Here is a 55,098-nt window from a genome sequence, read left to right as displayed (position 1 = left end):
GGACGCTCGACGAGCCCCCGCTCTGGGAGAACTGATTGAGGATGTGTTTCCCCTTCGGGCTCACGAGGTTGACGAAGTGAAAGCCCTCGGAGCCGGCGAGCGTCTCGAAGCCGAAGTCGAACCCCGACATGTCGTTTATGAGTTCGTCCTCGGTCTCGTGCATGGTGATGTACATGCACTTCTCGCCGTTGCGAAGTCCCTCGGCCATGAACTGCGCCGTGAACGTCGTCTTCCCGCTCCCCGGCGGTCCGCTCAGCACGTACAGTCGGCGCGGAAGGAAGCCACCCTGGATGAGCTCGTCGAACCCGCTTACCCCACTCGGAATCCGCATGGTCGGACACTCGCCCGCCGTATTATAATCGTTCCGGGACTGGTATCGAAACTGAGATTTTCTCGGCGTCGTCGGGCGCTCGACCCGTTACTGAGGGAACAGTTCGACTTCAGATTCGATACTGTCGATGGTCGCCACGTCGGCCGCGTCGAGTTCCAGCGAGACGGCGTCGAGGTTCGCCCGGAGGTGGCGCTCGCTCGACGCCTTCGGGATGGGACACAACCCCTTCGCGGCCAGCCACGCGAGGCTCACCGCCTCGGGCGTCGCGTCGTGACGCTCCGCGACCGCGACGACCTCGTCCACCTCGCGGACGCGGCCCCCCGAAAGCGGCGAGTACGCGACCACGCCGTAGCCGCGTTCCGCCGCGTGGTCGAGGAGCGCGGGGCGCTGGAACAGCGGGTGGTACTCCGTCTGGTGGGCGACGAGCGGCGCGTCGAGCAGGTCGAGCGCCTCGTCTACCTCGGCGACGGCGAAGTTGCTGACGCCGACGCCGCGGACGAGGCCGTCGTCGACGAGTTCGTCGAAGGCGGACAGCGTCGCCTCGGCGTCGTAGGTGTCGATGGGGCGGTGGACGTACAGGAGGTCGACGTAGTCGACGCCCAGTCGGTCGAGGCTCTCGCGGGTCGTCCGGCGCACGTCGGCGGGCGCGAGGCTGTCCGCCCAGACCTTGGTGGCGAGCGTCACGTCCTCGCGGGGCACGTCCGCCGCCGCGAGCGCGTCGCCGACGACCGCCTCGTTCCCGTAAATCTGCGCGGTGTCGACGTGCCGGTAGCCCAGTTCCAGCGCCGTCGTCACGGCGGCGGCCTCGTCGGCCGCGTCGAGGCCCATCGTCCCGAGGCCGATACGGGGGAGCGAAAGGCTCACCGCGTCGCCGACGACGGGCACGCCGTCGAGTTCGAGCAGGTCGTCGAGGCCGGCGATTTCGTGGGTCGGGTCGGGCGTCGGCGTGTGGTCGGCGCGGTGGCCCCGGCGGATGAACGCGGAGTCGACGCCCGCGGCCTCGGCGGCGGCGATATCGCTGTCGCTGTCGCCGACGAAAAGCGGCGACTCGACGCCGAGGTCGGCCATGGCGCGTTCGAGGTAGTAGGGTTCGGGCTTCTTGCGGTGGAGGCTCGTCATCGAGGGCTCGCGGCCGTAGGCGGTTCCGAACAGGTCGCCGGCGTCGAGGTGGTCGACGACGAAGTCGATGGTCGCCTGCTGGTTGCTGGAGACGATGCCCATCGGGGCGTCGATGCGGCGGAGCGCGTCGAAGTCGTCGTAGGGGACCTTCTGCCCGTCGGCGATGGCCCGCTTTTGGGCGGCCGACTGGCGTTCGTCGCGGACGCGGAACAGCGTCTCTGGGTCGAGGTCGTAGGGGTCGGCGGCGGCGCGCACGTCCTCGGGCGACACGTGGATGACCACCTGTTCGACGTGGTCCGGGTCGGGGTCCGAAACGCCGAGTTCGGCGAAGGCGTCCCACGTCGCGTCGCGGAGGGGAGAGAGGTCGACGAGCGTGGTCAACACGCCGTCGTGGTCGAAGATGACCGAGTCGTACATACACAGACTCCGGCGGCGCGACGTGAATCGTTTTCGCCTCCCGCCGGGGCGGCGGGCGCGAACGCGGTCCCTATTCCCGCCGCGTTGCGAGTCTTTTAGCGCCTCGAAGCCTCACGTTTGACCAATGCTGGCTGGACTCTCACGCGGGGTGGCGAGATGACTCGCGACGTGTGCATCGTCGGAGCCGGGGCCGCTGGGGCTGGCGCGGCGTACGCGCTCCGCGAGGCGAACGCGAACGTCACGATTCTCGAAAAGAGCCGCGGGGTGTGCGGGCGCGCCGCGACGCGCCGCCGACACGGCTGTCGGTACGACCACGGCGCGAACTACGTGAAAGACTACGACCGCCGCACCGAGCGGCTCGTCCGCGGACTGGGCGCGGACGGGTTGGTCGACATCGAGGAGCCGGTCTGGACGTTCGACGGCGACGGCGTCGTCTCCGAGGGCGACGCCCGCGACCAACACAAGTGGACGTGGACCGAGGGCATCACCCAACTGGCAAAGCGCATGCTCGCCGAGACCGAGGCGGCCGTCGAGCGGGAGACGCGCGTCGCCGCCATCGACCACAACCCCGACAGCGGCTACTGGTCGGTCGTCGACGAGGCGGGGACGCGCCACGGCCCGTTCGATTCGGTGCTCCTGACGCCGCCGGCCCCGCAGACGGCCGCGATTCTCACGGAGATGGGCTGGGGCGACCAGTGTATGGTCGCGCTCCGCGAGGCCATCGGGAGCGTCGAGTACCGGACGGTTCGAACCGTCGTCCTCCACTACCCCTTCGAGCGCGAGGAGCCGTGGTACGCCCTCGTCAACCCCGACAAGACCCATCCCGTCGGCTGGGTCGCCCGCGAGGAGTGCAAGGAGGGTCACGTCCCCGACGGCGAGAGCCTGCTCGTCGTCCAACCGAGCCCGGAGTGGTCCGAGGCGCGCTACGACGACCCCCTCGACGACGCGGCCGACGAGGTCGCCGGGATGGTCGCCGAACTCCTCGACGACGAGCGCCTGCGCGACCCCGACTGGGTGGACGACCAGGGCTGGCGGTACGCGCTCCCCGACGGCGTCGCCGACCGCGAGATACTCCGCCGCGGGGAGCCCCACGGCCTCTACTTCGCGGGCGACTGGACGGTCGGCGAGGGCCGAGTCCACGCCGCGCTCTGGAGCGGCGTCGAGGCCGGCGAGCGAATCGCCGAGCAGTAGGCGAAAAGAATGACGGCGACGACGAGCGCCTGCGCGACCCCGGTGCGGGGTCAGAGGTCTGCGTCTTCGCCGTACACCGACTCGCCGCGCTGGAGCCGCGCGGCGATGCTGAACGTCTGTTCTCGCTCCCGGCGCGTCGGCGAGTGCGCCGCGAGGTAGCGCGCGACGCCGACGAGAAGCGTCCGCGCCTCCTCGGGCGGCCGCGTCGCCGCCTGTTCGAACCCCGCTTCGAGCGCCTGATAGGTGTGGAAACCGGCGTCCTCGCGGAGGAGAGCGCCCCCGAGTTCGCGGCGGAGCCTCGCCGGGTCGCCGCCGCCGTCGAGGAACCCCGCGGCCGCCCGGCCGGCGTCGTTCACCCGCCCCTCGGCGTCGAACGCCGCGGAGAGTGTTTCGAGCGCCGCCGCCGGGTCGGCGTCGGGGGTCGGGTCGGGAAGCGGGGCCGGCGGCGTGTTCAGGAACCGGTCGAGGTAGACGTTGACTGCGGCGTCGAACACGCCCCGATAGAGCTCCGCGGCCCCGGTCCGCTCGGCGAGCCGGTGGACCGCGTTGGCGTAGGTAAAGGTGTGGTGGACCGTGTTCCAGTCGCCGAACTCGTTGGTGGTCGAGAACCGCGCGACCCGCGTGCCGGCGGCGAAGGCGACGACGTCGGCGAGTTCTGCGGGCGTCGCGCCGCTTCGAATCGCCTCGGTCAGCGCGTCGACGATGACGTGCGGGTCGTCGCCGAGGAGGGTGTCGAGCAGGTCGTCCGGGGAGGACCACGTCTCGCCCGCGCCGGCGGCGACGTGGTCGTCGAGGTCAGCGAACACGTCGTCGAGCGTGTCCGCGAGGTCGATTGGTCGCCGCCACTCGGCTGACTCCTCGGCCCGGTCGGCGCGGGCGAGTCCGCGGACGAGGCTCGGGAGGACCTCGTCGGCGCGGTCCCAGCCCACGTGGTCGAGCGCCTCGCAGGCCTTGTTGACGAAGTCGAGGACGTGCCCGGTGTCGAGGTATCGGTGGTCGGTGGCCGCGGCGGCGACCATGCCGGCGAGTTCGGCGTCGTCGTGGCCGGCCGCGATTGCGGTCCGGAGGACGCGCTCCGCGCCGTCGGGGTCGCGAACCTCGACGTTCTCGCGGAACCACGACCGCAGGCGGTCGAAGTCGGTGTCGGTCGCGCCGAGGGCGTCCTGTTCGAACTGCGGCGGTTCGCCGGAGGCGTCGCCCGCGACGTGGACGAGCCCCTGATAGAGCGCGCGCTTTCGGTCGTCGGGGTCGAGGTCGGGGAGGACGTTCGCCATCGCGGTCAGGATAGTGAGCCCCGACCCCCAGCCGTCGCGCCGGTAGCGACAGCCGAACCGGACGCCGGTCGAAAGCGGCTCCGTCGGCTCGACGCCGGCGTCGAGGAGGCCGATGACGGACTTCGCGACGACCAGCCGGAGGTTCTGTTCGAGGCCGTCTCCCAGTCGGTTCGACCAGCGGACCGCCGGCGGTTCGTCCGGGTCGGGGTCCGGGTCGACGTAGACCGTCCCGTCGCGCACCTCAACGGGGTAGGTCCGCACGTCGTCGGCCCACGGGTCGAACGTGTCGCCGCAGGAGAGTTCGAACCGGGCGTGGTGCCAGTGGCAAGTCAGCACGCCCTCGTCCACGGAGCCGCGGACGAGCGGGAAACCCATGTGCGGGCAAGCGTTGTCGACGGCCCTGATGGAGCCCTCGTGGTCGAAGAGGGCGATAGAGCGCCCGTCCAGCGCGACCTGTTCGCGGCCCGACTCGCGGAGGTCCGCGAGGTCGACGGCGGGGCGAAAGCGGTCTTCGGATGCCATGTGTACACGTTCGACACGATGATTCCTAAAGATTCGCTGAAACGAATTTACGTCCGCGACGTGATGGATTCCCATATCTTCCGTATCTGAGGCCTATTGAGGCCGGTTCCGGTGGAGTTCGGGACGCCACCGACTCCCCCGACCGCTGTGCTTCGAGCTAGCACGATTCGGGCGTGTCTTTTTCGTCACCGAGGCCTAACGAAGAGTCGTGTCCGCGCTGACCGTCCGCATCGACCCCCACGTGCACTCGGAAGGCTCGTACGACGCGCACGACCCGGTGGAGCTCATCTTGGAACAGGCCGCCGAAATCGGGTTGGACGCCGTCGTCATCACCGACCACGACGTCATCGACGAGTCGCTCCGAGCGGCGCAACTCGCACCGATGTACGGCCTCGTCGGCATCCCCGGCGTGGAAGTCTCGACGGCCGACGGCCACCTTCTCGCGCTCGGCGTGGAGGAGCTTCCCCCGCGGCGTCGCCCGCTGGACGAGACGGCCCGCTGGGTGCGCGAGCGCGGCGGCGTCGCCATCGTCCCGCACCCGTTCCAGCGGAGCCGACACGGCATCGGTCGCCGCCGGCTCGGCCGGTATCACGACGCCGCGGGCGGCGACGCCTTCGACGCCATCGAGACGTACAACTCGTGGCTCTTCACGGGCTACAAGAACCGCCGCGCCCGCCGGTTCGCGGCGAAGCGCCAGTACCCCGGCGTCGCCGGGAGCGACGCCCACAAGGTCGGGTACGTCGGCCGCGCCTACACCGAAATCGACATCCCCGACGTGTCCCGCGCCTCGCTCACCGCCGACGACATCTTGGACGCCGTCCGCAACGGTTCGACCGAGGTGCAGGGTCGCCGGACGCCGATTCCGACGAGCACGAAACACTACGCCGGTGCGGCCGGTCGGAAGTCCGCGTACTACGCCAAGCGCGGGGCGCTCGGGAGCGCGCTCCTCGCCAAGAAGGGCGCGTTCAAGTCCGGCTACTACGCGAAAATCGGCGCGCTCAAAAGCGGGTCGCTGGCGAAGACGGGCGTCGCGCAGGCCGCGCGGATGCTCTACCGGATGTCGCCGCTCTCGCGGTAGCGACCCGGTGTGAGCTGTGACGCGGACGGCGGCGCAGGCGTCGAAAACGAGTGCTGTTCTGTTCGGTCTGTTCTGTTCGGTCGAGTTTGGTCCGTTCCCTCTCAGTCGTCCGACCCCACGAGTTCCTCGTACTGCGCGCCGGTCTGCTTGAGTTTCGCCGTCGAGTAGAGTCGCTCGTGGTCGAACGGCAGGTGGTCGGCGGCGAGTTCGTCTATCTTCTCGTCGACGGCGTCGGCGTCCCGGCCGTGGATCATGGTAAAGAGGTTGTACTCCCAGCCCTGCTCGGGGCGGCGCGGCCGGTGGTAACAGAGCGTGACGTACGGGAGGCTCCCGACGGCCTCGCCGCGGGCGTCGAGTTCGTCGTCGGGGACGTTCCAGACGACCATGCAGTTGTTCCGAAAGCCCGTGACGATGTGGTTGACGACACAGCCGATGCGCTTGATACAGCCGTCCGCGAGCAGGCGCTCGACGGCGACGAGCACGTCGTCGACCTCGGCGTCGATGGCGTCGGCCACGTCCCGGTAGGGCGTCTTCGACAGCGGGAAACCGCCCTGAATCTCCACGAGCAGGCGGGCTTCGAGCGCCGAGAGGTCGCCGGTCGCGTCCTCGGAGATGCGGGTGGCGCTCACGTCCGTCGCGCCGAGGCTCTCGCGGGCGAAGCGGTCGTCGTTGACGATGGGGAACTCGAGGTCGATGTAGTAGTCGGTGAGCATCGGGAGGTTCAGCACCTCACAGCCGGTGCGCTCCTCGATTTCGTCGAGGATGCGGTCGCGCGTCTCGCGGGAGCCGGCGGTGACGACGAACCACATGTTCCACTCGTGGGCGCGGCGGTAGTTGTGGTTCACCTGCCGGTAGCCGTTGATGAGTTCGGCGACCTCGTCGAAGCGCTCCTCGGGCGCGGCGACGGCCGCGAGGGTCGAACTCCCGATGACGGGTGGGTTGAGAACCGGGCCGAACCGTCGGAAGATGCCGTCTTCGCGGAGCCGACGGACGCGGTCGAGGGCGTCGTCCTCGTCGATGCCTAACTCCTCGGCGACGACGCGGAACGGCCGTTGCTCGACCGGGAAGCCGCTCTGGTAGCCGTCGATAAGCGCCGCATCGACCTCGTCGATGCCGTCCCGCCAATCATCCGACAACGCGCTCATTACCCGGCGTTAGGAGTCGGGAAGCCTATCGCTTTCGGACGGCGGCGTCGCTCCCGGGCGACGGGACCGAACGGGACGTTTTTTGACCGCTCGCGCGAACACAGGCGCATGGCAGTAGTCGAAAGCGAGTTCGGGGAATGGCCGCTGAAGCGTCTGATGACGGAAGCCGTCGGCACGGGCACGAAGTCCGCCGAGGACATGAGCCGCGAGCAGGCGTCCGAGGCGATGCGCCGCATTCTCGCCGGCGAACCGGACCACACGACGCTCGGGGCGTTCTGGCTCGCCAACCGCTGGAAGCACAACAACGCGGAGGAACTCGCCGCCTACGCCGACGTGATGGCCGAAGGCGTCGAGTACGCCGAACCCGACGCCGACCCCGTCGACTGCGGCGCGAACTACGACGGCAAGGGCAAGACCGCCATCCTCGGCGTCGCCGCCGGCGTCGTCGCCGCCGCGGCCGGCACGCCCGTCGTCGTCCACTCCGGCGACCGCGTCCCGACGCAGAAACAGGACGCCTACAAGCACGTCCTCGACGAACTCGGCGTCCGCACGGAACTCGACCCCGAGGAGTCCGCCGACATGGTCGACGACACCGGCTTCGGCTTCTACTACCAGCCGCGATTTAACCCCGCCATCCACGCCCTCTGGGAGCGCCGCGACAACATGGGCGTCCGGACGTTCGTCAACACCATCGAGACCATCGCCAACCCCGCGAACGCCTCGGTCCACCTCGGGTCGTTCTACCACCTCGCGTTCGCCAAGAAGATGGTCGACACCTTCGAGGAAAGCGAGCACCACGACCTCGACCGCGTGCTCATGTTCCAGGGGATGGAGGGCTACGACGACATCCGCCCCGGCTACACGAAGGTCGCCGAGTGGACCGCCGGCGACGACGGCGAGGCCACCTTCGACGACTTCGACATCGAGACCGCCGAGTACGGCATGGACTTCGAGTACGACGACCTCGGCGTCGACGAGGACGACGTGGCCGGCGACTCCGCCGAAATCACGGAGTCCGTGCTCGCCGGCGACCGCGAGGACCGCTTCGCCGACGCCGTCGCCCTCAACGCGGCGCTCCGCATCTACGCCCGCGAGGACGTCGACAGCATCGACGAGGGACTCGAACTGGCCCGCGAGACCATCGCCTCCGGCGACGCGGAAGCGGTGCTCGAAGACCTGCGCGCGTTCTGAACTCGCGGCCGACTCGAACGCTTTCTGTTCAACACGTCGGTCCCTCTTGTTCGACTGAACCGCCGTTCTCTATATGTCGAGGTCGCCGTCGGTCTCGTCGAAGGGGTCGTCCCCCTCGCCGTCGTCCAGCGGGAGCGCGATGCCGACGAGCGTCTCGCCGGCCGTGACGGTCGCCTCGCGGGCGATGGAGTAGACGATGCCCGCGCGCTCGGCTTCGACCTCTTGGAGCACCTCGTAGGTGGTCGGGTCGTACACCCAGCCGAGGTGGTCGCCGGGGCGGACCTCGCGGGCGAGTTCCACGTCCTCGCGGGCGACGAACAGGCCCGAGGCGGCGGCCTGCACGCGGCCGAGGTGGTTGCGGTAGGTGCGGCCGTCCCACGGCTCGACCGCGCCCGAGAGGATGCCCATGTCGCGGCAGACGTTGAGGAGGCCCTCGACGCCGGCGACGATGGCCGGCTCGACGAGCTGTTTGTTGTGGGCGAGTTCGGGCGTGATAGAGGGGATGCCCGCGTTCGTCGCCGCGACGCGGAGCTTGCCGTCGAAGCTCCGTTCGGTCCACTCGTCGTCGGCGTCCTCGCCGGCGGCCTCCGCGAGGAGGATGTCGACGCCGAACGCCCGCGCGAGGTCGCGAGAGGCCTCGTCGCCCCGGAGGTAGACGGTGTGGGTGAGCATGTCCGGGCTCCCCGTGTGGAGGTCGACGATGGCGTCGGACTCGCTGATGTACTCCCAGAGCTTCGCGGCCATGCGCTGGTGGAGCGAGCCGTCGGCGTCGCCCGGCCAGACGCGGTTCATGTTGGAGTTGACGGAGTCGAGCACCTCGGGGGTGACGTAGGAGACGCGGTCGAACGTCAGCGGGTCGGCGACGGGGACGGCGACGACCCGGCCCGAGAGCTCCGCGCGTTCGAGGCGGCCGTGCAGTCGGCGGAGCACTTCGGTGCCGTTGATTTCGCGCCCGTGCTGGGCGGCCTGCACGTAGAGCGTCGGGCCGTCGGTCCCGTCTTTTGGTTCGTAGGTGTGAACGGTCGTCTGTACCGGGACGCCGGAGGGGAGGCGGGTGAGCGTCACGGTCTCCGCGGTGTGCATATCCGACGCATCGCGGTGGGGTGTCTTGTAGTTAGGGGAGCGAGAAAAGCAGACGGCGCGGGGCGCGGCGGGGCGGGGGTGGACGCGACCGTCAGTTCCGGTCGTCCGACGTGTCGATACCGAACGGCAGATACAGGGGACACGTCCGGCGGAACCCGGTCACGAGCAGGATGACGCCGACGGCGGCGACGAACGCGGCACCGAGCGCCGCGGGCACCGGGCCGAACCCGAGCGAGAACAGCCCCGCGTAGCTTCCGACCCCGCCGATGACGAACAGCGCACCGAGCGCGAGGCGAACAGTCCGGTCGAGCGTGCCGACGTTTCGTACCATACAGTAGTGCTTGTCTATCGCAATACATTAACGTGGCGTCGGTTCTCTGGAGACGAGGGTCTCAAAAATCGAAGGTCGTTTTTGACGACTCAGTCGTCTGCAGGCGCGCCACCCGACGAGTCGCTCGCGGTCCGGGAGAAGTAGCTGGCGAGGAGCGGGCCGGTGATGTTGTGCCAGACGCTGAACAGCGCGGGCGGGAGGGCGGCGGCGGGCGAGAAGAACGTCAGCGCGAGGGCCGCCGCGAGCCCGCTGTTCTGGAGGCCGACCTCGAACGTCGTCGTCCGGACGCGGTCCTCGGACATCCCGGCGAGGCGGCCGGTCCCGTAGCCGGTACCGAGGCCGATGGCGTTGTGGAGGACGACGGCCCCGATGGCGGCCGCGCCCGCGCCGAGGATGGTGTCGACGTTGAGGCCGACGACGGCCGCGACGATGGCGACGATGCTCAGGACCGAGACGAGCGGGAACACGTCGAGGCCGACTTCGGCGACCTCGGGCGCGTTGCGGTCGAGCAGGAGGCGGAGCGCGAAGCCGAGCACGACCGGGATGAAGACGATTTGGATGATGTTGACGAACAGGTCCATGAAGCCGACCTGAAGCTGTTCGCCGGCGAGCGCGACGACCCACGCGGGCATGACGAGCGGCGCGGCCAGCGTGGTGACGGTCGTGATGGCGACCGACAGCGCCACGTCGCCTTTCCCGAGGTAGGCCATGACGTTCGAGGCGGTGCCGCCGGGGGCCGCGCCGACGAGGATGACGCCGACGGCGAGTTCCGGCGGGAGAGACAGGACGACCGTGAGCGCGTAGGCGGCGGTCGGCATGATGAGCCACTGGGCGAGCGCGCCGATGGCCACGTCTCGCGGGCGCTCCGCGAGTCGGCGGAAGTCCACGGGCTGAAGCGTCAGTCCCATCCCGAGCATGATGAGCCCGAGGAGCGGCGAGATGTACGGTGCAATCCACGTGAACAGGTCCGGTTGCGCCAACGCGGCGGCCGACGCGAGGAGCACGAGGCCGACGAAGTAGGTGTTGGCGAGTTCCGACAGGCGTTCGAGAGTCGAGCGGACGTTCATTCCGACCGCCCTCCGTCGAATTGTGATGTCATCTCACACCACTCGGTCGCGGGGGAGAAAAACGTCTGTCGGTGTGACAGTCCGGGAATCCGACCGGAAGACGCGGGCCGAGCGGGGTCGTGTCACCGACGGAGAACCGGAGAACCGTGTCGCCGGCGACCGACCCCGAGGCGGCACGGTTTTCACTCGCCCGCCCGACGGGTCAAGTATGAACGACAACCCAACGGCCACGCTCCACACGAACAAGGGCGACATCACGGTCGAACTCTTCGAGGACAAGGTCCCGAACACGGTCGAGAACTTCGTCGGCCTCGCCACGGGCGAAAAGACGTGGGTCCACCCCGAGACGGACGAGACGATGGAAGGCGAACCGCTCTACGAGGACATCCTCTTTCACCGCATCATCTCTGACTTCATGATTCAGGGCGGCGACCCGACGGGGACCGGCCGCGGCGGCCCCGGCTACACCTTCGACGACGAGTTCCACTCGGACCTCAGCCACGACGGCCCCGGCGTGCTCTCGATGGCGAATCGCGGCCCCAACACGAACGGCTCGCAGTTCTTCATCACGCTCGACGCCCAGCCCCACCTCGACGGCAAGCACGCCGTCTTCGGGAAGGTCACAGACGGCATGGACGTCGTCGAGGACATCGGCTCGGTCCCGACCGACCGAAACGACAAGCCGGTGTCCGACGTGGTCCTCGAATCCGTCGACGTCGAGCAGTAACCGCCTCGGACACTACTTTCGGTCCCGAAACTGCTCACCGTCCCGAAGCGACCCGCTCGCGGTCGCGGGGACGACGGTTCGGCCGCCGGTCGACCCGTCGGCGCGGTCGAGCCACGCCGGTCGCGTGACCGTCGTCTCGCCGACCGCGTCGTACGCGAACCAGACCTCGACGCCGAGGCCGTCGCGGGTCTCGTAGGTGACGCGCATCGAGCGGACGAACCCGTCTTCTTCGACGACCGCTTCGACCCGATAGCCGCGCGACCGCGGGAAGTCGGTGCCACGGCCCTCGATTCGGTACCGCGCGCGTCCGGGTCCGGCTTCGGCGGCCGCGGTCGTCGCGCGCTCGATGCGCGTCACGGTCGTCTCGTCGGTCGAGAGATACCAGTCGACGTAGCGGGCGGCGCGCGAGGCCTGCCGCCCCGGCCCGTCGCGCACGTCGGAGTCGAGGACGCGGGCGGCGACGCCGTCGGGCTCGGCGGGGCGGCGGGCGTAGCGCGTGGTCCCGTCGGCGTAGGCGTCCTCGGAGGCGGTCGGGCGCGGGAACGCCCGGAGTCGGCCGGTCCGCTCCACCTCGGAGACGTAGACGTTCGGGGCCTCGACGAGGACGACCTCGACCTCGCGGCCCGTCTCGTCGCCGGCGATTGACTCGCGGTAGCCGAGCGTCCAGCGGTACGACCGATTCGACGCGGCCCGGCGGTGGGCCGCCGCGAGGCGCGTCGCGTTCTCGACGCCCGCGGTGGTCACGCCGGGGGCGACCGACAGCGGTTCGGGAGTCGGCGTCGGCTCTGTGGTCGTCGTCGCAGTCGGCGTCAGAGCCGGTGACTGTTGCCCGCCGAGCGCCGGCCCGAACCCCGGCACGCCGGCCGGGCCGGCGGTCACGACGACCGCCGCGAGGAGAAGCGCGACGAAGACAAGCGGCGCGACCGGAAGCGACGCGAGCGAGCGAGAAAGCGGAGCGACGACTGCGCCGCCCACACCGTCCGCACCCCTCGAACCGACGCCGCCGTCACCCGGCAGGTCGGCGAGGCGGACGCCGAAGTGGTCGGCGACGAGGTCGTCGCCGCGGCCGCCGGGGAGGCCGTACCGGACGAGTTCGTAGAGGTCGTCGACCGAGAGGACGCGGGCGTCGTCGGGGGCCGCGCGTCGGGTTCGCGCGGGGTCGCCGAGGGCGACGACGACCGTCGCCTCGGCCGGAATCGACGGCGACGGGGAAAACCGCGAGCGCGAGCCCACCGCGAGTCGCTCGGTTCGGTCGCCTCTGCGGGCGACGACGAGGCGGCGTTCGACGGTCGTCTCCCACCCGCGGGCGGTCCAGAGGTCGGCGAGGAATCGGCGGCCGTCGCTGGGGCCGGCGGCGCGAATCAGGTCGCCGAAGCGCGAGCGACGGGACTGCCGCATCGCTCGGAATTAGGGCTCGATGGCGAAAGAATCACCGGCGGGTCGCTGAGGGGCGGTCGCAGTCGGTCGGTCCGTTCCGACTCGGACTGACCCGACCCCACCCGGTCAGCGCTTCGCCGAGTTCTCGTACTCCGACAGGCGGGCCGACACCTGTTCGTCCATCGTCGCCAACACGGCGTCGAGGTCGCGGCCGTCGAACAGCTCGGACAGCCCCTCCGACACAATGGTCCTGACGGTCGTGAAGGGGCCGACGCGAGCGCCGCGGGTGGCCGGCGTGTCGACGGTCTCGGCCAGTTGGTCGAACGCGACCGCGAAGCCGGGGTGCTCGTCGAACCAGCCGTCGTCGCGGAGGAGGTCCCGCGTCCGGCGGTGGACCGGGAAGTACCCCGTCCGCCGGTGCCAGCGACGCTGTTGTTCGGGCCGGGTGAGCCACGCGATGAACTCGCCCGCGGCGGCCCGTTTCCGGGATTCGACGCCGTCTGCGACCCACAGCGACGCGCCGCCGACGACAACGCCCTCGCGGGTCGACCCGGGCGAGGGGAACCGCCCGACCTCGGCGGTGAAGCCGCGTTCTGCGGCTCCCCGAACGACCGACGCGGCGCTCGAACTGGAGTCCACGAGCATCGCGGCACGGCCGTCGAGGAACGCCTCGCGCGCGTCTCGGCGGGCCTCGACGCCGGGGTCGAAAAGCAGGTCGTTGCGTTCGAGGTCGCGCCACCACTCGAACACGCGCGTCCCGACCGGGCCGTCGAGGTGCGAGGTGCGGGCGGTGCCGCTCCGGCCGTTGTCGGCGTCGAAGAGGCACTCGCCGGCGGCGGCGAACCACTGCTCGACGAACCAACTGTAGTTCGCCCACGTCGCGCCGTAGTCGACGTTTCCGCTCGTCTTCAGCGTCGCCGCGGCCGAGGTGACCTCGTCGAACGTCGCCGGCGGGTCGTCGGGGTCGAGGCCGGCCCGCTCGAACGCGTCGGCGTTGTAGTACAACACGGGGTTCGAGGCGTTGAACGGCATCGACCAGAGCGCGCCGTCGTGGCGGTAGTAGTTGGCGATTTCGGGGACGAGTTCGCCCGCGGACGCCCCGTCGGGGAGCACCGACTCGACGGGGATGAACGCCCCGCTGTCGAGGGCGCGCTGGGTGCCGACCTCGTACAGTTGCGCGATGGTCGGCGGCGTCCCCGACCGGGCCGCGGCGAGCGTCGCGTCGAACGTGCCGCGGTAGCTTCCCTTCGACGCGGTGTCGACGCGGACGCCGTCGTGGTCGGCGTTGAACTCGTCGACGAGCGACTCCAGGACCTCGGCCTTGTCGCCGGACATGCCGTGCCAGAACTGGACGACGGTCTGGCTCGACTCGGTCGCCTCGGCGTGGAGGCGGTAGCCGTCGATGGAGTCTTGCAGGTGGTCCGCTTGGTCGGAAAGCGCGCCTATCTTCGTCACCGCCTCGGAGAGCGACACGGTCTGTCGGCGGGCCGACCCGGCGGCGTCGACCGCGAGCGCCGCGGTCTCGTCGCTTATCTCGCCGACGCCGTCGGCCTGGCTCACGACCTCTTGGGAGGTCGCCGCCTGCGAGTCCGTGGCGTCGGAAATCTCGTGGAGGCTCCCGTTCGTCTCTTCGAGGTCGGAGACGACGCCGTCGAGCGCCGACAGCGCGTCCTGAATCGTCTCGCTCCCCTCGTCGAGGCGCTCGCTCGTGTCGGTGATGTCGTCGACCGTCGCGGCCGACTGCGCGCGGACCGTCTCGATGGTCGATTCGATGTCGGCGGTCGCCGCCTGCGTCTCCTCGGCGAGCGCCTTCACCTCGTCGGCGACGACGGCGAAGCCGGCGCCGGCCTCGCCGGCGCGGGCGGCCTCGATGGAGGCGTTGAGCGCGAGGATGTTCGTCTGCTCCGCGATGTCGGAGATCTTGGTCGCGATGCCGGTGATGTCGTCGATGCGGTCGTCGAGTTCCTCGACGCGCCCGACGGTCGCGTCGGTCCGCTCGCCGATGGCCGCCAACTCGTCGATGGCGGTCTCGGCGGCGCGCTTGCCGCGGTCGCCGCGCGCGACGGCCTCGTCGGTCGCGTGCCTGATTTCGTCGGCGGAGGCGGCGACCTCCTCGATGGTCGCCGAGAGGTTCCGCATCTCGTCTGCGACCTCCTCGACGCTCTCGCTTTGCCGGCGCGCGCCCGCGGCGATGTCGTCGACGGAGCCCGCGACAGACCGGCTTTCCTCGCGGCTCTCCTCGGCGGCGTCGGCCACGATTCGGGTCGACGCCGAGACCTGGTCGGCGAAGGCGTCGACGGTCCGCATGGCGGTCTGCCACTCCTCGAACAGCTCGTTGAGGGCGCGGGCGTGGCGCGCGAGCGCCGGGTCGTCGGGAACGTCGACGCGGACCGTCAGGTCGCCGTCGATACAGCGTTCGATAGCCGCGGAGAGGTCGTCGAGCGCGGCGGCGTCTGAGGCCGCCGGCGCGGTGGCATCGTCGTCGGTGGAAGGAGACTCCCCGGCCCCAGACCCGACGGCGACCGTGGGTGGTCCCCCGCCGTCGCTCCGCGCGTCGTCGCGCGCCGGCGCGTTCACAGCGTCCGATTCGGAGTCGTCGGTCGTGCGCGACCCGAGCGCGGCCCGGACGGTTGCGCGAAGCGACGACGCTCGGCTCCGGAGGTGGCTGTCGTCGTCCATTGGTCCGGAATCTCTCTGGTCGGTGATAAGACCACGCCCTCGAGTATCACATATGAGAACGTATTCGTGACTGGTGGTGCATCCGTCGGGGACTCACTCGACGGAAGCGACCCAACGTATCCGGATACCACGGGGAGAATACGGTACGCGCGCTCGTCGTGGCCCGGGGATAAAGCGCGACGAGCGCGCTTCGACGGACGTACCAGAAGTTCGAGGAGTCGCGTGGGGCCGGCCCGCGGCGTCGCCGCGCGACCGACAGCGCAAAGACCACCGCGCGGCAAGGGCCGACGATGAGCGAGGAGTCCGACCGTCCGAAGCCGAGCGACTTCGGAACCGACGAGAACGCCCCGCCGGTCGACGAAAAGCCCTACAAGATAATCTTCGAGGCGAACAAGTGCTTCGGGGCCGGCCGGTGTGCGGAGGTCGCCGACAACTGGGAGATGGACCTCGAAACCGGTCTCGCCCGCGCCAAGTCGTACTTCGTCGGCGAGGACGAACTCGACGAGAACGTCGAGGCGGCGGAGGTCTGCCCGGCGAAGAAGGGCCGCGGCGTCATCCACGTCATCGACCGCCGGACCGACGAGGAGCTATCGCCGAACCCGCACGGCGACGGGACGCTCTCCGTCGACTGGTAAAGCGAAAGCACTTTTCTCCCCCTCGAAGAACGGGAGAGTGCGCGGGGGTGGCTGAGCCAGGCCAAAAGCGGCGGACTTAAGATCCGCTCCCGTAGGGGTTCGCGAGTTCGAATCTCGTCCCCCGCATTTTCATCGCCGAGCGACGGCGACCTCCGACCACGTTATCTCGACTCCCCGCCAATGGGTACGAATGGCTTCGACGCGCAGACACCGCTACTCGGAGGGACAGGGATTCGGCGACCCCTACGACGGCTTCGACCTCGACCCGCCGACGTACCGGCTGAACTGGCGGTTGGTCGACCCGGCGGACGACCACGCCCTCGCCGAACTGGTGGACGAGGCGGGAATCGACCCCGACGCGGTCGACCCGGCGGCGCTCGTCGAGGTCGGACTGGCCTACGTCGCCGTCGAGGAGTACGAACAGGCCGTCGACAGCTTCGGACGGGCGGTCGCCTACGCCGACGAGGACTCGCCGACGGCGTGCGAGGCGTGGGTGAACAGGGGCGTCGCCCACGCCCAACTCGGCGAGTACGACGAGGCGGTCGGCGCGTACCGCGAGGCGCTCCGCATCGACGACGACGGCGAACACGCCGCGACCGCGGAGACGAACCTCGCGTACGCGCTGTGGGAACTCGGCGATTCGTCGGGTCCGCTGGACCGCGCCGAGCGCGCCGTCGAACTCGACCCGCGACTCCCGCAGGCGTGGTACAACCGCGGCTTCTTCCTCGCCGAGCGCGGCCTCCACGAGGAGGCCGTCCGCTGTTTCGACGCCGCCATCGCCCTCGGGATGCGCGACGCCTCGGTGCGGGGCGAACGCGAGCGGTCCCTCGCGTTCCTCGAAGACGCCGTCGAGAGCGAGACCGAAGCGCGGGACAGCACGGCTCCGGAACGCGCCCGCGTCGGTGACGAACCCGAAGCGCACGAGGCCGCCGCCGACGCGGCCGACCCGGACGTGAGAGAGCGAGGCGAGTAGGGCCGCACCCACAACTATTTTGACAGTTCGAATAATGAGATGTAATTAGCCGTGGCACCCGGACACCTCATCACGCGATTCGACGCCGCGCTCCTCGGCATGGCCGTCTGCCTCCTCGTGGGGGCCGTCGTCGGCGTCGTGTCCGCCCTCCCGACGTCGGTGGCCGCGGGCGGCGGCGCGACCGGTGCCGCCGCCCTCGCGCTCGGCGTCACCGCGAGCGAACTGTAGCCGGTTCTCGGAGCTCGTAACTCGGTGCGTGAGACGGGTGCCCTTTTGTCTCACAGTATCACTGCTGATAGTCAGCGGGACAACGCTTTACGTCGCATTCGCTTGCTACCGACTGACATGAAGCTCGCCACGCTGGTTCCGGCGGTGCTCAGGCGGAGCTACCTTCGGAAGTTTCTGTTCGTTATCCTCCTCGTGGCCGCGGTGATGGGCGGGTTCGGTCTGTACGTCTCGGACGTGGTCGGGACCGAAGTCAGAGCCGGCACTCACAGCGACCTTGAGATGGTCGCCACGCTGGAGGCAGAGGGGCTATCGAACTGGGTGGACGGCTACGCCCGGACGTCCCGGATGCTCTCGGAGTACGAGGCGGTCCAGACGGGCGACCCCGACGGCATCGACGAGGCGCTCGAACGCGAAAAGGAGACGCTCCCCGACGAGGTGATGGCGATTCACTACCTGCGGCCGTCGGACGGCGACATCGTCCGAAGCACCAACGGGGTGATAGAGACCAAATCGGTGTCCGACCTCGGCCTGTCGTGGACGACGGGGTCGTTGGCGATGGACGACCCCGACGCCGTGGCCGTCTCAGAGGTCTACCGCTACGGCGGGAGCGAGCGCCTCGCGTTCCTCAGTCCGGTCGAGGGGCGGGACGGGGCGGTGATGGTGGTCGTCGACGCGACGAAGCACGCCGAACTGCTGAGCGAACCGGTCGAAGGCTCCCAGACGCGCGTGGTGACCGAGGGGGGCGTCATCGCCTTCGACAAGTACGGAAAGAACGTCCTCACGACGTACCGCGAGGGAGCGGAGACGCCCGCGCTCGACGCCGCGCTCGGCGGTGAAACGGGCGTCGTCGAACGCGAGACCGACGGGGACGCCGGCGGCGACGTCGTCGCTTACGCGCCCGTCTCGGGGGCGAACTGGGCGGTCCTCGTGGAAGCGCCGCAGACCAACGCCTACGCGGTCGCGCAGGTCGTCGAGCGCGACGTCGCCGTCCTCATCGGCGTGGCCCTCGCCGGCCTCGCGCTGGTCGGCGTCGTCATCGGCCGCAACACGGTGCTGTCGCTCCGACGGCTCCGCGTCAAGGCGGCGGCGCTCGCCGGCGGCGACCTCGACGTGGACCTCGAAACCCGGAGAGTCGACGAGTTCGGGGCGCTGACGCGGGCGTTCGCCGAGATGCGCGACGGGTTGCGCGAGCGCATCGAAGCGGCCGAAGACGCCCGCCGCGACCTCGCGAGCGCCGCCGACGACTACCGCGAGACGATGGACGCCGCGGCGACGGGCGACCTGACGGTTCGGACGTCGGTCGAGCCGACCGACGAGGCGATGGCGGCCGTCGGCGACGGTATCGACGCGATGCTCGCCGACCTCGAAGCGACTATCGGACGGGTCGCGTCGTTCGCGGCGACCGTCGACGCGGCGGGCGAGCGCGTCACCGCCGGCACCGAGGAGGTCAGCGCCGCCTCCGAGCGGGTCGAGCTGGCGACGGCCGACATCTCCGAGGGCGCGGCCGAGCAGGCGTCGCTCCTCACGGAGGTCTCCTCGGAGATGCAGGACCTCTCGGCGACGGTCGAGGAGGTCGCCGCCTCCGCCGACGAACTCGCGGCGCTCGCCGGCGACGCGTCGGAGCGCGGCGAGGCCGGCCGGGACGCGAGCGCCGCCGTCCACGACGAGATGGCGAACATCGACGAGCGCGTCGCGGTCGCGGCCGAGGGCGTCGAAGCGCTCCGCGACGAGGTGGCGGACATCGGCGAGGTGGTCGACCTCATCGAGGACATCGCCGACCAGACGAACATCCTCGCGCTCAACGCCTCCATCGAGGCCGCCCGCGCCGGCGAGGCCGGCGCCGGCTTCGCCGTCGTCGCCGACGAGGTGAAGGCGCTCGCCGAGGAGACCGCGGACGCGACGACCGAAATCGCGTCGTCTATCGAGTCCGTCGAGGCGACGGCCGACGAGACGGTCGCCGCCGTCAGGACCGCGCGCGAGCGCGTCTCCCACGGGTCCGAGACGGTCGAGTCCGGCGTCGCCGCAATCGACGAGGCGGTCGACAGACTCGAAGAGGTCGACCACGGCGTCGCCGCCGTCGACGAGGCGACCACCTCGCAGGCGTCGGCCGCGCAGTCGGTCGCGCGCCTCGCGGACGAGGCGGCCGACATCGCCGACGAGACGCGAGGCGAGGCCGCCGACGTGGCCGGCGCGGCCCACGAGCAGAACGACGCGATGGTCACCGTCGCCGGGCAGATGCAAGAGCTGTCGTCGGCGACCGACGAACTCCGGGCGCTCGCCGACCGGTTCGAGGTGCGTGAGAAAGCGGCTCGTGACGGCATCGGCGACGAAGACGGGCCCGCGACAGCGGACGGGGCGAGTTCCGAACCGCTGTCGTCGCCGACGATGGCCGACCTCGCCACTGACGGCTCGGGCGGAGACGAGTCTGTCGGGGACGGAGCTGACTCGGGTGAACGCGAACCTGCCGGCGACGGCCCGGGCGAGAACTGACGCGGCCGCGTCGCCGGCGGGGTGTCACTGTTCAGTTGTTGCTCGGGTCGATGCTGTTCAGCTATCGCTCGGGTCGGTTGTTCGTTCGACCGCGCGGGAAAACGCGAGCCGTCGCTCTCCGATGTGAGCTTCGTGAGAAAGGGATAGGCAGCCGCACGGGAGCGGCCCGCGCGGCAAATGCCGCCCTAGATTGGTCCCCGCTGACGCTTCGGCCCTCCAAAGCGAAGCGTCACCTGAACGGAGTGCCGCGAGATACTTAAACGTGCCGCCATTCGCCCAAAACCGCCGCAGGCGGGCGATTCGGGGGCGCTCGCGACGCAACGGGCTTTTCTCCCGTCGGGACGTTCGTCCGGGTATGAGCGAAGACGACATCCCCGGTCGAGTCCGCCGCGCGTTCGGCGACCACGGGTCGTTCGAACCGGTCGACGACCGAACCTTCGAGTCCGTGACGACGCCGTTCGACGGCACCGTCGGCGTCGCGGCGCAGGACGGCGGCCGCGTCGAGTTCGACGTGGAGGTGCGCGTCCCGATGCTCTCTGCGGTCGCCGACGACGTGGCCCCCGTGGTCGAAGACGGCTGGTACGAGACGTTCGAACTCCGCCTCGAAGACGTGGGCGGCGTCGTCGCCGGCGACCACGACCTCGACCCCGACGTGACGCGCGCGGGCGACGAGGCGGTCGTTCGGGCGAGTTTCGCCGACATCAACGAGCGACGCGGCGTCGACGACGCCGGCGCGGTCATCGACTACGTCGAGGGCACGTTCGTCGAGGGCATCATCCCCGGCTACGACTACGGCGAACCGGTGACGAGCCTCATCCAGAACGCGAGAGACGCCGCCGGCGCGGGCTTCTGAAAACGAGCGTGTTCGGTTCGAGCGCGGTTCGGGCGGCCTTGTGGGGCTGGCCGTGTCCGGGCTCAGTCCATCGCGATGTACGTCTGGGTGTCTTCGATGCCCGCCACCGACTGGATACCGCCGGCGATGTCCTTTACTTCGGTGGGCGAGTCCACCTCGACTTTCACGATGAAGTCCACGTCGCCGGCGACGATGTGCGCGCTGACGATGCCGTCGGAGACGGCCAAGAGGTCCTGTTTCAGCTGGTCGATGCCGCCGGAGACGGGCGCGGCCTTGACCATGATGTAGGCGTAGACCATCGTCACGCACCCCCCGCCGCGGTGGCGACCTCGTCGCCGACGAGCAGTTGTCGCACGTCGTCGAGCACGCCGAAGTCCGCGAGGACGGCCACGCGGTCACCCGTCTCCAGCGAGTCGTCCGAAAGCGGGATACCCATCGGGCCGTCTTTCTTCCCGAACGCGAGGATGCGGGCGTTCGCCGGGAGCGCCACCTCCTCGATGCTGTAGCCGTTCATCGGCGACCCATCGGTCACCGTCACGAGGATGACCTGCAGGTGTTGGGCGATGTCGGCGATAGCGCGGATGGAGCCGCCGAGAAGCGCGTTCTTCGCGCCGATAGCGCCGAGGCGCTCGGGGTAGACGATTACGTCCACCTCCTTGGCGTACTTCTGGTACACCTCCTCGCGGTAGTCCTCGTCGACCCGGAGCACCGTCCGACAGCCGAAGTGCTTGCCAATCATGCAGGCCGCGAAGTTCACGTTGAGGTCGGCGGTGAGCGCGCCGAGGGCGTCGGCCGCCTCGATACCGGCGTCGACGAGCACCTCCTCGCGGGAGCCGTCGCCTTCGACCACGTCGAAGTCCGCCTCGCGGGCCCGCTTGACCCGGTCGCGGTCCAACTCCACCAGGACGATGTCGTGGCCCTCCTCGCGGAGGACGCGAGCGGTGCGCAGCCCAACCCGTCCAGCACCAATGATAACGAACCGCATGATAAGACGGTATGTCGGCGGAGGCAAATAACCTTCCCCCGGTTGGGGCAAGCGGGCCGTCCCCGGTCGAAGCAAGGCTTTTGATGACTGTGGTAGAATATCTCACGCATGGTTCACGCGTTCATCATGGTGAAGACCGGAGCCGGCGAGTCGGAGCAGTTGCTCGGACCCATCCGCGACTTCGAGACGGTGGCCGAGGCCCACATCGTCGCGGGCGCGTACGACATCATCGCCGAGGTGGACACCGACGCGGTCTACGAGGTGCTGAAGACGGCGTCGAGCCGCGTACAGGGGTTACAGGGCGTCGCCGACACGAAGACGTACATCTCCTTGGACGACTGAGGGGTCGAACGCGGCCTCCTGGACGACTTCGGGAGTCGACCGCGCACTCAGCGCTCGATGTCGAACGAGCCGTTGCGCTCGACGAACGCGACGTGTTCCTCGCGCTGGCGGGCGAGCTCCGGCGGCAGTTCCGCGTAGACGCTGTCGAACAGCTCGTCGGTCCCCGGCTCGGGCGTCGTCTCGGCGCGCTCGACGGCCTCGCGCAGTTCCTCGTCCGCGTCGTCATGCATGGCCTCGACGGCCGCGTCGTCGACGACGCCCCCCTCGCGGCAGAACGACTCGAAGCGGTCGAGGGGGTCGCGCGTCCGCCACTCGGGGAGGTCCGGCTCGTCGTCGCGGTAGCGCGAAGGGTCGTCGGCGGTCGTGTGCGGGCCCTGCCGGTATGTGAGGCTCTCGATGAGAACCGGCTCCCCGGCGCGGGCCTTCTCGAAGCCGCGCTCGACAGCCTCCCTGACCGCCAGCGGGTCGTTGCCGTCGACCTGCATCCCGTCGATACCGTAGGCGTCGGCCTTGGCCGCGATGGACTCGCTGGCGGTCTGGCGCTCGCGGGGGAGCGAAATCGCCCAGCCGTTGTTCTCACAGAAGAAGACGACCGGCGCGTCGAAGACGCCGGCGAAGTTCAGCCCCTCGTGGAAGTCGCCCTCGGAGGTCGCGCCGTCGCCGAAACAGACCAGCGCCGCGTGGTCGTCGCCGCGGTAGTTCGCGGCCATGCCGACGCCCGCGGCGTGGGGAATCTGGCTCCCGATGGGGACCGCCTGCGGGAACACCGGCACGTCGTGGTCGGAGTTGTATTCAGCGTGGCCGCGGCGAAAGAGGAAGATGTCGCTCGGCGGGACGCCGCGGGCGAGCTGGAGGGCGTTGGACCGATACGTCGGCAGTAACACGTCGTCGTCGCGCATGGCGTGTGCGGCCCCGATTTGGGAGGCCTCCTGCCCGCGAAACGGCGGGTAGCCGCTCATCCACCCGCGCCGCTGGAGGGCGAGTGCGCGCTCGTCGAACCGGCGCGCTCGAATCATGTCGCGGAGGGCGGCGCGGGCGTCGTCCGCGGTGAACCCCGTGTCGTCCAGCCCGCGCTCTGCGATGAGTCGGTGCATGGCGGTGAGTCACGGTCCTTCGTGATAAACGTCACCCGTCTGCGGGGCGGTCGGGGGCGGTCGGAGGCGCTCCGAGTCGGGCGGTCCGACCGACGGCGACGCCGGACGAGCGGGTCGCCGAGAGCGACAGGCCAAAGACCACCGCCTCCCTAGGTCGGCTATGGTCTCGGTGGTCAACCTCGTGCTCATGGGCGCGCTCATCGTCCTCCACACCCTCATCGCGGCGGTCATGACCCGGTTTTTCCGCCTGCGGCTGAACACGCGGTGGGGGTCCGTCCTGTACGCCCTGTTTCTCATCCCGCTCGTGCTTTTCGTCTCGACGCTGGTGTTCTCCGGGGTCTTCGGCATCGGCGTCGACCTCGGCAGTCCGACGGCGGCGCTCGGCGTGATGATAGGGATGCCGCTCGCGCTCGGCTTCACCATCGACACGCTCTACGTTCCGCCGCCGGAGGAGTACGAGAACCTCCCGAACTCGCGGTGAGCCGCGAGCGGTCGGGAGTTACTGTTACTGTTCTGCGAGAATCTCTTCGAGCGCCGCCTCGACCGCTTCGAGCACGTCCTCGGGCGACTGCGTCGCGTCGACGCGGACGAACCGCTCCGGCTCGGCATCGATGAGTCGCTCGTAGTTGGCGCGCACGTCCGCGAGGTACGCCGCCTGTTCGAACTTGTTCGTCGCGCCGCTCCGCGCGGCGGCCGTCTCGGGGTCCACGTCGAGGTAGATGGTCTTGTCCGGGGGGCGGGTGAAGGCCGCGTGGATGCCCATGATGTACTCCATCGGGCGGCGGAGGTCGCTGTCGCTGAGCGCGGCCGCCTGATAGGCGTACCGCGAGTCGGAGTAGCGGTCGGAGACGACGAGGTTCCCGTCGGCGAGGGCCGGCCGGACGACCCGCGAGAGGTGGTCGGCGTGGTCGGCGGTAAAGAGGAACAGCGTGGCCAGCGGGTCGGCGTCGTCGTCGTCGATGGCGCGGTTGACAGCCTCTCCGTACCACGAGTCCGACGTGGGCTCGCGCGTGAAGACGGCGTCGGGGTACGCGTCGTGGAGCGCCTCCCAGACGGTCGTCTTCCCGCTCCCGTCGAGCCCTTCGAGCGTGACGAGCATACCCTACCAACTCGGCGCTCCCGAAAAAGCGCGCCGAAGCGCGCCGCCGCAACGATAATGTCAACGCGGACCGATATACGCCGTAGTGGCACCCACCTGCGAGCGGTGGGACGACCTCCGACCGAGGGACAAACAGTACAGCGTCGTCCGCTTCGACGAGCGGGCGTCCCCGACCGACCCGGCGTTCGCGACGAAGCAGTCGGAGGTCGACCACCCGAACGACGCGCCCGACGAGTGCCCCGCGGCGGCCGAGGAGCTCGTCGTCTACGACCGAATCGGTCGGATGGTGAAACGCACGGACGGGTCGGTCGCGCCCTCGGTGCTGTTCTGAGCGCGGTCGCAGTCGCGGGCGGTGCGGATGCGGACCGCGGCCGAGCGCGAGAACGTCTTTCGCATCTGAGCGTTCGCCGGCGAAATCGACCTCATTCCCCCGTTAGCTTTACCCTCATTCCGCCGAATATTACGGCATGAAAGTCCTTGTTGTCGGCGGAAGCGGATTCATCGGGAGCCACCTCTGCCGCGAACTGCAGTCGCGGGGCCACAGCGTGACCGCGATGTCGCGGAGTCCGAACAGCGAGGACCTCCCCGACGGCGTCGAGAAGGCGATGGGGGACGTGACGGACTACGACTCCATCGCGGGCGCGTTCGAGGGGAAGGACGCGGTCGTCAACCTCGTCGCGCTCTCGCCGCTGTTCGAGCCGAGCGGCGGCAACCGGATGCACGACATCGTCCACTGGCAGGGGACCGAAAACGTCGTGAAGGCCGCCGAGGCCCACGACGTGCCCCGACTCGTCCAGATGAGCGCGCTCGGGGCCGACACCGACGGCGACACGGCCTACATCCGCTCGAAGGGGAAAGCCGAGGGGGCGGTCAAGTCGTCGGGCCTCGACTGGGTCATCTTCCGTCCCTCGGTCGTCTTCGGCGACGGCGGCGAGTTCGTCTCCTTCACGAAGCGGCTCAAGGGGATGTTCGCGCCCGGCGTCCCGCTGTACCCGCTTCCCGGCAACGGGAAGACGCGGTTCCAGCCCATCTGGGTCGGCGACCTCGTGCCGATGCTCGCCGACGCCGTCGAGGGCGACGAACACGTCGGCGAGACCTACCGCATCGGCGGGCCGGAAAAGCTCACGCTCCGCGAGATCACGGAGATGGTGTACGACGCCGAGAACAGGTCCATCACCATCGTCCCGCTCCCGATGGGTCTCGCGGGCGTCGGCCTGACCGTTCTGGGGGCGGTCCCCGGCTTCCCGATGGGGAAAGACCAGTACCGCTCGCTCCAGTTCGACAACACGACCGACCGGAACGACGTGGGCGTCTTCGGCGTTGACGTGTCGTCGATGAAGACGCTCGGCACGTATCTCGCCGAGCGAAACTGACGGCTCTCCAACCGTTTTCCGAAGTTAAGCGGTCGTGAACTGCGCCCCATTTCGCCGGTATGAGACGCTCTCCGGGGATAACGTCCGATTAACACCGGTTTCGAGTCGCCGTTTTTCGCCGATAATCTGATGCTGGAAATACACTTCCCCATCACAACGCTTATGTCCGCGTTCGTACTGCAATTCACGCAATGGCGAGGGGACTGAACCTATGAAGCTCGCAATGATCGGATTCGGGCAAGCCGGGGGAAAAGTAGTCGACAAGTTTGTCGAGTACGACCGGGAGCGCAACGCGGGAATCGTCCGCGCGGCGGTCGCGGTGAACTCCGCGAAGGCTGACTTGCTCGGACTGAAGAACATCCCGAAGGACCAGCGCGTCCTCATCGGCCAATCCCGCGTGAAGGGACACGGCGTCGGTGCGGACAACGAACTCGGTGCCGAAATCGCCGAGGAGGACATCGACGAGGTACAGGGTGCCATCGACAGCATCCCCGTCCACGAAGTCGACGCCTTCCTCGTCGTGTCCGGGCTCGGTGGCGGCACCGGCTCCGGCGGCGCGCCGGTCCTCGCGAAACACCTCAAGCGCATCTACACCGAGCCCGTCTACGGGATCGGTATCCTGCCGGGGTCCGACGAGGGCGGTATCTACACGCTCAACGCCGCGCGCTCCTTCCAGACGTTCGTCCGCGAGGTCGACAACCTCCTCGTGTTCGACAACGACGCCTGGCGGAAGACCGGCGAGTCGGTCCAGGGGGGATACGACGAGATCAACGCGGAAATCGTCAACCGATTCGGCGTGCTCTTCGGAGCCGGCGAGGTCCAGGACGGACAGGAAGTCGCGGAGTCCGTCGTCGACTCCTCGGAGATCATCAACACGCTGGCCGGCGGCGGCGTCTCGACCGTCGGCTACGCCTCCGAGGGCGTCGAACCGCGGAAGAACAAGGGCGGCGGCCTCCTGTCTCGGCTGACGGGCGGCGACGAGCCCGATGACAACCTCGACACGGCGCACACGACCAATCGAATCACGAGCCTCGTCCGCAAGGCCGCGCTCGGTCGACTCACGCTCCCGTGTGAGATCGAAGGCGCGGAGCGCGCACTGCTCGTTCTCGCTGGTCCGCCGGAGCATCTGAACCGGAAAGGCATAGAGCGCGGGCGGAAGTGGATCGAGGAGCAGACCGGTTCCATGGAAGTTCGCGGCGGCGACTACCCCATCCCGGGCGCGGAGAAGGTGGCGAGTGTCATCCTCCTGTCGGGCGTGACGAACGTCCCGCGCATCAAGGAACTGCAACAGGTCGCCATCGAAGCACAGGACAACATCGAAGAGATCCGCCAAGAGAGTGATTCGAATCTGGAGACCCTCATAAACGATGACGAGGACGAACTGGAGTCGCTTTTCTAAGCTGGCGCTCGCGCTCGTCGTACTCCTGTCGGCCTTCGCGGGGCAGGCAGGGGCGGTGAGCGTCGCGTCCGACGACGTCCCCGACGAGGCGCAGGTCGGTACGCAGGTGACCGCGTCGGTCACCCTCGAAGAGCTGTACCGGAGCCCGCAACTCGAATCGTGGACGCTCGCGGGCCAGACCGACCTGGAGGACGTGACGTGGACCGTCGCGTACTACGACCAGACGGGCGCGAGAGTCGACCAGCAGTCCTTCGACGGGCAGAACTTCAGCGGCGCGGAAATCGCCACTGCCGACGGGACGAGCGAAGTGGAGGTCACCGTGACGGGAATCGTTCCCGAGGTGGAGTCGTACAGCTACGACCCCGCACAGACGTTCACGATAATCTCGCTCGACCAGACCCGCGAAGGCGGCTCCAGTAACGATATCGACTCGTGGACGGTCCACCACTACACCGAAGAAAGCGCCGCCGCGCGCGACGAACTCGACAGCGCGCGGGACGCGATTCAGCGTGCGAGTGGGGCCAACACGCAACAAGCCCAGCAGACGTTCAACAACGCCGTCGAAGCGTACAACGGCGAGGAGTTCAACCTCGCGACGAACCTCGCCAACGAGGCGGAGACGAGCGCGAATCAGGCCCGGCAGTCGAGTCAGACGACCCAACTGCTCATCTACGCGGCGGGTGGCCTGCTCGTCGTCGCGCTCATCGTCGGCGGGTTCCTCTACTGGCGGTCCCAGCAGTCGACCTACGACAAACTGGGCTGATTCTCCGTGCGAGTCGTCGTTCCCTTCGGGGGACGCGAGCCGAAAACCCGACTCGCCTCATTTTTCGACGCCGACGAGCGACGCGAGTTCGCGGTCTCGATGCTCCGGGACGTGCTCGACGCGGTCCGCGCGGCCGGCGGCGACCCCGCGGTCGTCGCGGACGCGCCCGTCTCGGTCGGGGCACCCGTTACCGTGGACGACCGGCCGCTCACGGCGGTCGTCGGCGACGAACTCGACGGACTCGGCGGCGACCCCGTCGCGGTCGTCATGGCCGACCTCGCGCTCGCGACGCCCGCGGCGCTCGCGCGGCTGTTCGAAACTGACGGCGACGTGGTCGCCGCGCCCGGTCTCGGCGGCGGCACGAACGCGCTCGTCGTCCGCGACCCGAAGTTCTCCGTGGACTACCACGGCGCGTCCATCCTCGACCACCGGCGAATCGCCCGCGAAGCCGGCTGTTCGTTCGCCGAGGTGGATTCGATGCGGCTCGCCGTCGACGTGGACGAGCCGAGCGACCTCGTCGAGGTACTCGTCCACGGCGAGGGCCGCGCCCGCGAGTGGCTGGTCGACGCCGGCGTCCGGCTCGAACGCGGGACCGGCCGGGTCGAGGCCGTCCGCGCTCGCCGATAGGACCTTAACGGTCCGCGATAAACAGTGTCTGGCGCGGTCGTCTGTCTGCCCGGCGGGAACTGAGGCAACGTGCGCCGCGCGCTCCGCGTCGCGAAGACGACGCGTGAGTCGAAGTGGAGTCCGAACGTCGCGACGACGACGCGAGTCTCACTCGCAACTAACTCGGGGCGAGCGCCTGACGGCGCCTCGGACGGGCCGGAGACGTGTCTGGCACCAACTATCCGGCCCCGAGCTCGACTTCCGTTCTGCCGCCGCAGTCTCGAACACCAACCGTATCGGTCGCGAGTGACACGCTTTTAGTGGCTCGTCACACACCGGGAGGTATGTTCCCGGGTGCCGACGAGTACGGAGTCGACCTGACTATCGACGACGCCGACGTGGAGCGACTGCTCGCCGTCACCCCGGACGACGCCGACGCGCCGGCGTCGCTTTCGTTCTCGCGGAACGTCTTCGTCCCGCTGACGACCGCCTGCCGTTACACCTGCACCTACTGCACCTACTACGACGTGCCCGGCGAGGCGACGCTCATGTCGCTCGACGAGGTCCGCGAGACGGTCCGCACGGGCGCGGACGCCGGCTGTACGGAGGCGCTTTTCACCTTCGGCGACGCCCCGGACGAACGCTACACGGAGATTCATCGCCAACTCGACGAGTGGGGCTACGACGACATCCTCGACTATCTCGCGGCGGCGTGCGAGGTCGCGCTCGACGAGGGCCTCCTACCGCATTCGAACCCCGGCGACCTGACCCGCGAGGAGTTCGCCGACCTCGTGCCCCTGAACGCCAGCATGGGCGTGATGCTGGAGACGACCGCCGACGTGCCCGCCCACTCGGGGAACCGCCGGAAGACGCCGGGCCAGCGGCTCAACACCATCCGCGCCGCGGGCGAGGTTGGCGTCCCCTTCACGACGGGCATCCTCGTCGGCATCGGCGAGACGTGGCGCGACCGAGCCGAGAGCCTGCTGGCCATCCGCGCGCTCCACGAGCGCTACGGCCACGTACAGGAGGTCATCGTCCAGAACGTCGTCCCCAACGAGCGGTCGGACTACGAGCGCCCGTCGCTCGACGCGATGCGCCGGGTCGTCGCGATGGCGCGGGTCGCGCTCCCCGAGGAGGTGTCGGTGCAGGTCCCGCCGAACCTCTCGGCGGCGGCCGACCTCGTGGCCTGCGGCGTCGACGACCTCGGCGGCGTCTCGCCGGTCACGGACGACTACGTCAACCCCGACTACGAGTGGCCCGCGCTCCGAGAACTCGCCGACATCGCCGACGAGGCGGGCGTCCCGCTCCGCGAGCGACTGCCGGTCTACGAGCGGTTCCTGCCGAGCGGGGCTGGCGGTCCGAGGGGAGAGACCGGCGACCGACTCGCGACAGCGCCGGACCGCGAGTGGCTCCGCGACCCGATTACCGACCGGCTGGAAGCCGACGACGTTCACGGCCGGCGGTTCCGAAACGTCGCCCGCGGCGACGGCCCGCTGTCGATTCCGCGGTGAGAGCGACGCCGCGTCGGTCGACCGTTGATGTCGTTTTCTACCGACGACGAACGAGAACTGAGTAGAGCGCGACGACCGCGGCGGTCACGGCGGGCGCGCGCCCCGAGAGCTGTGGCACGCGCTTTCTGACGAGCGTGTAGGCGACGCCGACGGCGAGGCTGGCGAGGAGAATCCCCCGCGGGCCGTCGCCGAGCGTCAGGAACCCCGGCACCGACAGCGCCGCGGCGAGCGCGAGGTCGCCGGGCGAGCCGTCGTAGGCGGCGAGGCGTCGGGGTTCGACCCAGCCGCCGAGACTGCGGACGTAGACGCCGCGGTCGGTTCGGGCCTCCCACGGGCGGGCCTCGCTACTGCCGCCGAGGTAGTCGGCCGCGCAGTGGAGCGCCGCCGCGACGAACCCGGTCGCCGCGGCCGCGGCCAGCGGGTCCCCCGTGACGACCGCGACTGCGACCGCTCCGACCGAACCGACGACGAACGCCTCGACCTGATGGAGCGTCTTGCGGTGGACGCCGACGACCATGTCGAGGTCGGGGAAGACGCCGCCGACGAGCGCCGCCGCGACGACGAGCGGCGCGGCCGCGGGGGCGACGACCGCGACGGCGGCGGCGAGCGCGAGGCTCATCGCCACGTGCGTCGGGGCCATCACGGGTCGACCACCGCCAGCGTCGGCCGGTTCCGTCGAGTCGTCATCGCTTCGCCTACTCGGCGACCGAGACGTATGAGTTTCGTGGTCGGGCCGAACGCCCGCGGGCGCGGTCGTCCTCGCAGACGCCGCGCCTCAGATGCCGAACCACTCGGGCATCCGCTTTCTGAAGCCGGTGTAGAACAGCGCGACGGCGACGCCGACCGCGACGGCGACGCGGACGCCGCCGGAGAAGACGAGAAACCCGGGGACGGCGAACAGGAGCGTCAGCGCGAGGTCCTCGGGCGCGCCGTCGTAGCGGACGAGATAGCGGGGGCGGAGCCACCGCCCCGTCGGGTGGACGTACACCGCGCGGTCGGAGGTCCGGTCCCACGGCCGGAGCTCGCCGCCCGCGCCGAGCCAGTCGGACGCGGAGTGGAGCCCCGCCGAGAGGAAGAAGAAGGCGGTCGCGACGGTGAGCGCCGAGGGGGATGCGACGGCGACGGCCCCGAACACCGCGGCGGCGACGCTGTAGTAGACGGGGAAGTGGAGCGTCTTGCGGTGGACGCCGACGAAGAGGTCCACGTCGGGGAAGACGCCGCCGGCGAGCGCGCCGACGGCCGCGGCGGTGGCGAGGTCGGGTGCGACCCAGACCAGCGGGGCGGCGAGGGTCAACCCCACGGCCGCGTGGGTGGTCACCATCATCTCAATCGTCGGCGGTCGCCGGGTCTCGACGGCCGTCGAGGAGCGGCGTTCCGTCGGCGCGCGGGCCGAGCGTCGGGCCGTGCGGGCCGTCGTCGGGGTCGAGAGGCCGGCGGGTCCGGTAGTCGGTCGAACGCTCGACCGGCCGGCGGCCGATGGCGGTTATCATGTCGACGTAGTCGTCGAACGAGCGGAACTCGCCGAAGCCGCCGCCGGCGCGCTTCGTTATCTCCTCGGAGAGAATCGTACCCATCAGGTCGTCCGCGCCGCAGTTGAGGAGCTTCAGCGCCTTCGCGTTCCCGAACTTCACCCACGACGACTGGATGTGGTCGACGTTGTCGAGGTAGAGCCGCGCGACGGCGACCATCAGTTCGTCCTCGTCGTCGGACGCGCCGCCGGTCACGAGGCCGCGGTCGTACAGCGGCGTGTTCTGGTGGATGAACGACAGCGGGACGAACTCGGTGATGCCGCCGTATCGGTCCTGTAGGTCGCGAATCACGTCGAGGTGGAGCACGCGGTGTTTCTCGGTCTCGACGTGGCCGTACATGATGGTCGCCGTCACGTCGAGGCCGGCTTGCATCGCGCCCTCCATTCCGGCGACCCACTCGTCGGTGCCGATTTTGCCGGGGCAGATGACCTCGCGCACCTCGGGGACGAGAATCTCCGCGGCGGTGCCGGGCGCGCTGGCGAGGCCGGCGTCGGCGAGGCGACGGTAGACCTCCTCGTAGCTCCAGTCGGTGCCGCGTTTGGCGTGGTGGGCCTCCTCGGGCGTCATCGAGTGGACGTGCGCACCGTCGACCGACATGGCGGAAAGCTGTTCGGCGTAGCTCGCGGGGTCGGTGTCGTACGCCTCGGGCGGCTTGTAGTTCACCTCTGCGGCGGGGTTGTCGTAGGCTTCGAGAATCTCGCGGTGTTCCCCGTCGAGCACGAGCGCGGGGTGGAGGCCGGAGACGGACGTGACCTCGTAGACGCCCATCTCGACCGCGTCGGCGACGATGTCGCGGGACTCGGCGGGCGTCTTCGTGAACCCGCCGTGGTCGGCGTCGGAGTCGGCTTCGAACAGGTGGGCGGTGTTCTTGAAGTTACAGAACAGACAGCCGGTGTTGCAGGCCGTCGTCACGTTGTTGTTGAGGTTGGCGACGAACGTCACGTCGTCGCCGACCATCTCGGCGCGCCGGCGGTCGGCGGCTTCGAGCACGAGTTCCTTGCGTTCGGCGTCGATTCCCTCGCGGTCGGTCCCCGTCGTGATGAGTTCGACGCCGTCGTCGACCGTGAGGCGCTCGCCCGCTCGCGCCTTCGCCAAGGCGTTCTCGAACGACTGGTCTGTCTCCGGGACGTGGTCGAACCCGAAGTCGTGGGCGGCACCGGTCATGCTCGTTTGAAACGCGCCACGGTCGTAAAAACGGGGCGGTACCGGAACTCCGACCGCGGGACGCCGCGGCGGAGAAAGCGTTAGGCCGTCCGGCCGTGTTGTGTCGGGCATGGAACACACCCCGTCTTCGGAAACCGAGTCCGCTCTCCGCGACGACCGCGAAAGCCTGCTGTTTTCGGCGCTCGTCGGCGCGGTCGCCAGCGTCGTCCTCTCGCCGCTTCCGGGGTCGACCGTTCTGGGCGGCGCGGTCGCCGGCTATCTCACCGGGAGCGACCGCGAACTCGGCGTGAAGTCCGGAGCCGTCTCGGGGCTGTTCGTGAGCCTCGTCGGCGTCGTCCTCGGCGTCGTCGTCCTCGGTTTCTTCAGCGTCTTCGCTATCGGCGTCGGCCCGCGCGGGTTCGGCCTCGGCGTCCTCGGCATCGCCGTCGTCGCGCTGTTCTTCCTCGCCGTGCTCCTCGTCTACACCGTCGGCCTCGGCGCGCTCGGCGGCTATCTCGGCGCGTACCTCCACGAGGAGTTCGCCTGAGCGGGCCCCCACCGACTCGCCGCCCCGCTTACCGACTCGCCGACCCGGCGCTCAGGGCTCGGACTCGACGCCGGTGAACTCGAAGCGAGCGCCGCCCGCGTCGCTCTCCCCGACCGAGACCGTCCAGCCGTGGGCGTCGGCGACGTTCGAGACGATTGTCAGCCCGAAGCCGATGCCGGCGGTGCCGGTCGAAAAGCCGGTGTCGAAGATGCGCGACCGGAGCTCGGGCGGGACGCCCACGCCGTCGTCTTCGACGTAGAACCCGCCGTCGAGCGCGCCGACGGTGACGGTGAGGGGGCCGCCCGTGTCGTCGCCGCCGTCGGTCGGTTCGGACGCTTCCGGCGAGCCGTGCTCGACGGCGTTGTCGGGAGCATCCCGGCGGCCCGTCGAGCCGTGCTCGACGGTGTTGTCGGACCCGGTCTGGTTGCCTGTAGAACCGTGTTCGGCGGAGTTCCGCATCAGGTTCTCGAACAGTTGGTGGAGCCGGCCCGCGTCGGCGACGATAGTCCGGTCGGACGCGACGACGAGCGTCGCGCCCTCGGTCTCGACGTTCTCCCAGCACCGCTCTGCGGTCTCGGCGAGGGACACGGTCGTCGTGGCGAACGCGTCGGTGCCCTGCCGCGCGAGGACGAGCAGTTCCTCCGTCAGCGCGTTCATCCGGTCGTGCGCCCGCGCCACCGCCTCAAGATGGTCGTTATCGACGTTCTCGCGGGCGAGGTCGAGGTGGCCCGTGGCGACCGAAAGCGGGTTGCGCAGGTCGTGGGAGACGACGCTCGTGAACTCGTCGAGCCGGCGGTTCTGGGCTTCCATCTCGCGTTCGATGTCCCGGCGCGCCGTGATGTCCGTGTACACCGCGTATATCGTGTTCTCGCCGACCGGGACCGACCGGAGGAGGAAGTCCCGCTCGCCGTTGGCGGTCCGTCTGCGCACCTCCGTCTGGACGAAGTCGCCGGCGCGGACCATCTCGGTGAGCTTCGCGGCCTCGTCGAGACGGTCGTCCGGCGCGACCACGTCGTCGATGGCGCGGCCGACGACCTCGGATTCGTCGTAGCCGAACGTGGCCTCGAACGCCGGGTTCACCGCGCGGATGACGGACTCGCCGTCGACGAACTCCGAGTCGATGATGCAGTCGGCGCTGTTCTCGAACAGGGCGGCGTACTGGTCGCGTTCGACCCGAAGCCGGCGCTCGAAGCTGAGCCGCTGGAGGGCCGCGTTCGTGTGGGCGACGAGGAGCTCCGCGAGTTCGAGGTCGATTTCGTCGAACGCGCCGGTCTGCTCTGAGACCGCCTGAAAGACGCCGAACGAACCGATGGCGACGCTGAGGCCGGAGCGGTAGTCGCCGAACTCGGGGCGGCCGAACGCGTGGAGTTCCATGTCGACCGCGCGGTGGGACTCGCCGGTGCGGAACGTCTCGCCCATCGCGCCGGCGTCTTTCGGAACCGGCCGGAGGGCGCGGGCCGTCGGCGTCGACGACTGCGCCTTCGGGACGAACCGGTCCGCCTCGGCCTCGAAGACGAAACAGATGTCGAGGTTCAGGATGCGCTCTGCGGCCTCGACGGTCTCCGCGTAGATGTCGTCGGCGTCGGCGGCCGACGCGAGCCGCATGGCGACGCCGTGGAGCGACGTAATCTTCCGCTCGGTGCGCTGAATGCGGCGTTCGAGCCGGGTGACGATGTCGCGTTCGGTGCGCTGGGCCTGCGAGCTACGGTAGCGGGCGACCGCCGCCCGGATGCGGTCGGCGAGGCGGTCGTACGAGATAGATTCGATGTCGTCGGAGAAGCGATAGACGGCGGGGTCGGCCGCGAGCAGGTCGTCGTCGCCCTCGTCGCTATCGTCACCCTCGTCGCCCCCGTCCGCCCCGCCGGGGCCGAGGAGGACGACCGGGACCTCGGGGTGGCGGTCGCGGACCAGCGCGACCACGTCGGCGGCGGTGTGTTGGCCGAACTGTCCGGGAATCAAGAGGCAGTCGACCGTCCGGTCGGCGACGTGCCCGAGGGCCGTCCCGAGGTCGAATTCGACGGTGACGGACACGTCGTGGCGGTCGAGCGCGGCCGCGACGGCGTCCGCCCGGGTGCGGTCGGGGGCGACGAAGAGAACGGACGGTGCCGTCCCCGCCGACGTCCCCGGCGAGGGTGACCGAGTCATGCACAGACATGACTGGGAACCGGTATCAATTGATTGGTGAGTGCGACCGGCAGTTCGTGACAGTAAATAAATGATTATTTCCGCGAGCGACGTGAGATAGGGGTCTGATGTCCGCGGACACCGACGCGGACGTGACGACCGCAAGCCGAGCCGTCCGACCCCTGACGGGGCGGTCGCGCGGTCGAACGGTCGTGCGGTCGCGCAGTCACGCGGTCGCGCTCAGACTCGTTTTTCGACTTCGGGGAGGAACGCCGCGAGGTCGCCGCGAACGACGCGGTCGGCGCGGTCGTCGTACTGCGTCGCGTCGAAGTTGACGACGACGAGCGAGCCGCCCTCGGCGGCCCGGCCGGCGAGACCCGCCGCGGGGTGGACCGTCAGCGACGACCCGAGCGACAGGAACACGTCGGCGTCGCCGGCGAGGCGGTTCGCCTCGCTGTAGGCGACCCGCGGGAGGCGTTCGCCGAACAGGACGACGCCGGGTTTGAGCAGGCCGCCGCAGTCCTCGCACCGCGGCGGCGCGTCGCCCGCGCGGACCGTCTCGAACGCGGGGTCTGCGTCGGTTCGCGCGCCGCAGTCCTCGCAGACGACCTCCGCGGCGTTGCCGTGGAGTTCGACGACGCGCTCCGAGCCGGCCTCGCGGTGGAGGCCGTCGGTGTTCTGCGTCACGACCGCGTCGAGGACGCCCCGCGATTCGAGGGCCGAAAGCGCCTCGTGGCCGAGGTTCGGCTCGACGCCGTCGGGGAACATGCGCTCTTGGAGGCGGACGCGGTCGCGCCAGAAGCCGCCGGGGTCGTTGACGAAGCGGTCGCGGTGGAACGACGCCGGGTCGAACTCGGTCTCCCAGATGCCGTCGTCGCCGCGGAAGTCGGGGATGCCCGAGGCGGTGCTCATCCCCGCGCCGGTGAAGGCGACGGCGGTGTCGGCCTCGCGGAGTCGCCGGGCGACCCACGCGGCGTCTGATTCGAGGGCAGCGTCCATAGCCAAACGGACGGGACAGCCGCGAAAAAGCGATACGATTCGCTCGGTGGGCGCATTCGTGCATAGATTCGTCTCGACACGGAGTGAGATACGCACGGAAGTGGAAGCTTCTTAGTGGGATGAGTCCAGAGGACGACCATGACCAGCGTGAAGGACTTCCGCGTCGAGGAGGAGCCGACGGCGACCGACCTCGGGCGGGGCCGCTTCGTCTTCTCGGACCGCTACTCCGTGTTCGACTGGGGCGAGATGCCCGACCACGTCCCGAACAAGGGCGCGAGCCTCTGTCTCATGGGCGCGTACAACTTCGAACTGCTCGACGTGAACCACGTCCCGACCCACTACCTCGGCGTCGTCGAAGACGGCGAGGTCAAAGAGCTCGGCGAGTGCGAGTCGCCGCCGACGGAGATGGCCATCGAACTCACGCAGGTGCCCGACCTCCCGCACGTCGACGGCGCGTACGACTACGACGCCTACCACGAGGCCGCCGGCGACAACTACCTCATCCCGCTGGAAATCGTCTTCCGCAACACCGTTCCCGTGGGGTCGAGCCTCCGGCGGCGCGGCGAGCCCGCCGACTACGGCCTCGACGCCGACGAGTGGCCCGACGAGGCCGTCTCCCTCCCCGAGCCGGTCGTGGAGTTCTCCACGAAGTACGAAGAACAGGACCGCTATCTCTCCCGGGAGGAAGCCGACGACATCGCCGGAAAAGTCGACCTCGACCGCCTCGAAGAGCTGGCGCTCGCCGTGAACCACGTGCTGACAGAGCGCGCCGAGAAGGCCGGCTTCGACCACGAGGACGGCAAAATCGAGTGTCTCTACCACGACGGCACCGTCAAGGTCGGCGACGTGGTCGGCACGTTCGACGAAAACCGGTTTTCCTACGGCGGCCAGCAGGTCTCGAAGGAGGTCGTCCGGCAGTACTACAAGCGCGTCCAGCCCGAGTGGGTCGCGGCCGTGAAAGACGCGAAGACCGAGGCCATCGAGTCGGGCGAGCCGAACTGGCGCGAGAACTGCGCGGTCGAACCCGAGCACCTGCCCGCCGACATCGTCGAGGCGCTTTCGGACCTCTACTGCGCCGGCACCAACGCCTACGTCGACCACGACTGGTTCGACGCGCCGGCCATCGAGGACGCCGTGGCTCGCGTTCGGGACCTGTAGTCGGTCGAAACGAGCGAATCCGCTTTTTCGAGTTCTCACGACGCGTCGTCACCGACGAGGAACCGCCGGCCGCGGCGCAGGAGTTGGACGACGCCGAGCGCGAAAAACACCGCCGCGCCGGTCACGACGCCCGGTTCGACGCCGGGAAGGAGTGGGATAACTCCGAGTTCGTGCGCGACGAGGAGGACGGTCGCCACGAGCCACAGCGCGTAACAGCCGAGCGCGACGCGATAGCGGCGGGAGACGGGCACGACTCCGAATCGCGTCGCCGGTAAAATAGGTCTGGTGGGGGTCGCCCCGTTCGTCGTCGCCTCAGTCCTCGGACAGTTCGGGCGCGAGCGCCTCGCGCTCGCCGAGGGCGTCGATGATACCGTCGACCGGGCGGTCGGGGTTCGACGCTTGTGCCTCGCGGGTGAGACCGAGCTGGTAGCGCTCGGGGTCGGCGCTCTCGCGGAGGCTGGTGCGGCCGCGGTGGACCGACACGTCGTTGTTGAGGTGGAGCTTCACGGCTTCGAGGAGCGCGTCGGCCTCGAGCGGCTGGCCGCGCTCTTTTATCTCGTCGATCGAGGCGTCGTCCGGCACGTCGAAGGCGCGCTGGGCGATGATTGGCCCCTGGTCGAGGTCGGTCGTCACGTAGTGGGCGGTGACGCCGGCGATGCGGACGCCCTCCTCTTTCGCCTGCCGGTAGGCGGCCGCGCCGGGGAACGCCGGGAGCAACGACGGGTGGATGTTGATGATGCGGTCCTCGTAGCGGAAGACGACGTTCGGGCCGAGGATGCGCATGTAGCGCGCGAGGACGATGAGGTCCACGTCGTACTGTTCGAGGAGGTCGATGAGGCGCTCTTCGTTGGCGGTTCCCTTCTGGTCGCCGATGTCGTGGAAGGGGACGTCGTAGTGGCTCGCCAGCGGTTCGAGCGTGTCGTGGTTGCCGATGACGACCGAGATGTCCGCGCCGAGGTCGTCGTTGGCCCACGCCTCGAACAGCGCTTCGAGGCAGTGGGACTCCTTCGTGACGAGGACGGCGATTTCGCGGGTCTCGCGGTCCGAGGGGAACCGGACCTGCACGTCGACGCCGAGGTCGTCGCCGAGGTCGGACAGCGCCGCCCGAAGCTCGTCGCGCGAGCAGGTCATCTCCGCGGTGTCGGCGTGGAGGGTCATCCGGAAGATTCCCTCGCGGACCGCCTGGTCTAAGTCCTCGACGTTGATTCCGCGCTCGAACAGCAGGGTGGTCACGTTCGCGATGAGTCCGGTCTTGTCTCCTCCGATGACCGTGATTTCGGTGAGTTCGCGAGTCATACCGTCACCTCCAGCTGTTCGAAGCTGAACATACCCGTCCTGCGTCGGCGAACGGTAAACCGCTGTCGTTCTCCGCAAGCGAATCCCTCGGGAACGACCGTGAATCACCGTCAAAAGGAAAAGCCGACGTGACGGTGAAATCGCCTACGCCAGCGGCAGTATCGACGAGACGATGAGGACGACGACGAGACCAGTCACGGAGATAATCGTCGTCAGCGCGGTCCACGTCTTCAGCGTCTCCATCTGCGTGAGCCCGCCGATTTCCTTGACGAGCCAGAAGCCGGAGTCGTTGTACCACGAGCAGATGTTGCCGCCCGCGCCGATGACCATCACCAGATACGCGGTGTGGACCGGAAGCTGGCCGGTGAGCGGGGCCATGATGCCGGCGGCCGTGAGCATCGCCGCGGTCGCGGAGCCCTGCGCGATGCGGACGATGGCGGCGATGAGCCACGCGGTCACGAGAAGCGGGATGCCGAAGCCTTCGAGGCCGTTGGCGAGGTAGGAGCCGATTCCCGAGGCCGCGAGGAGCGCGCCGAACGCGCCGCCCATCGCGGTGATGGCCGCGATGTTGCCGCCGCTTTTGAGCGCCTCGGTGAGTTCGTCCTCCCAGTCGGACCGCGAGAGGTCGGACCAGCGGTAGTACGTGTAGGCCGCGGCGAGCGCGGCGACCGTGAGCGCGACGTTCTTGTCGCCGATGAACGCGACGAACGGACGGTTGTCGACGACGAACGCGACGAACGGCCGGAGCGGTTCGGCCACCGTCACGCCTTCGAGGGCGTTGACGACGGTGAGCGACCCGACGAGCGCGACGGCGATGACGATGGGCGCGGTGGCTTCGAGGAAACTCGGCAGGGACGACACGTCGCGCTGGGCGCGCTCCTGCAGTTCCTCCGTGGTCGTCCCCATCGCGTCGCGGAGGGGGATGTCGACGTGGCGGTTAATCCAGCGGCCGTAGACGAGGCCGCCCATGGTGGCCGACGGGACGGCGACGGTGACGCCGATGAGCATCGTGGTGCCGATGTCCGCCCCGACTTCGCTGGCGACCGCAAGCGGGCCGGGCGTCGGCGGGACGAACACGTGGGCCGTCGCCGCGCCGGCCCCGACGACGACGAGGTACAGCGCGTAGTTGTCGCCCATTCGGGCGCGCATCGACCGCGCGAGGGGGGCCATGAGGTAGAACACGCTGTCGAAGAACACGGGGATGGCGAGCACCGTACTGCTCCCCCACAGCGCGATGTCGCTGTTACCCTTCCCGACGAGCGACTGGAAGGAACGAACGATTCGCTGGGCGGAGCCGCTTTCGAGCATCGACTTCCCGATGATGGCGGCCATCAGGATGGGAATCCCGATACCGGCCATCCCGTCGCCGAAGGCGCTCGCCGTCCGTGTCGCCGCGTCAGCGAGGGCGAAGTCGGGGACGAACGCCGCGTTGACGAGGCCGACCGCGAACGCGGCGATTGCCAACCCGACGAACGCCGGGAGGTCTAACACGACCAGTAGCAACACGACCAACGCGAGTCCGACGACGAACGTCAGGAGCGGACTCTGTGCGAATTCGATTGCCATGCGTGAGACTGCGTATCACTCATGGTATAAAAATGATTATCATATACCATGTATGTAATTATTATATTAAAAATTGAGCGAAATAATTTGTATAGTATGTATAACAAAGAATATGAATTCGAGCCGGGGGACTGACGCGGAGACTCGCCCGTCAGAGGCTCCGACGACGGCGATGTGGCGCGGTCTCCGGCGGCTTCGTCGCCGACCGGCGCACCGATACGCACATCTGTGTATATCAAACACGACCCAAAACCGTTTTTGCACATGACCGCGCATCGCCACCTGATGACCACTTACACCGCGACGGTGACGGTGCGCCTCAAGCGCGGCGTACTCGACCCGGAGGCGGAGACGACGAAGCGCGCGCTGGAACGACTCGGCTTCGAACTCGACGCGCTACGCTTCACCGAACGCTACGAGGTGGACCTCGACGCGGCCGACGCCGACGAGGCCGAGGCCCGCGCCGACGAGATGGCAGAACGCTTGCTGGCGAACCCGACCATCCACGACTACGAGGTCGCGGTCGCCGAGGCCTGAGATGATCGCAGTCGTGCAGTTCGGCGGCTCGAACTGCGACCGCGACGCCGTGCGCGCGCTGTCGGACCTCGGCTTCGAGGCCGAGCGCGTCTGGCACGAAGACCCCCTGCCCGAGGAGACGACGGGCATCGTCCTCCCCGGCGGCTTCTCGTACGGCGACTACCTGCGCGGCGGCGCGATGGCCGCCCGCTCGCCCATCATGAAATCGGTCCGCGAGGCGGCCGAAGATGGCGTTCCCGTCCTCGGCGTCTGCAACGGCGCACAGATCGGCTGTGAGTCCGGGCTCACCCCCGGCGCGTTCACGACGAACGCGAGCGCCCGCTTCCAGTGCGAACACGTCTACCTCCGCGTCGAGAACGCCGACACGCGCTGGACCGCGGCGTACGAGGAAGGCGAGGTCATCGAACTCCCCATCGCCCACGGCGAGGGTCGCTTCGAACTCGACGCCGAACGCTACGAGGAACTCGAAGCCGACGACCGGATTCTGTTCCGCTACTGCGACGAGGACGGCAACGTCACCGACGAGGCGAACCCCAACGGCTCGCTCGGGAACGTCGCGGGCGTCCTCGGCGACAGCGAGTCCGTCGCGGTGCTGATGCCGCACCCCGAGCGGGCGTCGCTCCCGCAACTCGGCAACACCGACGGTCGGGGCGTGCTGGCGGGCTTCGAGGGATAGGGGTATAAAAAAGACCGTCCGCCGCGGTGGCGGGCGGTACGGGGCCGGTTGGCGAACGTAGCGGCGTACACGATGAGCGATGTTGGAGTGTCGAGGTTTCGGCCCGCGTACCGCGTGCTATGGGGCGAGACCGCAGGGAGCGTCCGTGGCGATCCACGCCTCGGCGTTCTCCTCTTCGCGTATCTCGAACCACCCATCCGCGTAGTAGACGGTCTTGTACGTGTGTTTCGTCATGATGGCGGGCGGTTCGGATGGACACGTCCGAACCACCGAATATGACAACGGCTCACACCCTCTTTGATACGAATATCCTATCCAACGGTTAGGAGCCTGTTACTTTCGGATAGCACCCCCTAACGCGGTCGAATACGGGAAAACAACGCGAGATAGTGGACGAACGGTCGGAGATGCGGACGGGCGACGCCGCGGTTCCGGTTCTCGGTTCAGCGCGAGTGTGCGCCCGCGCGAAGGCGACATCGGCGGTGACGCTCAGTCGCGCGCCTCGGCGCGCTTACTTCACGAGCGGCATGTTGTAGCTCGTCTCGTTGTCGAGGACGAACTCCCACGTCGCCTCGCAGTCGCAGGACACCTGCTCGAAGACGCTCGGGTCCTGTCGGAGGTTGAAGTCTTTGACCGCCTTGAACACCAGTTCGTCGCAGTCGCCGCAGTTGTGCGCGCCGCGCTCTTGGCCGCCGCCGACGGGGTCGGAGACGACGATGGCGTCCACGTCGGCGGTCTCGCGGAGCGCCTCGGCGACCGACCAGAGCCACGGCGGGCGATAACCGCCGTTGAAGAACAGCTCGTCGACCATCGTGTAGCGCTGGACGTTCGTCGGGTTCATCGAGACGGTGTGGCAGTTGTCGACCGCCGCACACCGGCGGATGGAGGACTTCATGTCGTCGAGCGCCTCGGGCTCCGAGAGGAACGGCGGCTTCATCAGGAGGTACGCCTTGACGCCGCCGCCGGCCGCGGCGGCCTCCTCGCAGGCGTCCTCGAAGTCGGCGAAGTCGAAGTACTTGTTCACGCAGTCGTGGCGGACGCGGTCGGTGGCGGTTTCGAGGCCGACTGCCACGTCGGTTTCGAGGCCGCGGTCGGTGAAGTCGGCGAGCTTCTCTCGCGTGACGAAATCCGGAAGCGACTCGACGACCATGCGGTCGCGGTCGGCGAACGTCTCGGCGATGGCGTCGCGGGTCTCGGCGGGCACCTCGCGCTCGTCGAGGAACGAGCCGGAGGTGTAAATCTTGATGAGACCGGCTTTCTCGCCGTCGTCCATCTCCTCTGTCTCGTGGTCGAGACAGACCTGAATCTGGTCCATCAGCGCCTCGTGGGCGACGGTTCCGCCCTCGACTGACTCGGCGACGTAGCCGCACATCGTACAGCCGCCGGCGCGCGCCCACCGACAGCCGCCGGTGTTGAGGATAATCGTCAGCGAGTCGTAGACGCCGTCGGGCGTGTTGTCCTCGTCTATCCACACCCGGGTCGGCTCGTGGGGGTCGTAGGTCTTCTGCTTCCGCGAACGGATGTCGCGCATCACCTTGTTGTGCGCGTCCATCCCGCGTCCCCGCTCGTAGACCTCGGGGCTCGGCTTACTCATTGGATACCCGTATCGGACGGGTGCGTAAAGCGGCTTCGTCTGGGTTCGGCTGGCGGCGGTCGCCGGCCTGTCCCGCCGATCACATGTTCCGCGAGATGTAGCGGTCGATGTCGGCGACGAGCGACGGGCGGAACGTCCAGTAGCCCTCCCAGCGCTTCGGTTCGGTCTCCAAGGCGAGGAGGGCGACGGGCTGGCCCGGCGTCGCGCCGTCGATACCCCGCCCGTCGTCCGGGGCCGCCTCGTCGGTCCCACCGTCCGACTCGATCGATTCGCCCGGACCGCCCTCCGGCGGCGTGTAGACGACGAACCACGAGTCGTAGAACTCGTCCGTGTAGCCGCCGTGGGTCAGGAGGTCGGAGTTCGACGGCGGCGTCCAGTCCGGAATCCCGTAGACGTGGGTCTGCACGTCGGTCGACGCGACCTTCTGGTAAACCGCCCGCGTCCCGCGCTCGTCTTTGATTCGGGAGAGCCGCTGGAACGACGACCGGAGCCTGCCGTCGCCGGCGCGCCACGCGTGGCGCTCGATGTACCGCGAAATCGCCACGAGGAGCAGTTTCTCCTTGTCGGACTCGGGATAGCCGCGGAGGGAGAACGGCACGTCGTCGAGCCGCGTGAGCACCGACGGAAGCTCGAACTCGTCGAGTTTCGTCTGCCCCGTCTTGTAGAGGTCGGAGTTCACGAGGAGGACGGTGTTCATCACGTCCTCCAGCGACGAGGTCGCGACGACCTCGCGGCCCTCGGTCGTCCCCTCGGAGAGCACGACCACGTCGTCGCCGCGGGCGTCGTCGGACAGTTCGTCGACGCTGACCGGCTGGTCGACGAACGTGGTTTCGAGCATCCGCAGGACGGGGTCGGGCGCCGAGCGATTGACCACCGAGAGCGACCGACTCGCGGTGTCAATCGCGCCGAGAAAACTGTCGAGTCCCATCTGTTCGTGAACACGACTGACCGCCGACGAAATAGCTGTTTTGGAGGTCGGAGCCGCGACGGCGGAACGTCGCGGTCGCGGGGGCGGCCGCCGCGACAGACGTTCATATGCGTCGCGCCCGTAGGTGCGGTATGGAGCGCCGCACGCTCCTCTCGCTTCTCGCGGGCGGCGTCGCCGGACTCGCCGGGTGCGGGACGCCGGACGGAGAGACGGAGACGCCGACCCCCGAGGAGGGGACCGACGAGCCGACCGCGACGCCGACGCCTGAAGCGCGCGTAGAGCGGTCGCTGGCGCTCTGGAACCCGACGCCGAACCCCGTGTTCACGACCGTCGTCGGCGTCCGCGGGGACCTCGACGTGTTCTTCGAGAACCGCGACCTCTTGCCCGGTGAGCGCGCCGCACTGTCGGTTTCGGTGCCGACCGGAGAGACGGCGGTGCTCGTCGAGACGGACTCCGGCCTGCGGGCCCGGTCGAGATGGGTTGTCGACGCGGCGTTCGAGGGGCTGGAGGTCGTCCTCGGTCGAGACGGCGCGGCGTTCTGGCGGACCGTCTCGTGCGACGCGCGGGGGGAGTGTTCGCTCGCGGCGGCGACCCTGGACGACGGACCGCGAATCGACCTCCCGCTCGTCGGCGACGGCTCCGCCCGGTGGTACGCGCCCGCTGGCGTCGTCGTGGAGAACTCCGGCCCCGAGACGACCGCGCGGCTCCGCATCGACCTCGGCGATACGGGGCTCGTCGACCGGGCGTACCGCGTCCCCACGGGAGCGCGGCTGTCGGTGCCAGTGACGTACCGAAGCGGGAGCTACCGCGTCGAAGTCGAGACCGACGACCGACGCGTCGAGACGACGTGGTCGGTGCCGGACCAGCCGACGACGTACGTCGACGTATCGAGCGGGGCGACCGGCTGTGGCCCGGCGAACACGACGCTCACGGTCGCCAACCGCGACGACGAACCGCACCGGCTCTCGCTCCGGGTCGACGCCGCGGGCGGCGGCGAGTCGTTCGACCGCGTGCTCGCGCTCGACCCCGGCGAGGTCCGCGAACTCGTCCCCGTGACGACCTCCGGGGGCCACGCCGTTTCGGCGAGCCTCGAAACCGGCACGGCAACCTCGGGAACGTGGTGGTCCTGTCCGCCGCGGGGCCCCGCGAGCGTCGTCGTCGACGCCACCGGAGCCGTCTCGCTTCTGGCGGCCGGTCCGCAACCGGGATGAGTCGCACGGATTGCCGCAATCCCGAGACAGTCCGGCGTCGGTTCGCGTCGGCGTAACCGCGAGCGGTTACACCGAGGTGGGAATCACTAACCCGACAGCGACCGTATATAACTAACGAGGATTACAATGACTGAACTCGGTGGTTATCACGACAAGGTCGCTCGGGTGGACCTGTCGTCAGGCGACATCGCGTACGAGGGAATCGACGACGAGGACGCAAAAAAGTACATCGGGGCCCGCGGCCTCGGCGTGAAGTACGTCTTCGACCAGGGACCGGACGTGGACCCGCTGGGACCGGACAACCTCCTCGCGTTCATGACCGGCCCGCTCACCGGCACACAGACCGTGATGAGCGGTCGAATCGCGGTCGTGACGAAATCCCCGCTCACGGGGACCGTCACTGACTCGCACCACGGCGGCTGGAGCGGCGCGCGACTCAAGTGGTCCGGCTTCGACGGCCTGTTGTTCACGGGGAAGGCCGAACGGCCGAGCTACGCCGTCGTCGAGGACGGCGAACTGACGCTCCACGACGCCGAACACCTCTGGGGCAAGGGCGTCCACGAGACCATCGAGGAGCTCGAAGGCGAGGTCGACGGAAGCCTCGGCAAGAACCTCTCGATAATGGCCATCGGCCCCGGCGGCGAAAACGAGGTCAGATACGGCTGTATCATCAACGAGGACGACCGCGCGTCCGGCCGCGGCGGCACGGGGGCGGTCATGGGGTCGAAGAACCTCAAGGCAGTCGTCGTGAAGTCCGGCACGCGGATGCCGAAGCCCGCCGACGCCGACACGTTCAAACAGGGCTACCAGCAGGCGATGCAACTCATCCGCGAGTCCGAGGTCACCGCGCCCAACGAAGGCGGCCTGTCGCTGTACGGGACGAACGTCCTGATGAACGCGGGCGAGGAGCTCGACGGCCTCCCGACGAAAAACGGGAAGTACACCTCGACGTCGGCGATGCGAGACGCCGAGGGTGTCGACATCGACTCCGAGCGCGTCTCCGGCGAGAACGTCCGCGAGAACATCCTCGTCGACGAGCCGACGTGTCACTCCTGCCCGGTCGCCTGTAAGAAGGAAGTCGAGGTGTCGGTGATGCACAAAGGCGAGGAGCTGAACGTCCGCGGCGAGTCCTACGAGTACGAGTCCGCCTACGCGCTGGGCCCGAACTCCGGACACACCGAGCGCGACGAAATCGCCGTCATGATCGACCGCTGTAACGACATGGGCGTCGACACCATCGAGATGGGGAACATGATGGCGATGGCCATGGAGATGTCCGAACAGGGCAAGCTCGACGACCTGAGTGAACAGCTCAACTGGGGCGACACCGAACGCATGATCGACCTCATCACCGAGGTCGCCAACCGCGACGGCGACCTCGCCGACGCCCTCGCGGAGGGCGCAAACGGCCTCGCCGAGCGCTTCGACGCCTACGACAACTCGCTGGCCGTCAAGGGCCAGACCATCGCGGCGTACGACCCGCGCTGTATGAAGGGCATGGGCATCGGCTACGCCACCTCGAACCGCGGCGCGTGTCACCTCCGCGGCTACACGCCGTCCGCCGAGATTCTCGGCATCCCGGAGAAGCACGACCCCCACGAGTGGCGCGGGAAGGGCGAACTCGTGGCGCTGTTCCAGGACATGCACGCCATCTCGGACTCGTTCGACATCTGCAAGTTCAACGCGTTCGCGGAGGGCATCGAGGAGTACGTCCTGCAGTACAACGGCATGACCGGCCGCGACGTGACCGAAGAGGAACTGCTCGAAACCGGCGACCGCATCTACACGTTAGAGCGGTACTACAACAACCTCGCCGGCTTCGACGGCGCCGACGACTCGCTTCCGGGACGCTTCGTCGAGGGCGACGAGGCGATTCCGGGGCAGGGCGCGTCCGAGGGTCAGCTGTGCGAACTCGACGAGATGAAAGAGGAGTACTACGCCCGCCGCCAGTGGGTCGACGGCGTCGTCCCCGACGAGCGCCTCGACGAACTCGGCATCGACATCGGCCCCGGCACGGGCGTCTCCCGCGGCGACTCGCCGGCACCCGCCGACGACTGAGCCGACCTCCAAGCCGGCTCCCGGTTCGGTCGCGGTCGGCTCCCGCGCGAATCCGAATCACGCTTTTTTCGACCGATTGCGAACCGCGGAGACGAGTCTATCGACGAGCGACGCCGTCGCCCCGCCGAGGCCGCCGAAGACGACGCCGAACACGAGCCCGGAGAACGCGCCCCAAAGCGGGAGGCCGACCGAGTCGCCGTCGAGGTCGGTCGGATGGAACCCGGTCGAACCGACGCGGACGAACCCCTCCGCGTTCGGGGGAACGTCGCCGAGGCCGACGCGGGCGACGACCGCGGCGACGGCGACCCCGGCGGCGAAGCCGAAGGCGACGGACGACCCCGTGACGAACCCCTCGGCGGGGCGTCGTGACCACGCCGTGAGGCGCGCCGTGACGAAGCCGGCGAGGAAGACGCAGGCGGGCGGGAGCGCGCCCAGCCAGTACCACGAGTCGGCGGGACCGTCGAGTCCATCGACGAGGTTCCGGAGGACGACCGCGCGGCCGGGGCCGGTCGTCTCGACGAGGCGGACGGGCAGGCCCATCGCGCCGCCGAACGTCCAGACGGGCACGAAGGGGACCGGCACGGACTTTCCGCCGGTCATCTCGGTCGCGGCGTCGAGCGTGGAAAACGAGCCGTCGGTGGCGAGGGCGAGCCAGCCTGCGACCGCGAGCGTACCGACGACGAACGCGGCGACGCCGGCGGCGACCCCGGTCGGGAGGAGCGCGCGACCCTCGTCGCGGGGGAGCGAGTAGAGACGCGGGGGCGGGGAGGGCATGCGTGCGGTCGTGGTCGCCGCCGACCCGAATAGCTTGGGGGCGTGGGGGTCGTCCGGTCAGACGACGAACCGGAGGACCCACAGCGCGCCCATGCCGACGAGGATGGTGGCGAGCACGCGCTCGGTGTACCACGCGGCGAGCGCGGCCAACGCGCCGGCGACGAGTTTCTCGTTGCCGACGGAGACCGCGAGGTCGCCGGCGGGCGCGAGGAGCGCGGGGAAGACGAGCGCCGCGAACACGGCCGCGGGGACGTACTCCAGCGCCGACTCGACCGCCGGCGGCACGTCGTCGATACGGCCGAACAGGTAGATAAACGAGCCGCGGATGGCGAACGTGAGGACGCCCGCGAGGACGATGACGAGCCAGACGGTCGCCGAGTCGTAGCCGGTCGGCATTCAGGCGTCGCCTCCGAGGGATTCGACGCCGAGGCCGCCGAGGACGCCGACGACGGCCGCGACGATGATGTCGAGGTGGAAGGGGACGCCCGCGACGACGACGCCGGTGGCGACGAGGCCGCCGACCAGACACGACGCGCCGGACGCGCGGTCCTTCAGCGTGGGGACGAGCAGGGCGAGAAAGACCAGCGGCGCGGCGAAGTCGAAGCCCCACTCCGGCGGGAGGCCGGAGCCGAGGAGCGCGCCGGCGACGGTCGTCACCTGCCAGACGAGCCACAGCGACGCGCCCGCGCCGACGTAGTACGCGAAGCGGTCGGTCTCGCCGTCGCGGCCGTAGCGGGCGATAGAGACCGCGTAGGCCTGGTCGGTCAGGAGGTACGACGCGAGCGCCTTCGCCCGGGCGGTCAGGTCGCGGAAGTAGGGCGCGATGGAGGCCGAGTACATCATCGTCCGGAGGTTGATGACGACGGCCGTGCCGACGACGATGGCAAGCGGCGCGTCCGCGCCGAGGAGTTCTATCATGGCGAGTTGCGACGCGCCGGCGAAGACGAGACTGGAGAAGCCGAGGGCGTGCGCGACCGACAGCCCCTGTTCGACGGCCGCGACTCCGGCGACGAGGCCGAACGGCGCGATGCCGAGTTGGAGCGGCCCCGCGGCCCGGACGCCGTCGAGGAGGTCGGAGGAAACGGTTGGCATCTGTCGGTAGCACGGCGTCGCCCCCGAAATAGGCGTCTATCGTCGGGCGGATTGCCGGCTTTTTCCCTACCGACTGACGACGGCGACCTCGCGGATTTCGAGCGCCGTCTCGAACTCGTCGCGGCGGTCGGCGTCCGCGCCGACGCGCCGGAGGTGTTCGGCGTGCGCCCGGCGGACGGCGTCGACCTCGCGGTGCGAGAAGTCGAGGTCGAGTCCCTTCGTGTCCCAGTGGCCCAGCGGGACGAGAAACACCGCCGTCTCGTCGTCCTCGTGGACGCACTCGAACCCCTGTGCGTACTCGCCGGCCCGCCCGTCGAGATACGCCTGCGCCCGGTCGAGCAACCGCGGCAGACTGCTGGCGGGAACGCTCGCCTTCGCGGCCGCGAGCATGATGGCCGTGCCGTCGATAGCACCGCCGTGGGGCCCGCCGTCGTCGCCGTCCGGCGCGAGGCGCTCGCTGAGTCGTTCGCGCCCGGGTCGCCGGTCGCCGTCTGCCCCCACGGTCATCCCCCCGCGCGCATCGCCTTCCGCGCGAACCGCTCGACGAGGTCGTCGAGCGTCGCCTCGTCGCCCTCGAACGACAGTTGCACCTCGGTGAGTTGGATACTGCTCGTTATCGTGACCTCCTCGGTCTCGATGTCGACGGTCCAGTCGGGACCGACCACGCGGCCGTCGCCGTCGGCCTCGCCGCCGAGGCCTTCGAGGTACTGAATCGCGAGGCGGGGCGAGATGCCGCGGAACGCCCGCTGTCGGCGCGCCACGTCAGCCCCCCGCGACCGGCGGGAAGACGCTCACGGCGTCCCCGTCGTCGAGCGTCGTGGCCATCCCGTCGAGGTGAACCACCTCGCGCCCGTTTCTCAGCACGTTCACGTGCGGTTTGACCTCGCCGTCTTCGATGAGTCGCCCGGCGAGGCCGTCGTACTCCGCTTCCAGCGACCGGAGGACGTCGCCGACCGTCGCGTCGTCGTCGACCCGCCAAGAGATGGACTTCTGGCCGACCACCTCTCGAAACGTCGCAAAGAAGCGTAATTCGAGTTCCATACCCCTTGTCGGCGTCCCCGAGACAAAAAGGTACGTCGCGGCGGGGGCGCAGAGGAGTCCGACCCCCGTTATCGTGGACAGTAATTCAAATAAACTGCAAATATACCGTCTGAACGTTCTCAACCAATTAAGTCGATGGAGCGTCCAGACAGTCCGTTCGACCGAGCCTCCCAATCGGTTTTCGGTACCGATTCTCGCAGGTCGGTACGGCGCGGGCCGAGTGGTCCGTCCGCGACGGTCGACCCGCCCCGATGTCGTGCCGAGCGACTCGGCGGGTTACCGACCCGCGTCGCGGACTTCGATGCGGCCGACGGACTCGACGGTGACGACGAGGTCGGCGTAGTCGAATTCCAGCGACGCACCCGATACGCGCGGCGCACCGGGCTCTTCGCGGCCGAATAGGGCGTCGAGGGCGTCGGTGTCGACGTGCTCTGTGAGCGGCGGCAGGTCCGCGTCACGGCGGGTGTGTTTGTCCACGGCCGCGGCGACCGCTTCAGAGACGGGCTGGGTGCGCTCGCAGTCGTACCAGACCCGTGTCGGTTCGAACTCGTCTCGGAGCTGTGTGTCAGATGTGATGATGGCTTCGTCCCCCCGATATCGTCCGTTCGATATGTCGTCCCAATCTGTTATATTTCTTGCGTACTATCGGTATGTGCCTTTGATAGTGCCAAAATAATGCAAGACTATCGTGGTTGAGATGGGCTGTGAAACGTCCGCTGGGGCGACGCATCGGGCTGTCGGAGCGAGGCGGCAGTCGAAACAGTCCAAACGACAGACAGGAGAGTGAGACGCCGAACGTCCGACGGAGCCGAGCGAGAGTCAGCCGGAACGAACGAAACGGAGACGCGAGAAGGCGACTGTCGTCGCGAAGTGACGCGGGCAGGTCAGGGTAGGCCGGGGCAGTCAGGCGGTCGGCGTCACGTCGGTGCCCCACGTGACGCGCCGGTACGACGCGTCGAGGGCCTGGGCGTCCTCCGGGAGGAGCGCCGCGACGAGGAACGTCGAGTACTGCTCGAAGTGGTCGACGAGCGCGGCGATGCGCTCGGCGTCGATGGCCTCGACCGAATCGAGGAGCATGAACGGGACGGTCTCGTACACCTCGTGGACGAGATAGCCCGCGAGGGCGAACACGAGGCCGACGACCTCGCGCTCGCTCTCGCTGAGGTGGTCGATGGAGTCTTCGTACACCGCGCCGGAGTCCGACGCGCGGACGATGTGGAGTTCGAACTGGGTCTTGTCGACCTTGCGACGGCCCTCGCGGACCCGGCGTTCGACCCGCTCCAGCCAGACGCGCTCGATGTTGTCGTAGCCGAGGAGGCCGAGCACCGTCTCCATCTCCTCGTTGAACGCCTCGACCGCCGCGGTCGTGAGCGAGCGGATTCGGGTCCGCGCGGCTTCGAGTTCTTCTTCGACCTGCGCGCGTTCGGTTTCGAGTTTCTCGCGCTCGTCGAACCGGGCGTCGAGCGCGTCGAGGTCGTCGTGGACGGACGCGAGTTCGTCGCGCTTCCGGTCGAGCGCGAACTCGGCCTCGTTGAGCTCCTTGTGGAGTTCGATGAGGTCCCCTTCGGCCTGTCCGCGGAGGTCCGACGCGTCGGCTTCGAGCGCTTCGACCCGCTCGGCGAGCCCCTCGCGGCGCTCGGTCAGCGACGCTATCTGCCCGGTGCGGCGGTCGAGTTCGTCTTCGAGTCGCCGGAGTTTGTCGCGGAGGCTCCGGCGGTCGCGTTCGGCCCGTTCGGCGGCCCGCATCGACCGTTCGAGCTCGTCGAGTTCGCGGCGGAGGTCGACGCGCTCCTCGCGTTTCTCGTCTCTGACCTCGCGGAGGCGGTCGGTCGTCTCCCGAATCTGGTCGCGGCCGACCTCGGTGCCGCAGGTCCAGCAGGTGGTCGTCTCCGACGAGACGAGCCGGTCGGTCACCGAGCCGTCGCCGCCGACCGCCCCCAGCGAGTCCTCGACGAGGTCGGTCTTCCCGTCGAGCACGTCCTCCGTGTACTGGACGACGGTCTGGAGCTCCGAAATCGTCGAGTTGAGCGATTCGATGCGCGACCGAATCGAGTCGATGCGGTCGTTCGCCTCGCCGGGGTCGACGGCCTCGCCGTCGAACGAATCGAGCTCAGACTGGAGCTCGCCGCGCTCCTCGCGGAGCGATTCGACGCTCTCGCGCTCGCTCTGCAGGCGGAAGCGGACGGTTTCGAGGTCCGACCGCGCCGACTGGAGGTCGGACAGCACCTCGTCTAACGCCGCCTGATTCTCGCGTTGGGACTCGACCGTCCGGTCTTCGGCCTCGATTTCTGCGTCGAGTTCGTCGCGCTCGGCTTCGAGTTCCTCGATTTCGGCTTCGAGGGCGTCGCGTTTCGATTCGAACGACCGCCGGTCGGCTTCGAGCGAGTCGAGCGAGTCGAGTCGGCGCTCGACCTGCGTGCGTCGGCTCTGCAGGCGCTCGATTTCGGCCTCGATGGCGTCGGTGTCGACCGGGGCCATGATGACGTCGTGGAGGTCGCGCTCCGCGACGACCGCCCGCCGCGCCTCGTTCGAGCCGAGGAGGAACGCAAAGCGGTCCGCGGTCGTCGTGTCTCGGAGGTACGGCGTCCCGTCGGTCGAGACCGTCCCGTTCTCGCGCGAGAGGATGCGGGTGTACGTCCGGCCGTCGAGTTCGAGTTCGACGATCCCCTCGTCGGCGTCGCCCTTGAGACTGACCGCGTCGCTCCCGCACGCCCCCATGAGCGCGCGCAAGAAGGACGTTCGGTTCGTCGCGTTGCGGCCGGTGAGCACGGTGACGCCGGGGTCGAGCCTGACGCTCCGCTCGTCGATGCCGCCGATGTTTCGTATGTGGACAGTCGCCGCCTGAAGTGCCTCTGAATCGTTCATGTGTCGGATGTGGATGTGGATGTGTGAGAGCGCCCGAACCGCTACTCGTCTCCGTCGTGGTCGCAGTCGCAGTGCCCGGAAGAGAGAAGCGCCGTCGGGGTCATTCGCGTGTCGCAGTCTGTGCAGGTGACTCTGATGTCGACTTCGACCTCGTACGCGCCGATGAAGACCGCCTCGGCCTTCACCAGTCGGTCGATGACGTCGATGGTCACGGTGCGAAGTCGGGACCGGAGCTTTCGAATCGTCGCGAGTCCCGACTCGGTCGCGTCCGTCCCGTCGTCGTCGTCGTCGCGCTCGACGTTTCGGTGTCGCTTGAGGTAGTTGTACACCGACTGGTAGGAGATGATGTCGGCCTCTAACTGCTCGACATCGACGCCGCGCTCGCGGAGCGTGTTCCGCGCGTCGGTGCGGCTTCCCGCGGTCACGTCGTCGCTCGTCAGGAGTCGGTGGAAGTTCTCCGCCTCGCCATCGAGGACGTGCGCGCCGGCCTCGTCGAGGGCGGCCCGGATGAGTCGCTTGTTCACGTCGCCCTCCAGTTCGCGGAGGCTCCGTCGCGGTCGACCCTCGCCGAGCCACGCGGCGACGAGGTCGTCGCCGAGGCCGTCGAGTCCGTATCGGTCCGCGATGCGTTCTATCTTCGGACCTCGGCCGCCGCGGCGGGATACCGTCCTTCCAGAGTCTCGCATTGTGACTTCGCTGTCGCAAGCTTAGCGTGCAACACCCTAAGCGTTACTCATGGTTTATCAGAGATGATAAAACTAGAACACAAGCGGTTTACACGAGCTACGCGACGGTTCTCACAGATTCCGGGGAGGTTCCGAGAAACGTCAGCGGACTGGTCGGCCACGCGCCGCCCGACCGCGGTCGGGTTCGGCCGTCAGCTCTCGCGAACTGTCACCCAGAGGTGGACCTCGCGGTAGGCGTTGTCGACCGTCGGCGACGCCGGCGGCGCGCCCTCGTAGAGGAGGTACGTCAGTCGCAGGCGCTCGCCCGTCATCGTCGGGCGGACCTCGTGTGGCTCGTGCCACGTCTCGTTGTGTTCGAGCCGGGGGGTGAACGTCCGGAGCCGCTCGGACTCCAGGACGGTCGTCGAGTTGTTCGACACCTCGACGCGCTGGAGCACCGCGACGACGGTGTAGTTCACCGGCCGGTGTTCTCGATTGCCGACGCCGAGGACGAGCGACGCCGGCTCGCCACGGACGAGTTCCTCCGGGTAGTTGTCGGCGGTGAGTTCGTCGTTCCCGTCTTCGGTCAGGAGGTACAGTTCGGTGAACGACTCGCCGTCTTTCGGCACCGCCACCGCGTAGCCGACGCTGGCGGTCGCGAGCACCACGCTCACCACGAGGACGACGTTCAGCATCGCGTCGGTCCGCGACGCCGGCTCGAACAGCTCGTCGCGCGCGGCGGCGAACCACCGCTGATAGGGCACCACCAGTCGCTCGCCTTCGGGGAGCGCCGACCGCCGGCTCGCCGCGAACGCCGTCGCGACGAGCGTGAAGCCGCTCACGACGACGAGGATGGGGGCGAGCCGTATCCCCCACGGCGTGAAGTTGAGGACGAGGCCGAGAAGCGGGACGACAGCGATGCTCGTCCCGAACGACAGCGCCACCCGCTCGATGCCGTCGATACCCGATATCCGGTCGTGGTCCTCGGGGGCGTCTATCGGCGGGCCGCGCTCGGGGAACAGCGCCGCGATGAGCGCGTAGCCGGGGATGAAAAGCACGAACGGCAGACCGACGACGACCCGAAGCGGCGTCCCCGCCAGTCCGGGCGTGAGCGTCGCGACGAGCGTGAGCGCGACCCCCGCGACGACGACCGCGAGGTCGGCCGGGAGGTCGCGGACGGGTCCGGGGAGGAACAACCGCCAGTCTTGGCGCGGCGACATCTACCCGAGGTGGGAGACACGAACACAAAAATCATTTGTCAGCCGCGGGTTCCGGCGGCGCTACTCGACCGCGCCGACGGCTTCCGAGGAGTCCGTACCGTCGCCCGAATCGAGCGGTTCGGTCGCGCCGGACCCGACCGGGGCGGCGAGCGAGCGGGCCGTCTCGACCAGTTCGGCGGCGTCTTCGTCGCT

Annotated in this window: 56 protein-coding genes, 1 tRNA gene and 1 pseudogene (1 of these 58 only partly in view); 24 read left to right on the top strand and 34 right to left on the bottom strand. The window is 68.9% G+C overall.

Going from position 1 to position 55,098, the window contains the following annotated elements; translation table 11 throughout:
* From C441_RS13845 to C441_RS20145, 3 genes and pseudogenes are all read right to left on the bottom strand, one after another.
* Positions 1-331, bottom strand: the beginning of a protein-coding gene (locus tag C441_RS13845; protein WP_007275635.1) for an RAD55 family ATPase. It extends 374 nt beyond the left edge of the window; only the first 331 of its 705 coding nucleotides appear in the window; the start codon lies at positions 329-331; its stop codon lies off the left edge, out of view.
* Between the two features lie 87 nt (positions 332-418).
* Positions 419-1,195, bottom strand: coding sequence for an aldo/keto reductase (locus C441_RS20150; protein ID WP_049920606.1), 777 nt, complete (start codon positions 1,193-1,195; stop codon positions 419-421).
* A pseudogene (locus tag C441_RS20145) lies at positions 1,190-1,867 on the bottom strand (HAD family hydrolase); the annotation flags it as partial. The pseudogene C441_RS20145 and the gene C441_RS20150, both read right to left, overlap by 6 nt.
* A 156-nt stretch (positions 1,868-2,023) precedes the next feature.
* Between C441_RS20145 and C441_RS13830 the strand changes: the two are divergent.
* On the top strand, positions 2,024-3,058 hold the full coding sequence (locus tag C441_RS13830) for an NAD(P)/FAD-dependent oxidoreductase (protein ID WP_007275633.1): 1,035 nt from the start codon (positions 2,024-2,026) through the stop codon (positions 3,056-3,058).
* A 50-nt stretch (positions 3,059-3,108) separates the two neighbouring features.
* Here the strand turns inward: C441_RS13830 and C441_RS13825 are convergent, their stop codons facing one another.
* A complete protein-coding gene (locus C441_RS13825; protein ID WP_007275632.1) occupies positions 3,109-4,854 on the bottom strand; it encodes a Rieske (2Fe-2S) protein in 1,746 nt (581 codons plus the stop codon).
* A 208-nt stretch (positions 4,855-5,062) separates the two neighbouring features.
* On the opposite strand from C441_RS13825, the gene C441_RS13820 reads away from it, so the two are divergent.
* The gene (locus tag C441_RS13820; RefSeq protein WP_007275631.1) at positions 5,063-5,932 is read left to right on the top strand and encodes a CehA/McbA family metallohydrolase; all 870 of its coding nucleotides are present in this window, start codon (positions 5,063-5,065) and stop codon (positions 5,930-5,932) included.
* A gap of 101 nt (positions 5,933-6,033) precedes the next feature.
* On the opposite strand, the gene ahbB is transcribed toward C441_RS13820, so the two are convergent.
* Positions 6,034-7,077 carry a siroheme decarboxylase subunit beta gene (ahbB, locus tag C441_RS13815; protein ID WP_007275630.1) on the bottom strand — a complete coding sequence of 348 codons (1,044 nt, stop codon included), beginning with the start codon at positions 7,075-7,077 and terminating at the stop codon, positions 6,034-6,036.
* 108 nt (positions 7,078-7,185) lie between these two features.
* On the opposite strand from ahbB, the gene C441_RS13810 reads away from it, so the two are divergent.
* Complete coding sequence (locus C441_RS13810; protein ID WP_007275629.1) at positions 7,186-8,268, top strand: anthranilate phosphoribosyltransferase; 1,083 nt, start codon at positions 7,186-7,188, stop codon at positions 8,266-8,268.
* 69 nt (positions 8,269-8,337) lie between these two features.
* Here C441_RS13810 and C441_RS13805 read toward each other — a convergent pair whose 3' ends face one another.
* The 3 genes from C441_RS13805 to C441_RS13795 form a co-directional block, all read right to left on the bottom strand.
* Entirely contained in the window at positions 8,338-9,351 is a 1,014-nt protein-coding gene (locus C441_RS13805; protein ID WP_007275628.1) for a succinylglutamate desuccinylase/aspartoacylase family protein, read from the bottom strand.
* Positions 9,352-9,442: 91 nt separating this feature from the next.
* Entirely contained in the window at positions 9,443-9,682 is a 240-nt protein-coding gene (locus C441_RS13800; protein ID WP_007275627.1) for a YgaP family membrane protein, read from the bottom strand.
* An 89-nt stretch (positions 9,683-9,771) separates the two neighbouring features.
* Positions 9,772-10,749, bottom strand: a complete 978-nt coding sequence (locus C441_RS13795) for a bile acid:sodium symporter family protein (RefSeq protein WP_007275626.1) — start codon at positions 10,747-10,749, stop codon at positions 9,772-9,774.
* Positions 10,750-10,957: 208 nt separating this feature from the next.
* Between C441_RS13795 and C441_RS13790 the strand changes: the two genes are divergently transcribed.
* Complete coding sequence (locus C441_RS13790) at positions 10,958-11,476, top strand: peptidylprolyl isomerase (RefSeq protein WP_007275625.1); 519 nt, start codon at positions 10,958-10,960, stop codon at positions 11,474-11,476.
* 12 nt (positions 11,477-11,488) lie between these two features.
* Here C441_RS13790 and C441_RS13785 read toward each other — a convergent pair whose 3' ends face one another.
* Together C441_RS13785 and C441_RS13780 are read right to left on the bottom strand one after the other, a co-directional pair.
* A complete protein-coding gene (locus tag C441_RS13785) occupies positions 11,489-12,874 on the bottom strand; it encodes a hypothetical protein (protein ID WP_007275624.1) in 1,386 nt (461 codons plus the stop codon).
* Between the two features lie 105 nt (positions 12,875-12,979).
* Complete coding sequence (locus C441_RS13780) at positions 12,980-15,532, bottom strand: methyl-accepting chemotaxis protein (RefSeq protein ID WP_007275623.1); 2,553 nt, start codon at positions 15,530-15,532, stop codon at positions 12,980-12,982.
* A 290-nt stretch (positions 15,533-15,822) separates the two neighbouring features.
* Between C441_RS13780 and C441_RS13775 the strand changes: the two genes are divergently transcribed.
* From C441_RS13775 to C441_RS13755, 6 genes are all read left to right on the top strand, one after another.
* The gene (locus C441_RS13775; RefSeq protein ID WP_004969217.1) at positions 15,823-16,167 is read left to right on the top strand and encodes a ferredoxin; all 345 of its coding nucleotides are present in this window, start codon (positions 15,823-15,825) and stop codon (positions 16,165-16,167) included.
* 41 nt (positions 16,168-16,208) lie between these two features.
* Positions 16,209-16,293: transfer RNA gene (locus C441_RS13770), tRNA-Leu, on the top strand.
* Between the two features lie 64 nt (positions 16,294-16,357).
* Positions 16,358-17,140: a tetratricopeptide repeat protein gene (locus C441_RS13765; RefSeq protein ID WP_007275622.1), complete on the top strand. Its 783-nt coding sequence runs from the start codon at positions 16,358-16,360 to the stop codon at positions 17,138-17,140.
* A 51-nt stretch (positions 17,141-17,191) separates the two neighbouring features.
* Positions 17,192-17,368 (top strand): hypothetical protein, encoded by a 177-nt coding sequence (locus C441_RS20000; RefSeq protein ID WP_007275621.1) that lies wholly within the window; start codon positions 17,192-17,194, stop codon positions 17,366-17,368.
* A 117-nt stretch (positions 17,369-17,485) separates the two neighbouring features.
* Positions 17,486-19,858 (top strand): methyl-accepting chemotaxis protein, encoded by a 2,373-nt coding sequence (locus C441_RS13760; RefSeq protein ID WP_007275620.1) that lies wholly within the window; start codon positions 17,486-17,488, stop codon positions 19,856-19,858.
* A gap of 355 nt (positions 19,859-20,213) precedes the next feature.
* Complete coding sequence (locus C441_RS13755) at positions 20,214-20,711, top strand: DUF5813 family protein (protein ID WP_007275619.1); 498 nt, start codon at positions 20,214-20,216, stop codon at positions 20,709-20,711.
* Between the two features lie 62 nt (positions 20,712-20,773).
* Here the strand turns inward: C441_RS13755 and C441_RS13750 are convergent, their stop codons facing one another.
* Both C441_RS13750 and C441_RS13745 read right to left on the bottom strand, forming a co-directional pair.
* Positions 20,774-21,010: an Lrp/AsnC ligand binding domain-containing protein gene (locus C441_RS13750; RefSeq protein ID WP_007275618.1), complete on the bottom strand. Its 237-nt coding sequence runs from the start codon at positions 21,008-21,010 to the stop codon at positions 20,774-20,776.
* Between the two features lie 2 nt (positions 21,011-21,012).
* The gene (locus tag C441_RS13745; RefSeq protein ID WP_007275617.1) at positions 21,013-21,696 is read right to left on the bottom strand and encodes a potassium channel family protein; all 684 of its coding nucleotides are present in this window, start codon (positions 21,694-21,696) and stop codon (positions 21,013-21,015) included.
* A gap of 108 nt (positions 21,697-21,804) precedes the next feature.
* Here C441_RS13745 and C441_RS13740 point away from each other — a divergent pair, with 108 nt between their 5' ends.
* Positions 21,805-22,038, top strand: coding sequence for an Lrp/AsnC ligand binding domain-containing protein (locus C441_RS13740; protein ID WP_007275616.1), 234 nt, complete (start codon positions 21,805-21,807; stop codon positions 22,036-22,038).
* Between the two features lie 47 nt (positions 22,039-22,085).
* Here C441_RS13740 and C441_RS13735 read toward each other — a convergent pair whose 3' ends face one another.
* On the bottom strand, positions 22,086-23,132 hold the full coding sequence (locus C441_RS13735) for a thiamine pyrophosphate-dependent dehydrogenase E1 component subunit alpha (RefSeq protein WP_007275615.1): 1,047 nt from the start codon (positions 23,130-23,132) through the stop codon (positions 22,086-22,088).
* A gap of 160 nt (positions 23,133-23,292) precedes the next feature.
* On the opposite strand from C441_RS13735, the gene C441_RS13730 reads away from it, so the two are divergent.
* Positions 23,293-23,613, top strand: a complete 321-nt coding sequence (locus C441_RS13730) for a hypothetical protein (RefSeq protein WP_007275614.1) — start codon at positions 23,293-23,295, stop codon at positions 23,611-23,613.
* A 24-nt stretch (positions 23,614-23,637) separates the two neighbouring features.
* Here the strand turns inward: C441_RS13730 and tmk are convergent, their stop codons facing one another.
* Positions 23,638-24,231, bottom strand: a complete 594-nt coding sequence (gene tmk, locus C441_RS13725; protein ID WP_007275613.1) for a dTMP kinase — start codon at positions 24,229-24,231, stop codon at positions 23,638-23,640.
* Between the two features lie 85 nt (positions 24,232-24,316).
* On the opposite strand from tmk, the gene C441_RS13720 reads away from it, so the two are divergent.
* From C441_RS13720 to cofG, 6 genes are all read left to right on the top strand, one after another.
* Positions 24,317-24,562, top strand: a complete 246-nt coding sequence (locus C441_RS13720) for a hypothetical protein (protein WP_007275612.1) — start codon at positions 24,317-24,319, stop codon at positions 24,560-24,562.
* A 136-nt stretch (positions 24,563-24,698) separates the two neighbouring features.
* Positions 24,699-25,604 carry a complex I NDUFA9 subunit family protein gene (locus C441_RS13715; protein ID WP_049920600.1) on the top strand — a complete coding sequence of 302 codons (906 nt, stop codon included), beginning with the start codon at positions 24,699-24,701 and terminating at the stop codon, positions 25,602-25,604.
* A 211-nt stretch (positions 25,605-25,815) separates the two neighbouring features.
* Entirely contained in the window at positions 25,816-27,003 is a 1,188-nt protein-coding gene (locus tag C441_RS13710; protein ID WP_004969204.1) for a tubulin/FtsZ family protein, read from the top strand.
* On the top strand, positions 26,972-27,766 hold the full coding sequence (locus tag C441_RS13705) for a hypothetical protein (protein WP_007275610.1): 795 nt from the start codon (positions 26,972-26,974) through the stop codon (positions 27,764-27,766). The genes C441_RS13710 and C441_RS13705 overlap by 32 nt, the downstream gene beginning before the upstream one ends.
* 6 nt (positions 27,767-27,772) lie before the next feature.
* Positions 27,773-28,393 carry a 2-phospho-L-lactate guanylyltransferase gene (cofC, locus tag C441_RS13700; protein WP_007275609.1) on the top strand — a complete coding sequence of 207 codons (621 nt, stop codon included), beginning with the start codon at positions 27,773-27,775 and terminating at the stop codon, positions 28,391-28,393.
* Positions 28,394-28,716: 323 nt separating this feature from the next.
* Positions 28,717-29,883, top strand: coding sequence for a 7,8-didemethyl-8-hydroxy-5-deazariboflavin synthase subunit CofG (cofG, locus tag C441_RS13695; RefSeq protein WP_007275608.1), 1,167 nt, complete (start codon positions 28,717-28,719; stop codon positions 29,881-29,883).
* Between the two features lie 37 nt (positions 29,884-29,920).
* On the opposite strand, the gene C441_RS13690 is transcribed toward cofG, so the two are convergent.
* The 3 genes from C441_RS13690 to cofH form a co-directional block, all read right to left on the bottom strand.
* Positions 29,921-30,523, bottom strand: coding sequence for a hypothetical protein (locus C441_RS13690; RefSeq protein WP_007275607.1), 603 nt, complete (start codon positions 30,521-30,523; stop codon positions 29,921-29,923).
* 135 nt (positions 30,524-30,658) lie between these two features.
* The gene (locus C441_RS13685) at positions 30,659-31,207 is read right to left on the bottom strand and encodes a hypothetical protein (protein ID WP_007275606.1); all 549 of its coding nucleotides are present in this window, start codon (positions 31,205-31,207) and stop codon (positions 30,659-30,661) included.
* A gap of 1 nt (position 31,208) precedes the next feature.
* On the bottom strand, positions 31,209-32,576 hold the full coding sequence (gene cofH / locus C441_RS13680) for a 7,8-didemethyl-8-hydroxy-5-deazariboflavin synthase subunit CofH (protein ID WP_007275605.1): 1,368 nt from the start codon (positions 32,574-32,576) through the stop codon (positions 31,209-31,211).
* 109 nt (positions 32,577-32,685) lie between these two features.
* Here cofH and C441_RS13675 point away from each other — a divergent pair, with 109 nt between their 5' ends.
* Complete coding sequence (locus C441_RS13675) at positions 32,686-33,102, top strand: DUF5518 domain-containing protein (protein WP_007275604.1); 417 nt, start codon at positions 32,686-32,688, stop codon at positions 33,100-33,102.
* Positions 33,103-33,153: 51 nt separating this feature from the next.
* On the opposite strand, the gene C441_RS13670 is transcribed toward C441_RS13675, so the two are convergent.
* Both C441_RS13670 and C441_RS13665 read right to left on the bottom strand, forming a co-directional pair.
* Positions 33,154-35,247, bottom strand: coding sequence for an ATP-binding protein (locus tag C441_RS13670; protein ID WP_007275603.1), 2,094 nt, complete (start codon positions 35,245-35,247; stop codon positions 33,154-33,156).
* 219 nt (positions 35,248-35,466) lie between these two features.
* The gene (locus C441_RS13665) at positions 35,467-36,225 is read right to left on the bottom strand and encodes an SIR2 family NAD-dependent protein deacylase (RefSeq protein ID WP_007275602.1); all 759 of its coding nucleotides are present in this window, start codon (positions 36,223-36,225) and stop codon (positions 35,467-35,469) included.
* 138 nt (positions 36,226-36,363) lie between these two features.
* On the opposite strand from C441_RS13665, the gene C441_RS13660 reads away from it, so the two are divergent.
* Entirely contained in the window at positions 36,364-37,383 is a 1,020-nt protein-coding gene (locus C441_RS13660; RefSeq protein ID WP_007275601.1) for a phosphoribosylaminoimidazolesuccinocarboxamide synthase, read from the top strand.
* Between the two features lie 35 nt (positions 37,384-37,418).
* Here C441_RS13660 and C441_RS13655 read toward each other — a convergent pair whose 3' ends face one another.
* From C441_RS13655 to C441_RS13645, 3 genes are all read right to left on the bottom strand, one after another.
* A complete protein-coding gene (locus tag C441_RS13655; protein WP_007275600.1) occupies positions 37,419-37,634 on the bottom strand; it encodes a hypothetical protein in 216 nt (71 codons plus the stop codon).
* Between the two features lie 61 nt (positions 37,635-37,695).
* Positions 37,696-38,679: a formyltetrahydrofolate deformylase gene (locus C441_RS13650; RefSeq protein ID WP_007275599.1), complete on the bottom strand. Its 984-nt coding sequence runs from the start codon at positions 38,677-38,679 to the stop codon at positions 37,696-37,698.
* A gap of 144 nt (positions 38,680-38,823) precedes the next feature.
* Positions 38,824-40,245, bottom strand: coding sequence for a GntP family permease (locus C441_RS13645; protein ID WP_007275598.1), 1,422 nt, complete (start codon positions 40,243-40,245; stop codon positions 38,824-38,826).
* 285 nt (positions 40,246-40,530) lie between these two features.
* Here C441_RS13645 and purS point away from each other — a divergent pair, with 285 nt between their 5' ends.
* The gene (gene purS / locus C441_RS13640; RefSeq protein ID WP_004969187.1) at positions 40,531-40,782 is read left to right on the top strand and encodes a phosphoribosylformylglycinamidine synthase subunit PurS; all 252 of its coding nucleotides are present in this window, start codon (positions 40,531-40,533) and stop codon (positions 40,780-40,782) included.
* A 1-nt stretch (position 40,783) separates the two neighbouring features.
* Positions 40,784-41,458 (top strand): phosphoribosylformylglycinamidine synthase I, encoded by a 675-nt coding sequence (gene purQ, locus C441_RS13635; RefSeq protein WP_007275597.1) that lies wholly within the window; start codon positions 40,784-40,786, stop codon positions 41,456-41,458.
* Between the two features lie 511 nt (positions 41,459-41,969).
* On the opposite strand, the gene C441_RS13630 is transcribed toward purQ, so the two are convergent.
* Positions 41,970-43,052 (bottom strand): archaeosine biosynthesis radical SAM protein RaSEA, encoded by a 1,083-nt coding sequence (locus C441_RS13630; protein ID WP_007275596.1) that lies wholly within the window; start codon positions 43,050-43,052, stop codon positions 41,970-41,972.
* A 79-nt stretch (positions 43,053-43,131) separates the two neighbouring features.
* Positions 43,132-43,980, bottom strand: a complete 849-nt coding sequence (locus C441_RS13625) for a DICT sensory domain-containing protein (RefSeq protein WP_007275595.1) — start codon at positions 43,978-43,980, stop codon at positions 43,132-43,134.
* A 131-nt stretch (positions 43,981-44,111) separates the two neighbouring features.
* Between C441_RS13625 and C441_RS13620 the strand changes: the two genes are divergently transcribed.
* Both C441_RS13620 and C441_RS13615 read left to right on the top strand, forming a co-directional pair.
* Positions 44,112-45,191 (top strand): hypothetical protein, encoded by a 1,080-nt coding sequence (locus C441_RS13620; protein ID WP_007275594.1) that lies wholly within the window; start codon positions 44,112-44,114, stop codon positions 45,189-45,191.
* Between the two features lie 126 nt (positions 45,192-45,317).
* Complete coding sequence (locus C441_RS13615) at positions 45,318-47,249, top strand: aldehyde ferredoxin oxidoreductase family protein (RefSeq protein WP_007275593.1); 1,932 nt, start codon at positions 45,318-45,320, stop codon at positions 47,247-47,249.
* Between the two features lie 57 nt (positions 47,250-47,306).
* Here the strand turns inward: C441_RS13615 and C441_RS13610 are convergent, their stop codons facing one another.
* From C441_RS13610 to C441_RS13565, 10 genes are all read right to left on the bottom strand, one after another.
* Positions 47,307-48,023, bottom strand: coding sequence for a hypothetical protein (locus C441_RS13610; protein WP_007275592.1), 717 nt, complete (start codon positions 48,021-48,023; stop codon positions 47,307-47,309).
* A 57-nt stretch (positions 48,024-48,080) separates the two neighbouring features.
* Entirely contained in the window at positions 48,081-48,419 is a 339-nt protein-coding gene (locus tag C441_RS13605; protein WP_007275591.1) for an AzlD domain-containing protein, read from the bottom strand.
* On the bottom strand, positions 48,420-49,115 hold the full coding sequence (locus tag C441_RS13600; protein ID WP_007275590.1) for an AzlC family ABC transporter permease: 696 nt from the start codon (positions 49,113-49,115) through the stop codon (positions 48,420-48,422).
* A gap of 66 nt (positions 49,116-49,181) precedes the next feature.
* Entirely contained in the window at positions 49,182-49,622 is a 441-nt protein-coding gene (locus C441_RS13595) for a hypothetical protein (protein ID WP_007275589.1), read from the bottom strand.
* Positions 49,619-49,876, bottom strand: a complete 258-nt coding sequence (locus C441_RS13590; protein WP_007275588.1) for a hypothetical protein — start codon at positions 49,874-49,876, stop codon at positions 49,619-49,621. Before C441_RS13590 ends, C441_RS13595 begins: the two co-directional genes overlap by 4 nt.
* 1 nt (position 49,877) lies before the next feature.
* Positions 49,878-50,156 (bottom strand): ubiquitin-like modifier protein SAMP3, encoded by a 279-nt coding sequence (samp3, locus tag C441_RS13585; protein WP_004969175.1) that lies wholly within the window; start codon positions 50,154-50,156, stop codon positions 49,878-49,880.
* Positions 50,157-50,432: 276 nt separating this feature from the next.
* Positions 50,433-50,732, bottom strand: a complete 300-nt coding sequence (locus C441_RS13580; protein WP_161618823.1) for a HalOD1 output domain-containing protein — start codon at positions 50,730-50,732, stop codon at positions 50,433-50,435.
* 327 nt (positions 50,733-51,059) lie between these two features.
* Positions 51,060-53,021, bottom strand: a complete 1,962-nt coding sequence (locus C441_RS13575) for an archaea-specific SMC-related protein (RefSeq protein WP_007275586.1) — start codon at positions 53,019-53,021, stop codon at positions 51,060-51,062.
* Between the two features lie 41 nt (positions 53,022-53,062).
* Positions 53,063-53,707: a rod-determining factor RdfA gene (rdfA, locus tag C441_RS13570; RefSeq protein ID WP_007275585.1), complete on the bottom strand. Its 645-nt coding sequence runs from the start codon at positions 53,705-53,707 to the stop codon at positions 53,063-53,065.
* Between the two features lie 191 nt (positions 53,708-53,898).
* Entirely contained in the window at positions 53,899-54,906 is a 1,008-nt protein-coding gene (locus C441_RS13565; RefSeq protein ID WP_007275584.1) for a DUF1616 domain-containing protein, read from the bottom strand.
* Positions 54,907-55,098 lie beyond the last annotated feature (192 nt).

The organism is Haloferax sulfurifontis ATCC BAA-897 (genome assembly GCF_000337835.1).
In the GTDB taxonomy this organism is placed as follows: Archaea; Halobacteriota; Halobacteria; order Halobacteriales; family Haloferacaceae; genus Haloferax; species Haloferax denitrificans.
This window is presented reverse-complemented; position numbering and strand designations above follow the sequence as displayed.

Coding starts and splice junctions, on each gene's coding strand:
- C441_RS13830 (WP_007275633.1), top strand. CDS start 2,024: ATGACTCGCGACGTGTGCATCGTCGGAGCCGGGGCCGCTGGGGCTGGC.
- C441_RS13825 (WP_007275632.1), bottom strand. CDS start 4,854: ATGGCATCCGAAGACCGCTTTCGCCCCGCCGTCGACCTCGCGGACCTC.
- ahbB (WP_007275630.1), bottom strand. CDS start 7,077: ATGAGCGCGTTGTCGGATGATTGGCGGGACGGCATCGACGAGGTCGAT.
- C441_RS13810 (WP_007275629.1), top strand. CDS start 7,186: ATGGCAGTAGTCGAAAGCGAGTTCGGGGAATGGCCGCTGAAGCGTCTG.
- C441_RS13805 (WP_007275628.1), bottom strand. CDS start 9,351: ATGCACACCGCGGAGACCGTGACGCTCACCCGCCTCCCCTCCGGCGTC.
- C441_RS13800 (WP_007275627.1), bottom strand. CDS start 9,682: ATGGTACGAAACGTCGGCACGCTCGACCGGACTGTTCGCCTCGCGCTC.
- C441_RS13795 (WP_007275626.1), bottom strand. CDS start 10,749: ATGAACGTCCGCTCGACTCTCGAACGCCTGTCGGAACTCGCCAACACC.
- C441_RS13790 (WP_007275625.1), top strand. CDS start 10,958: ATGAACGACAACCCAACGGCCACGCTCCACACGAACAAGGGCGACATC.
- C441_RS13785 (WP_007275624.1), bottom strand. CDS start 12,874: ATGCGGCAGTCCCGTCGCTCGCGCTTCGGCGACCTGATTCGCGCCGCC.
- C441_RS13780 (WP_007275623.1), bottom strand. CDS start 15,532: ATGGACGACGACAGCCACCTCCGGAGCCGAGCGTCGTCGCTTCGCGCA.
- C441_RS13775 (WP_004969217.1), top strand. CDS start 15,823: ATGAGCGAGGAGTCCGACCGTCCGAAGCCGAGCGACTTCGGAACCGAC.
- C441_RS13765 (WP_007275622.1), top strand. CDS start 16,358: ATGGCTTCGACGCGCAGACACCGCTACTCGGAGGGACAGGGATTCGGC.
- C441_RS13760 (WP_007275620.1), top strand. CDS start 17,486: ATGAAGCTCGCCACGCTGGTTCCGGCGGTGCTCAGGCGGAGCTACCTT.
- C441_RS13755 (WP_007275619.1), top strand. CDS start 20,214: ATGAGCGAAGACGACATCCCCGGTCGAGTCCGCCGCGCGTTCGGCGAC.
- C441_RS13750 (WP_007275618.1), bottom strand. CDS start 21,010: ATGGTCTACGCCTACATCATGGTCAAGGCCGCGCCCGTCTCCGGCGGC.
- C441_RS13745 (WP_007275617.1), bottom strand. CDS start 21,696: ATGCGGTTCGTTATCATTGGTGCTGGACGGGTTGGGCTGCGCACCGCT.
- C441_RS13740 (WP_007275616.1), top strand. CDS start 21,805: ATGGTTCACGCGTTCATCATGGTGAAGACCGGAGCCGGCGAGTCGGAG.
- C441_RS13735 (WP_007275615.1), bottom strand. CDS start 23,132: ATGCACCGACTCATCGCAGAGCGCGGGCTGGACGACACGGGGTTCACC.
- C441_RS13730 (WP_007275614.1), top strand. CDS start 23,293: ATGGTCTCGGTGGTCAACCTCGTGCTCATGGGCGCGCTCATCGTCCTC.
- tmk (WP_007275613.1), bottom strand. CDS start 24,231: ATGCTCGTCACGCTCGAAGGGCTCGACGGGAGCGGGAAGACGACCGTC.
- C441_RS13715 (WP_049920600.1), top strand. CDS start 24,699: ATGAAAGTCCTTGTTGTCGGCGGAAGCGGATTCATCGGGAGCCACCTC.
- C441_RS13710 (WP_004969204.1), top strand. CDS start 25,816: ATGAAGCTCGCAATGATCGGATTCGGGCAAGCCGGGGGAAAAGTAGTC.
- C441_RS13705 (WP_007275610.1), top strand. CDS start 26,972: ATGACGAGGACGAACTGGAGTCGCTTTTCTAAGCTGGCGCTCGCGCTC.
- cofG (WP_007275608.1), top strand. CDS start 28,717: ATGTTCCCGGGTGCCGACGAGTACGGAGTCGACCTGACTATCGACGAC.
- C441_RS13690 (WP_007275607.1), bottom strand. CDS start 30,523: ATGGCCCCGACGCACGTGGCGATGAGCCTCGCGCTCGCCGCCGCCGTC.
- C441_RS13685 (WP_007275606.1), bottom strand. CDS start 31,207: ATGATGGTGACCACCCACGCGGCCGTGGGGTTGACCCTCGCCGCCCCG.
- cofH (WP_007275605.1), bottom strand. CDS start 32,576: ATGACCGGTGCCGCCCACGACTTCGGGTTCGACCACGTCCCGGAGACA.
- C441_RS13675 (WP_007275604.1), top strand. CDS start 32,686: ATGGAACACACCCCGTCTTCGGAAACCGAGTCCGCTCTCCGCGACGAC.
- C441_RS13670 (WP_007275603.1), bottom strand. CDS start 35,247: ATGACTCGGTCACCCTCGCCGGGGACGTCGGCGGGGACGGCACCGTCC.
- C441_RS13665 (WP_007275602.1), bottom strand. CDS start 36,225: ATGGACGCTGCCCTCGAATCAGACGCCGCGTGGGTCGCCCGGCGACTC.
- C441_RS13660 (WP_007275601.1), top strand. CDS start 36,364: ATGACCAGCGTGAAGGACTTCCGCGTCGAGGAGGAGCCGACGGCGACC.
- C441_RS13650 (WP_007275599.1), bottom strand. CDS start 38,679: ATGACTCGCGAACTCACCGAAATCACGGTCATCGGAGGAGACAAGACC.
- C441_RS13645 (WP_007275598.1), bottom strand. CDS start 40,245: ATGGCAATCGAATTCGCACAGAGTCCGCTCCTGACGTTCGTCGTCGGA.
- purS (WP_004969187.1), top strand. CDS start 40,531: ATGACCACTTACACCGCGACGGTGACGGTGCGCCTCAAGCGCGGCGTA.
- purQ (WP_007275597.1), top strand. CDS start 40,784: ATGATCGCAGTCGTGCAGTTCGGCGGCTCGAACTGCGACCGCGACGCC.
- C441_RS13630 (WP_007275596.1), bottom strand. CDS start 43,052: ATGAGTAAGCCGAGCCCCGAGGTCTACGAGCGGGGACGCGGGATGGAC.
- C441_RS13625 (WP_007275595.1), bottom strand. CDS start 43,980: ATGGGACTCGACAGTTTTCTCGGCGCGATTGACACCGCGAGTCGGTCG.
- C441_RS13620 (WP_007275594.1), top strand. CDS start 44,112: ATGGAGCGCCGCACGCTCCTCTCGCTTCTCGCGGGCGGCGTCGCCGGA.
- C441_RS13615 (WP_007275593.1), top strand. CDS start 45,318: ATGACTGAACTCGGTGGTTATCACGACAAGGTCGCTCGGGTGGACCTG.
- C441_RS13610 (WP_007275592.1), bottom strand. CDS start 48,023: ATGCCCTCCCCGCCCCCGCGTCTCTACTCGCTCCCCCGCGACGAGGGT.
- C441_RS13605 (WP_007275591.1), bottom strand. CDS start 48,419: ATGCCGACCGGCTACGACTCGGCGACCGTCTGGCTCGTCATCGTCCTC.
- C441_RS13600 (WP_007275590.1), bottom strand. CDS start 49,115: ATGCCAACCGTTTCCTCCGACCTCCTCGACGGCGTCCGGGCCGCGGGG.
- C441_RS13595 (WP_007275589.1), bottom strand. CDS start 49,622: ATGACCGTGGGGGCAGACGGCGACCGGCGACCCGGGCGCGAACGACTC.
- samp3 (WP_004969175.1), bottom strand. CDS start 50,156: ATGGAACTCGAATTACGCTTCTTTGCGACGTTTCGAGAGGTGGTCGGC.
- C441_RS13575 (WP_007275586.1), bottom strand. CDS start 53,021: ATGAACGATTCAGAGGCACTTCAGGCGGCGACTGTCCACATACGAAAC.
- rdfA (WP_007275585.1), bottom strand. CDS start 53,707: ATGCGAGACTCTGGAAGGACGGTATCCCGCCGCGGCGGCCGAGGTCCG.
- C441_RS13565 (WP_007275584.1), bottom strand. CDS start 54,906: ATGTCGCCGCGCCAAGACTGGCGGTTGTTCCTCCCCGGACCCGTCCGC.